53 protein-coding genes (2 of these 53 running past the window's edge) are annotated in these 56,692 nt (G+C 62.8%); 30 read left to right on the top strand and 23 right to left on the bottom strand.

Annotation, left to right across the window (positions count from 1 at the left end):
* Positions 1–331 carry the final stretch of a glutathione-disulfide reductase gene (gene gorA / locus B5T_RS11590; protein ID WP_148279394.1) on the top strand. The gene continues 1,079 nt to the left of window position 1, outside the view, so only the last 331 of its 1,410 coding nucleotides appear in the window; its start codon lies beyond the left edge, outside the window; the stop codon is at positions 329–331.
* Between the two features lie 8 nt (positions 332–339).
* On the opposite strand, the gene B5T_RS11585 is transcribed toward gorA, so the two are convergent.
* A complete protein-coding gene (locus B5T_RS11585) occupies positions 340–1,686 on the bottom strand; it encodes a cytochrome P450 (protein ID WP_014994694.1) in 1,347 nt (448 codons plus the stop codon).
* Positions 1,687–2,022: 336 nt separating this feature from the next.
* On the opposite strand from B5T_RS11585, the gene B5T_RS11580 reads away from it, so the two are divergent.
* Positions 2,023–2,802, top strand: coding sequence for a ParA family protein (locus tag B5T_RS11580; RefSeq protein ID WP_014994693.1), 780 nt, complete (start codon positions 2,023–2,025; stop codon positions 2,800–2,802).
* Entirely contained in the window at positions 2,795–3,190 is a 396-nt protein-coding gene (locus B5T_RS23615) for a YkvA family protein (protein ID WP_014994692.1), read from the top strand. Before B5T_RS11580 ends, B5T_RS23615 begins: the two co-directional genes overlap by 8 nt.
* Before the next feature lie 33 nt (positions 3,191–3,223).
* Here the strand turns inward: B5T_RS23615 and B5T_RS11570 are convergent, their stop codons facing one another.
* Complete coding sequence (locus tag B5T_RS11570) at positions 3,224–4,345, bottom strand: alpha/beta fold hydrolase (RefSeq protein WP_041717530.1); 1,122 nt, start codon at positions 4,343–4,345, stop codon at positions 3,224–3,226.
* Between the two features lie 123 nt (positions 4,346–4,468).
* Between B5T_RS11570 and B5T_RS11565 the strand changes: the two genes are divergently transcribed.
* The 4 genes from B5T_RS11565 to B5T_RS11550 all read left to right on the top strand — a co-directional run bounded on the left by B5T_RS11565 (position 4,469) and on the right by B5T_RS11550 (position 8,116).
* The gene (locus tag B5T_RS11565; RefSeq protein ID WP_035451564.1) at positions 4,469–4,939 is read left to right on the top strand and encodes a PaaI family thioesterase; all 471 of its coding nucleotides are present in this window, start codon (positions 4,469–4,471) and stop codon (positions 4,937–4,939) included.
* Complete coding sequence (locus B5T_RS11560; RefSeq protein ID WP_014994689.1) at positions 4,939–5,391, top strand: PaaI family thioesterase; 453 nt, start codon at positions 4,939–4,941, stop codon at positions 5,389–5,391. Before B5T_RS11565 ends, B5T_RS11560 begins: the two co-directional genes overlap by 1 nt.
* A 180-nt stretch (positions 5,392–5,571) precedes the next feature.
* The gene (locus B5T_RS11555) at positions 5,572–6,684 is read left to right on the top strand and encodes a ferritin-like domain-containing protein (RefSeq protein ID WP_014994688.1); all 1,113 of its coding nucleotides are present in this window, start codon (positions 5,572–5,574) and stop codon (positions 6,682–6,684) included.
* Positions 6,685–6,853: 169 nt separating this feature from the next.
* A complete protein-coding gene (locus tag B5T_RS11550; protein ID WP_014994687.1) occupies positions 6,854–8,116 on the top strand; it encodes an MFS transporter in 1,263 nt (420 codons plus the stop codon).
* A gap of 68 nt (positions 8,117–8,184) precedes the next feature.
* Here the strand turns inward: B5T_RS11550 and B5T_RS11545 are convergent, their stop codons facing one another.
* On the bottom strand, positions 8,185–8,850 hold the full coding sequence (locus B5T_RS11545) for an OmpA family protein (protein ID WP_014994686.1): 666 nt from the start codon (positions 8,848–8,850) through the stop codon (positions 8,185–8,187).
* Positions 8,851–9,063: 213 nt separating this feature from the next.
* On the opposite strand from B5T_RS11545, the gene B5T_RS11540 reads away from it, so the two are divergent.
* The 4 genes from B5T_RS11540 to B5T_RS11525 are packed head-to-tail and all read left to right on the top strand — an operon-like array spanning position 9,064 to position 14,238.
* On the top strand, positions 9,064–10,668 hold the full coding sequence (locus B5T_RS11540) for an FAD-binding oxidoreductase (protein ID WP_014994685.1): 1,605 nt from the start codon (positions 9,064–9,066) through the stop codon (positions 10,666–10,668).
* Positions 10,665–12,176, top strand: coding sequence for a glycerol-3-phosphate dehydrogenase/oxidase (locus B5T_RS11535; RefSeq protein ID WP_014994684.1), 1,512 nt, complete (start codon positions 10,665–10,667; stop codon positions 12,174–12,176). Before B5T_RS11540 ends, B5T_RS11535 begins: the two co-directional genes overlap by 4 nt.
* Positions 12,173–13,735, top strand: coding sequence for an FGGY-family carbohydrate kinase (locus tag B5T_RS11530; RefSeq protein ID WP_014994683.1), 1,563 nt, complete (start codon positions 12,173–12,175; stop codon positions 13,733–13,735). The genes B5T_RS11535 and B5T_RS11530 overlap by 4 nt, the downstream gene beginning before the upstream one ends.
* A 44-nt stretch (positions 13,736–13,779) precedes the next feature.
* Entirely contained in the window at positions 13,780–14,238 is a 459-nt protein-coding gene (locus B5T_RS11525) for a MerR family DNA-binding protein (protein WP_014994682.1), read from the top strand.
* A gap of 127 nt (positions 14,239–14,365) precedes the next feature.
* Here B5T_RS11525 and B5T_RS11520 read toward each other — a convergent pair whose 3' ends face one another.
* Positions 14,366–16,216, bottom strand: a complete 1,851-nt coding sequence (locus tag B5T_RS11520) for a cation:proton antiporter (protein WP_014994681.1) — start codon at positions 16,214–16,216, stop codon at positions 14,366–14,368.
* Between the two features lie 320 nt (positions 16,217–16,536).
* Between B5T_RS11520 and B5T_RS11515 the strand changes: the two genes are divergently transcribed.
* Complete coding sequence (locus B5T_RS11515) at positions 16,537–17,715, top strand: multidrug effflux MFS transporter (protein ID WP_014994680.1); 1,179 nt, start codon at positions 16,537–16,539, stop codon at positions 17,713–17,715.
* A 113-nt stretch (positions 17,716–17,828) separates the two neighbouring features.
* On the opposite strand, the gene B5T_RS11510 is transcribed toward B5T_RS11515, so the two are convergent.
* Together B5T_RS11510 and B5T_RS11505 are read right to left on the bottom strand one after the other, a co-directional pair.
* On the bottom strand, positions 17,829–20,276 hold the full coding sequence (locus tag B5T_RS11510; RefSeq protein ID WP_014994679.1) for an ABC transporter permease: 2,448 nt from the start codon (positions 20,274–20,276) through the stop codon (positions 17,829–17,831).
* Entirely contained in the window at positions 20,269–20,943 is a 675-nt protein-coding gene (locus tag B5T_RS11505) for an ABC transporter ATP-binding protein (RefSeq protein WP_041717527.1), read from the bottom strand. The genes B5T_RS11510 and B5T_RS11505 overlap by 8 nt, the downstream gene beginning before the upstream one ends.
* Between B5T_RS11505 and B5T_RS11500 the strand changes: the two genes are divergently transcribed.
* Positions 20,942–21,556, top strand: a complete 615-nt coding sequence (locus B5T_RS11500) for an arylesterase (RefSeq protein WP_041716994.1) — start codon at positions 20,942–20,944, stop codon at positions 21,554–21,556. The two genes, B5T_RS11505 and B5T_RS11500, sit on opposite strands and share 2 nt — an antisense overlap.
* Positions 21,553–22,167 (top strand): DUF924 family protein, encoded by a 615-nt coding sequence (locus B5T_RS11495; protein WP_014994676.1) that lies wholly within the window; start codon positions 21,553–21,555, stop codon positions 22,165–22,167. Before B5T_RS11500 ends, B5T_RS11495 begins: the two co-directional genes overlap by 4 nt.
* Before the next feature lie 225 nt (positions 22,168–22,392).
* Here the strand turns inward: B5T_RS11495 and B5T_RS11490 are convergent, their stop codons facing one another.
* Both B5T_RS11490 and B5T_RS11485 read right to left on the bottom strand, forming a co-directional pair.
* Positions 22,393–24,954 carry a DUF349 domain-containing protein gene (locus B5T_RS11490; protein WP_014994675.1) on the bottom strand — a complete coding sequence of 854 codons (2,562 nt, stop codon included), beginning with the start codon at positions 24,952–24,954 and terminating at the stop codon, positions 22,393–22,395.
* A 127-nt stretch (positions 24,955–25,081) separates the two neighbouring features.
* Positions 25,082–25,972 (bottom strand): acyltransferase, encoded by an 891-nt coding sequence (locus tag B5T_RS11485; RefSeq protein ID WP_014994674.1) that lies wholly within the window; start codon positions 25,970–25,972, stop codon positions 25,082–25,084.
* Between the two features lie 148 nt (positions 25,973–26,120).
* Here B5T_RS11485 and B5T_RS11480 point away from each other — a divergent pair, with 148 nt between their 5' ends.
* Positions 26,121–27,302 (top strand): CaiB/BaiF CoA transferase family protein, encoded by a 1,182-nt coding sequence (locus tag B5T_RS11480; RefSeq protein ID WP_014994673.1) that lies wholly within the window; start codon positions 26,121–26,123, stop codon positions 27,300–27,302.
* Positions 27,303–27,338: 36 nt separating this feature from the next.
* Positions 27,339–28,289 carry a hypothetical protein gene (locus tag B5T_RS11475; RefSeq protein WP_148279255.1) on the top strand — a complete coding sequence of 317 codons (951 nt, stop codon included), beginning with the start codon at positions 27,339–27,341 and terminating at the stop codon, positions 28,287–28,289.
* 160 nt (positions 28,290–28,449) lie between these two features.
* On the opposite strand, the gene B5T_RS11470 is transcribed toward B5T_RS11475, so the two are convergent.
* From B5T_RS11470 to B5T_RS11460, 3 genes are all read right to left on the bottom strand, one after another.
* Complete coding sequence (locus tag B5T_RS11470) at positions 28,450–29,115, bottom strand: TIGR04211 family SH3 domain-containing protein (RefSeq protein ID WP_014994671.1); 666 nt, start codon at positions 29,113–29,115, stop codon at positions 28,450–28,452.
* A 121-nt stretch (positions 29,116–29,236) separates the two neighbouring features.
* Positions 29,237–29,536, bottom strand: coding sequence for a YciI family protein (locus B5T_RS11465; RefSeq protein WP_014994670.1), 300 nt, complete (start codon positions 29,534–29,536; stop codon positions 29,237–29,239).
* Positions 29,514–30,155: an inner membrane-spanning protein YciB gene (locus tag B5T_RS11460; RefSeq protein WP_014994669.1), complete on the bottom strand. Its 642-nt coding sequence runs from the start codon at positions 30,153–30,155 to the stop codon at positions 29,514–29,516. The genes B5T_RS11465 and B5T_RS11460 overlap by 23 nt, the downstream gene beginning before the upstream one ends.
* Positions 30,156–30,303: 148 nt before the next feature.
* On the opposite strand from B5T_RS11460, the gene B5T_RS11455 reads away from it, so the two are divergent.
* From B5T_RS11455 to rluB, 6 genes are all read left to right on the top strand, one after another.
* On the top strand, positions 30,304–31,179 hold the full coding sequence (locus B5T_RS11455; RefSeq protein ID WP_014994668.1) for a PHP domain-containing protein: 876 nt from the start codon (positions 30,304–30,306) through the stop codon (positions 31,177–31,179).
* Positions 31,176–31,799 carry an L-threonylcarbamoyladenylate synthase gene (locus B5T_RS11450; RefSeq protein ID WP_014994667.1) on the top strand — a complete coding sequence of 208 codons (624 nt, stop codon included), beginning with the start codon at positions 31,176–31,178 and terminating at the stop codon, positions 31,797–31,799. The genes B5T_RS11455 and B5T_RS11450 overlap by 4 nt, the downstream gene beginning before the upstream one ends.
* Positions 31,800–31,893: 94 nt before the next feature.
* A complete protein-coding gene (locus tag B5T_RS11445; RefSeq protein WP_014994666.1) occupies positions 31,894–33,108 on the top strand; it encodes a tryptophan--tRNA ligase in 1,215 nt (404 codons plus the stop codon).
* 39 nt (positions 33,109–33,147) lie between these two features.
* Positions 33,148–34,062, top strand: a complete 915-nt coding sequence (locus tag B5T_RS11440; protein ID WP_014994665.1) for a segregation and condensation protein A — start codon at positions 33,148–33,150, stop codon at positions 34,060–34,062.
* The gene (gene scpB, locus B5T_RS11435; RefSeq protein WP_014994664.1) at positions 34,059–34,922 is read left to right on the top strand and encodes an SMC-Scp complex subunit ScpB; all 864 of its coding nucleotides are present in this window, start codon (positions 34,059–34,061) and stop codon (positions 34,920–34,922) included. Before B5T_RS11440 ends, scpB begins: the two co-directional genes overlap by 4 nt.
* Positions 34,915–35,757, top strand: coding sequence for a 23S rRNA pseudouridine(2605) synthase RluB (gene rluB / locus B5T_RS11430; protein ID WP_014994663.1), 843 nt, complete (start codon positions 34,915–34,917; stop codon positions 35,755–35,757). Before scpB ends, rluB begins: the two co-directional genes overlap by 8 nt.
* A 64-nt stretch (positions 35,758–35,821) precedes the next feature.
* Here the strand turns inward: rluB and B5T_RS11425 are convergent, their stop codons facing one another.
* Positions 35,822–36,538 (bottom strand): 16S rRNA (uracil(1498)-N(3))-methyltransferase, encoded by a 717-nt coding sequence (locus tag B5T_RS11425; protein WP_014994662.1) that lies wholly within the window; start codon positions 36,536–36,538, stop codon positions 35,822–35,824.
* 115 nt (positions 36,539–36,653) lie between these two features.
* Between B5T_RS11425 and B5T_RS11420 the strand changes: the two genes are divergently transcribed.
* Both B5T_RS11420 and B5T_RS11415 read left to right on the top strand, forming a co-directional pair.
* Positions 36,654–37,496: an AAA family ATPase gene (locus B5T_RS11420; RefSeq protein ID WP_014994661.1), complete on the top strand. Its 843-nt coding sequence runs from the start codon at positions 36,654–36,656 to the stop codon at positions 37,494–37,496.
* A 45-nt stretch (positions 37,497–37,541) separates the two neighbouring features.
* The gene (locus B5T_RS11415; RefSeq protein WP_014994660.1) at positions 37,542–38,720 is read left to right on the top strand and encodes a vWA domain-containing protein; all 1,179 of its coding nucleotides are present in this window, start codon (positions 37,542–37,544) and stop codon (positions 38,718–38,720) included.
* 304 nt (positions 38,721–39,024) lie between these two features.
* Here the strand turns inward: B5T_RS11415 and B5T_RS11410 are convergent, their stop codons facing one another.
* The 5 genes from B5T_RS11410 to B5T_RS11390 form a co-directional block, all read right to left on the bottom strand.
* Positions 39,025–39,933: a DMT family transporter gene (locus B5T_RS11410; protein ID WP_014994659.1), complete on the bottom strand. Its 909-nt coding sequence runs from the start codon at positions 39,931–39,933 to the stop codon at positions 39,025–39,027.
* Between the two features lie 131 nt (positions 39,934–40,064).
* On the bottom strand, positions 40,065–40,826 hold the full coding sequence (locus B5T_RS11405; RefSeq protein ID WP_014994658.1) for a slipin family protein: 762 nt from the start codon (positions 40,824–40,826) through the stop codon (positions 40,065–40,067).
* Entirely contained in the window at positions 40,823–42,208 is a 1,386-nt protein-coding gene (locus B5T_RS11400) for an NfeD family protein (protein WP_014994657.1), read from the bottom strand. Before B5T_RS11400 ends, B5T_RS11405 begins: the two co-directional genes overlap by 4 nt.
* A 168-nt stretch (positions 42,209–42,376) precedes the next feature.
* The gene (locus B5T_RS11395) at positions 42,377–43,150 is read right to left on the bottom strand and encodes a metallophosphoesterase (RefSeq protein ID WP_014994656.1); all 774 of its coding nucleotides are present in this window, start codon (positions 43,148–43,150) and stop codon (positions 42,377–42,379) included.
* A 267-nt stretch (positions 43,151–43,417) separates the two neighbouring features.
* The gene (locus B5T_RS11390) at positions 43,418–44,605 is read right to left on the bottom strand and encodes a Bcr/CflA family efflux MFS transporter (RefSeq protein WP_014994655.1); all 1,188 of its coding nucleotides are present in this window, start codon (positions 44,603–44,605) and stop codon (positions 43,418–43,420) included.
* Positions 44,606–44,703: 98 nt separating this feature from the next.
* Between B5T_RS11390 and B5T_RS11385 the strand changes: the two genes are divergently transcribed.
* The 5 genes from B5T_RS11385 to B5T_RS11365 all read left to right on the top strand — a co-directional run bounded on the left by B5T_RS11385 (position 44,704) and on the right by B5T_RS11365 (position 48,976).
* The gene (locus B5T_RS11385) at positions 44,704–45,600 is read left to right on the top strand and encodes a LysR family transcriptional regulator (protein WP_014994654.1); all 897 of its coding nucleotides are present in this window, start codon (positions 44,704–44,706) and stop codon (positions 45,598–45,600) included.
* Positions 45,601–45,675: 75 nt separating this feature from the next.
* A complete protein-coding gene (locus B5T_RS11380; protein WP_014994653.1) occupies positions 45,676–46,599 on the top strand; it encodes a LysR substrate-binding domain-containing protein in 924 nt (307 codons plus the stop codon).
* 87 nt (positions 46,600–46,686) lie between these two features.
* Entirely contained in the window at positions 46,687–47,553 is an 867-nt protein-coding gene (locus B5T_RS11375) for a CmcJ/NvfI family oxidoreductase (RefSeq protein WP_148279254.1), read from the top strand.
* 23 nt (positions 47,554–47,576) lie between these two features.
* Entirely contained in the window at positions 47,577–48,218 is a 642-nt protein-coding gene (locus tag B5T_RS11370) for a 2-hydroxychromene-2-carboxylate isomerase (protein ID WP_014994651.1), read from the top strand.
* Positions 48,219–48,292: 74 nt separating this feature from the next.
* Entirely contained in the window at positions 48,293–48,976 is a 684-nt protein-coding gene (locus B5T_RS11365) for a type 1 glutamine amidotransferase domain-containing protein (RefSeq protein ID WP_014994650.1), read from the top strand.
* A gap of 186 nt (positions 48,977–49,162) precedes the next feature.
* On the opposite strand, the gene B5T_RS22295 is transcribed toward B5T_RS11365, so the two are convergent.
* From B5T_RS22295 to B5T_RS11340, 6 genes are all read right to left on the bottom strand, one after another.
* On the bottom strand, positions 49,163–49,492 hold the full coding sequence (locus B5T_RS22295) for a tannase/feruloyl esterase family alpha/beta hydrolase (RefSeq protein WP_014994649.1): 330 nt from the start codon (positions 49,490–49,492) through the stop codon (positions 49,163–49,165).
* Positions 49,449–50,681, bottom strand: coding sequence for a tannase/feruloyl esterase family alpha/beta hydrolase (locus B5T_RS11360; protein ID WP_051015475.1), 1,233 nt, complete (start codon positions 50,679–50,681; stop codon positions 49,449–49,451). Before B5T_RS11360 ends, B5T_RS22295 begins: the two co-directional genes overlap by 44 nt.
* Positions 50,682–50,953: 272 nt before the next feature.
* The gene (locus B5T_RS11355; protein WP_014994647.1) at positions 50,954–52,408 is read right to left on the bottom strand and encodes a sodium:solute symporter family protein; all 1,455 of its coding nucleotides are present in this window, start codon (positions 52,406–52,408) and stop codon (positions 50,954–50,956) included.
* 2 nt (positions 52,409–52,410) lie between these two features.
* A complete protein-coding gene (locus tag B5T_RS11350) occupies positions 52,411–52,590 on the bottom strand; it encodes a hypothetical protein (RefSeq protein WP_014994646.1) in 180 nt (59 codons plus the stop codon).
* A gap of 40 nt (positions 52,591–52,630) precedes the next feature.
* On the bottom strand, positions 52,631–55,372 hold the full coding sequence (locus B5T_RS11345; RefSeq protein WP_014994645.1) for a c-type cytochrome: 2,742 nt from the start codon (positions 55,370–55,372) through the stop codon (positions 52,631–52,633).
* Positions 55,369–55,872 carry a (2Fe-2S)-binding protein gene (locus tag B5T_RS11340; RefSeq protein ID WP_014994644.1) on the bottom strand — a complete coding sequence of 168 codons (504 nt, stop codon included), beginning with the start codon at positions 55,870–55,872 and terminating at the stop codon, positions 55,369–55,371. Before B5T_RS11340 ends, B5T_RS11345 begins: the two co-directional genes overlap by 4 nt.
* 377 nt (positions 55,873–56,249) lie before the next feature.
* Here B5T_RS11340 and B5T_RS11335 point away from each other — a divergent pair, with 377 nt between their 5' ends.
* Positions 56,250–56,692: the 5' portion of a xanthine dehydrogenase family protein molybdopterin-binding subunit gene (locus tag B5T_RS11335; protein WP_014994643.1), read on the top strand. 1,816 nt of this gene lie beyond the right edge of the window; the window shows 443 of its 2,259 coding nt (coding positions 1–443); the start codon lies at positions 56,250–56,252; its stop codon lies off the right edge, out of view.

Below are 56,692 nucleotides of genomic sequence, written 5' to 3'. Positions count from 1 at the left end.
CACGGTGGGGCTGACCGAGGAACAGGCTCTGGCGCGTTATGGCACCGTGCGGGTGTACCGCAGCCAGTTCCGGCCGCTGCGCTACACCCTCAGCGATATCCAGGAACGCACGCTGATGAAACTGATCGTTGATGACAGCAGCGACAAGGTGGTGGGTCTGCACATGGCCGGCGAGGAAGCGGCGGAAATTACCCAGGGCTTCGCCGTCGCCATTCGCATGGGCGCCACCAAGGCGGACTTCGATGCCACTGTTGGCATCCACCCCAGCTCCGCCGAGGAGTTCGTCACGTTACGCCAGGGCGAGACGGTGACCGCCGCGACACCAAGCTGACCGATCTCTCAGAGCCGCTCCAATGTCACCGGCAAGCCGTCGGCGGGCACCGGCAGGCTGCGGGTGTCGAGTGGCATTTCGTAGCCGTCCGGCACCGCCCAGCGGAACCGCAGCAACATCTGATGCAGTACGGATTTGACCTGCATCTCGGCGAAATGCAGGCCAATGCATTTGTGCGCGCCGCCACCGAAAGGCACCCAGGCATAGGGGTGTACCCGGTCTTCGCGGCGGGCGTCGCTGAAGCGTTCGGGATCGAACCGTTCCGGATCCGGCCAGTATTCTTCCATGGAGTGGGTGAAAAACGGCGCGATATTGATGAAGGTGCCGGCGGGTATATAAAAGCCGTCGTACTCCACGTCCTTGACCGTGCGCCGGGGCATGCTGGGCACCGGCGCGCATAGCCGCAGCGCCTCCTTCATGGCCATGCCGATACCGGAGAGTTTGTCCAGGTCCTCATGTTCCACCCAGGGCTTGCCCAGAGCCAGGGACTCCTCCCGCAACCGTTGCTGCCATTGCGGCTCCCGGGCCAGATGATAGAGCAGGGTGCACAGCGTGATGGTGGTGGTGTCGTGGGCCGCCATCATCAGGAAGATCATATGGCTGACCACGTCCTCGTCGCTGAACTCATGACCGTCCTCGGTGCGGGCCTGGCACAGCATACTGAACAGGTCACTATCCGGAGCGGCGCGCTTGGCGGCGATATCATCCATGAACAGCCGCTCCAGAACCCGTCTTCCCCGCAACCCTTTTGACCAGCCAAGCCCCGGGACCGGAAAGCGAATCAGGGAGGTCCCGGCGCGCACGGTGTCGATAAAGGCGCGGTTGATCCGGTCCGTCTGATCGCCCAGTTCCCGGCCCATGAACACGTCGGTGGCCAGGTCCAGGGTCAGTTGCTTGAGGGCCGGCAGCAGCTTGATCGGGCCCTCGGACCAATGCGACAGACCTTCCTCGGTGCGCGGTGCCATCCGCTGCAGGTAACCACGCAGGGCCTCGCGCTGAAATGCCTGTTGCATGATGCGGCGATGCCAGCGGTGCTCCTCGAAATCCAGCAGCATGATGCCGCGATGGAAGAACGGACCGATGAAGTAAGACCAGCCCTGATGGTTGGAAAACAGGTCGCCGCGATTCATCAACACGAACTGATTGGCATCGGGGCCGAGCATCTGCACCATCTTCAGACCAAACAGATGAGTCCAGGAGACCGGCCCGAAACGGTCATAACGCTGTCGTAGCGTGGTGACCGGGTCGCGCATCATCGGCAGGGTGTTGCCGATCAGCGGCAGTCCGGTATCGCCGGGGACCGGTTTCAGCGCGCTACCGGCGGGAACCGGCGCCAGCGGGGTCATGGTGGCCATGGAGCTCTCCGTTGTACTTAAGCTGTTGCAGTTAAGCCGTTGTCGTTGTGATGCCTGCGTATATATGATGTTTACCTGTATGCTGAGCAGGCTTCGGGTGGAAGGCAATAGCAGGTATATGTCTTTCTGCCGGATATTTACCCGGCGGTGGGTAAAGAACGATCATGTGGCGGGCAGGTCCCGTATTCTCCCGGCCCCGGCACGCCATCAACGGCTTATACACGCGGTTATCCACAGAAACTGTGGACATCCCACGCGCCGGGGCTGGTCTCCACGGCCGCTGATCCACAGTGGCCGGCTGTGTAACATGAGGGCTTGGGTTATGGAGGTATTTTGATGCGAACAGTGGTGTTCAACCGCAAAGGCGGTGTCGGCAAATCCAGTATCACCGTCAACCTGGCCGCCATTGCCGCCAGTGAAGGCCGCAAGACTTTGGTGGTGGATCTCGACCCGCAATGTAACGCCAGTCAGTATCTACTTGGCATGGAGGCCTATCGGGGTGAAGACGGGCCGGCCCCCAACATCGGCTCGTTCTTTGCTCAGACACTGTCGTTCAAGCTCAAGGAAAAAGCGCCGCGGGAATATCTGCACACCACCCGTTTCGAGAACCTGTATGTACTGCCCGCCAACGGCGAGCTGGGCGAAGTGGAGCACCTGCTGGAATCCAAGCATAAAATCTACAAACTGCGCGGTTTGTTGAAGACCCTGGCACGCGAGTTCGATGCCATCTATGTGGACACCCCGCCAGCGTTCAATTTTTATACGCTCTCGGCGCTGATCGCCTGTGACCGGGTATTGATTCCATTCGATTGTGATGCCTTCTCGCGCAAGGCGCTGTACTCGCTGCTGGAAAATATCCAGGAAGCCCGGGAGGACCATAACGAGGACCTTTCCGTGGACGGTATCGTGGTTAATCAGTATCAGCCCCGTGCCCGCCTGCCACAGGAACTGGTGGCGCAGCTGCAGGAGGAAGGGCTGCCGATTCTCAACAGCCGACTGTCCGCCAGTGTCGCCATGCGGGAATCTCACGACAAGGCATTGCCGCTGGTGCACTGGAATCCGCGTCATAAACTCACCGATGAATACCGGGCGCTGTACCGGGAGCTCTATGGCTGAATCCACCTGGCGCCGCGCCCGGCAACGGGCCGGCCGTGTACTCAAGTCCCCGCTGGCCAGCCAGCGCCTGGCCGCCGCCAGTGCCGCCAAGGCCTGGGCCAACCGTGACCGTCTGGGCGAGGCCTGGGAAAAACTGCAACTGGCTGGGGGCATGCTGCGGGACTGGTCCCTGCGACGTTATCCCGAGGCACCCTGGGCCACGCTGGTCACGGTGGCGGCGGTATTGATCTACTTCCTGATGCCGCTGGACGCGGTGCCGGACATGATTCTCGGTGTCGGGTTGCTGGATGATCTGGTGGTACTCAACCGCGCCTGGCGTTGGATCGGTTCGGACCTGGAGACGTACCGGCTGTGGCGGGACCAGCTCAGCGTCCCCGCTGGAGAGTAATGTCGTTTCTCTCTAAACGGCGAGGAACCTTTTTCACCCCCGCGCCGCCAGCCAGTCGGCGATGATGCGCCAGGTGTGGGCCGGAGCCTTGCTGCCGGCGAAGACGCCGGCGTGTCCGCCCGGTGCCTCCTCGAAGCGCTTTTCGCTACTACCTACTACCTTGAGGATGTCCCGTGCCGCGCGCAGGGTGACGATGCGATCACTGGTGCCGCCGATGGCCAGCAGATCCTGGGTGACATTGGCGAAGTCCACCTCATGGTCGGCCAGTTTGATACGGCCGTCGGCCAGGCTGTTGGCCAGAATCAGTTTCTCGATCACCTCTCTGACCACCGCGCCGGGATAGTCCACCATGTCGTTGAACCACTGCCCCATGGTCATGTATTCGGTGAGATAGTCGCGGTCGGCGGAGTTGCGCCACAAATCCACGTAGGACTGCACCAGCCCCGGCGGGTTGGTGAGCTTGAAACCCCAGGACAACAGGTTGGCGGGAATGTGGAACAGCTTGCTGTCCAGCGGCTCCAGACGCACCTGGAACCAGTCATGCACCTGCATGGCGGGGATCGCCGCGAGGCTGAAGACGATGCCGAACGGACCGCTTTTGTGGAAGTTCACCGGGCTGGCGATGGTGGCCAGGCTGTGTACCGGCGCCCCCGGATGGCCGCCCAAATACATCAGATTGAGCAGGCCGCCCATGCAGTAGCCGAGCAGATTGATATCCTCGGCGCCGGTATGGTCGCGCACCGCTTCCACCGCCGCCGGCAGCCAGTGATTGACGTAGGTGTTCAGGTCCAACTCGCGGTCCGCCTTGGAGGGCTGGCCCCAGTCGATCAGGTAGACGTCATGGCCGCGCGCCATCAGATAACGCACCATGGAGCGGTTCGGCATCAGATCGAAGGTCCAGCAATGGATCCCCAGTGCCGGCACCAGCAGCAGCGGCCGGCGGTGCTGGTGACGCTCCACCGGAATCATCTCGTCGCCGACCGGAATGCGCGCCATCGGCGGCAGGCTGTAGTGACGAACCGACATGATGCCGTCCTGATAAATGCGATCCCAGGGCGTTTTGTCGGTTTGGATGAAGCGGCGCGGGTGGCGGCGGCGCTCCATCGCCAGACCCAGCGCGCGGGCGCCGTTTTTCAGGGAGAAACGAGGTGACATGCGGGGCTCCAGACTGCCGGATCCGGTGGCGACGGTCTCCACCGGCATTTGCCATTGGCGCTTTTCAGCGCTAAAACAAGGCGTTAAGCTTGCCGCGCCTTGACCATGGGAGCATTGGCCGCCGTGACAGATTCAGCCGTACCTTACACCCGAATGGACGTTTGCAAACGTTCCCTGGAAACCGTGCGCCACTCGCGCATGCTGGGCCTGGAAGTGCTCAGCGCGGAAGAGGAGGGCGTGCGACTGCGCCTGCCCTGGCGCGAGGATCTGGTGGGCAATCCGGACACCGGCGTGCTGCACGGCGGCGCTGTCTTCGCGCTGATGGACCATGCCGGCGGCATGGCCAACAGCTGCCGTCTGTACCCGGCGGTGGAAATCACCCCGACCATCGATTTGCGTATTGATCATCTGCACGCGCCAACGCCGGGTAAGGCGGTGATCTGCGACGCCACCTGCTATCGCCTCAGTGCCCATGTCACTTTCGTGCGCATGACCGCCTGGGAGGAGGGCGACGAGCAGGGCGAGCCGGTGGCCACCGGTCAGGCCACCTACACACGTATGAAACTGGACAGAAGCGGGCGGGTGGCATCCTGATGAGCGACACATTGAAAGCATTGGTTCAGGCCTGCCGGGCCGGTGAAGCGGATTACCAGGATCTGATCGATCGGGTGCCTTACGCCCGTTTCCTCGGCATCCAGGTCCTGGCCCAGGGCGAGGAACTGACGTTCATTCTGCCCCGTAACGAAAACAACCTGGGCAACCCGACCCTGCCGGCATTGCACGGCGGTGCCGTGGCCGGGTTCATGGAGCAGGCGGCGATCATCTTCATCTTGCTGCAGATGGGCGAGCCGCGGGTACCGAAGACCATCGACTTCACCATCGACTATCTGCGGGCGGGGCTTTATCAGGACACCTTCGCCGAATGCCGGGTCACCCGTCTCGGCCGGCGCATCGCCAATGTGCACATCAGTGCCTGGCAAAAGAACCGGGAAGAGCCGATTACCATTGCCCGGGCCCACTTTCTTCTTTCCGATGAAAATGCTTGAAAATTTTCCCCTATCTCTTTGATAAGAAAGGGTAAAAGGCAATAAGTTAAAGTCATTTCTAGTTGTGATTTGGCGACATTTCCGGCGACAGATTGTCATTGCCTGACATTGCCGCCGGTGTCCGGCCCGACTAGCTTGGTGAGAGCGCCCCAGCTGAGCAAAGCCACAAGGAGCCTCATCATGCGCATCAAGGAAATGGCATCCCCGCCGTCGGACATCACTTACTACGAAAGCTGGGATGGTCCCGGCAGTGACGATCTGGAGGAGCGGCTCACGCCCGCCCATGTCCAGGACGTGGTGGAAATCTTCCAGACTCCACTCACCGGTCACTACAACTGGGACTACAGCAGTGCCGACGGCCGTATCCGCAAGCTCTACCGGCTCGGCAAGGAGCTGAACTGGAACGCGGATATGGACGTGGACTGGTCGCGGAACTTCCCGAAATCGGAAGTGCCGCTGGATCAGAAGCTGAACCCGTTTTACGACTGGGAACCGTTCGCCACGCTGCCGGACGAGGAGAAGCTGCGCTTTGGCTGGCACAACCTGGCCTGGATGCTGGCTCAGTTCGTGCACGGCGAGCAGGGCGCCTTGCTGGTGGCCTCGCAACTGGCCAGTTGCGCGCCGACCTACGACGCCAAGCTCTATGCCGCCAGCCAGACCTTCGATGAAGCCCGGCATGTGGAGGTGTTCACCCGCTACCTGCAGGAAAAGATCGGCATTTTCTACCCGGTCAACAAGCACCTGAAATCCCTGCTCGACAAGATTTTGTCCGACCCGCGCTGGGATCTGAAATTCATCGGCATGCAGATCATCATCGAGGGGCTCGCCCTGGCCGCCTTCAACACCCTCAAACTTACCGCCCAGGACCCGCTGCTGCGGCAGATCATTCAACTGGTGGTGCGCGACGAGGCCCGCCACGTCACCTTCGGTGTCAACTACCTGGAAGACTTCGTGCAGACCCTCACCGAGCAGGAGAAGGAAGAACGGGCCCAGTTCGCCTACGAAGCCTGCGTGGTGATGCGCGAGCGGCTGATCGCGGTGGAGGTGTTCGAGGAGTTCGGTTGGGATGTGGAGCAGGCGCGGGAGAAGGCGCTGGCATCGGCGCTGATGGCACAGTTCCGCAATCTGCTGTTTACCCGCATCATCCCCAACCTCAAGCGTATTGGTCTGCTGACCGAGTCGGTAAGGCCCAAATTCGAGGCTCTGGGTATTCTGCAGTTCGAGAATCTGGTGGACGACGGTGAAGTGGACTGGGCGGAGCTGTCCCGGCCGCTTTACGACGAAGTTTCCTGAAATCGGCTCCGATTCGCTGGCAGCTCGGCTTCCCCCAGAAGGGGCTACGGAGCCGCTGTGGGAAGCTGGCTTGCCAGAGAATCGCCGCCTGATTCGTCACCCCCGGTTACCAAAGGAGCAATTCGGCTGACGCAAAGGGTGCTAACATAGCCGTTTTTCGGAGGACCCCATGCCCGCCGCGTCGCCTGCCGCCCGTTCCCCGGCATTCGTGCAAACCCTGCTGCTCGCCGCCGTCGGTGTCACCGCGCTAGGCCAGACCCTGGTGTTTACCTTGCTGCCGTCATTGGGCCGTTCCACCGGGCTGGCGGAGATCCAGGTGGGGCTGATCATCAGTTGTTCCTCCCTGGCTTTTGCTCTGGCCAGTCCGATCTGGGGGTACCTGAGCGAGCTGTACGGGCGTCGGCCGGTATTGATCATAGGTCTGACCGGCTATGCGGTTGGCACCGTGTTTTTCGCCGTGGTGTTCCATCTCGGGCTGAATGGCTGGCTCACCGGCGGCGCCCTGGTTGCTTGTCTGGTGGTGGCGCGGATGAGTCAGGCGGTGATCATGGCCGCCACACCGCCCGCGGCGGCGGCTTACACTGCGGATATCACCGCCCCGGAAGCGCGTACCCGCGGCATGGGTCGAATCGGCGCGGCCAACAATCTGGGCACGGTGCTGGGGCCGGGTATTGGCGGCCTGCTGGCCGCGCTGACGCTGATTCTGCCTCTCTACCTGGTCGCCGGCGTGGTGGCCTGCATGGCTCTGCTGATTTTTCTGTTGCTGCCGCCTTCCCCTTATCGCACCCAGGCGCCGGACACCCGCGTGCGCAGCGTCATGGCCACCGGGCTGCGGGCTTACACTGACACCCGTTTTCGTGATCTGTTGATTACCGGCGTGGTGCTGTTCATGAGCTTCGCGCTGGTGCAGCAGACCCTGGGTTTTCTGTTTCAGGACGCGTTGCATATGTCTCCCTCCGCCGCCGCTGGTGCCTTGGGCACGGCGATGATGGCGGCGGCCGTGACCTCGCTCACCGGGCAAATTCTGGTGGTGCAGTGGTTGCGCGCCCCGGCGCTGGTGTTGCTGGCCATGGCGGTACCGTTGATCGGTGCCGGCGCTCTGCTGTTGTGGCTGTTCGACCAGCGGCTGGCGCTGACTGGCGCGGTGATGCTGGTGGGGCTGGGGATCGGTTTCGGTATGCCGGCGATCATGGCGCTGGCCAGCCTGCGCGTGGACAGTTCGGAGCAGGGCCGGGTAGCGGGGCTTGCCAGCGCCTGTCCTTCGCTCGGGTTCATCATCGGTCCCTTGACCGGTACCGCGCTGTACAGCGTTGATCACCGTTTTCCGTACATCATGGTGGCGGTGTTGATGGTGCCGCTGGCGGTATTGGTGTGGCGATTGCGGCGGCGGACGGAGACCGCGCCGAAGACGGACCTGTCAGGGGAAGACTGAAGCGTATCGACAAGGTGAGGTGGGCGCTCCGGCCGCGCGAACGCGCGACCGGAGGACTGGCTTGCTGCTTACTTGGTGTACGGCAGCAGAGTCAGTTCAACCCGACGGTTCTGTTCGCGGCCCTGGGCGGTGCCGTTATTGGCGATCGGCTGGGTCTCGCCGAAGCCCACCACGTCCAGGCGCACGGTTTCAACGCCATAGCTGCTCAGCACATTGGCCACGGATTGGGCACGTTGCTGTGACAGCAGCAGATTGTAGCGCTCGCCGCCAGTGCTGTCGGTGTGACCGGCCACCTGAATCATGGTGGACTTGTACTCTTTGAGCACTTCAGTGACGGATTCCAGCACCGGACGGAAGTTACTCTTCACGTCGGACTGGTCGGTGTCGAAGGTAACGTTGCCCGGCATGTTCAGAATGATGTTGTCACCGCTACGGGTCACCGACACGCCGGTGGCCTGCAGCTTGTCCCGCAGTTTCTTCTCCTGAACGTCCATGTAGTAGCCCACGCCGCCACCGGCCACGGCGCCGATGCCCGCGCCTGCCAGAGCCCGTTCTTTGCGCTCCTTGGCATTGTCCGAAGTGGCGATACCGATCAGAGCCCCGGCTACCGCGCCGATGGCACCGCCGGTGGCCGCCTTGCTGGTTTGTTTTTCGCCGGTGTAGGGGTTCACGGTGCTACACCCGGCCAGAGTGACCGCGGCGGCAAGCAGGGAACAACCGAGGATGTGTTTCATTGTGTCTCCTTATTATCTCGAAATCTGGATCAGCCTGATCCAAGGTACCGTAATCGAAGGACAGTACCATAGTGTTCCGGTAAAAAGCGGTAAAGCGTAGCGGTTTCGAAATGAGGAACGGAGCCGGCGCAAGCCGCTTTTGGCATGGCCGGCCGATGCAACGGTGACGGGGACCGATTACCATCGGGAGCAGACCTGAACAGGGAATCCACTATGCGTCGTTGGAATGGGTGGGGGGACGAAGCCACGGAATTTCCGTTGCGTGCCTCCGCCGTGCGTTTTTTGCGTCACCGGATCGGCAAAGGGCGGCCGCTGGCCGATGCCGATCTGAACCAGGTAATCGAGTCGGTACCACGGAGCCGACTGCCGGAGCACCCGCTGGTGGACCGCTCTCCGGAAGCCCGTGTCCGCCACGCCCGCGGGCAAAGCCTGGGGGACTGGCTGGCGATGCGTTCGGGACAGTTCGGGGTGTTTCCGGATGGCGTCGCCCGGCCTGGCGACAGCGACCAGGTCCGGCAACTGCTGGACTGGGCCCTGGCACAGGGCGCGGTGGTGATTCCCTATGGCGGTGGCACCTCGGTGGCCGGTCACATCAACCCGCCGGTGGACGACCGTCCGGTGTTGACCCTGAGCCTGGGTGGCATGGACCGGTTGTTGCGGCTGGAGCCGGAGAATCGGCTGGCGCGTTTCGGTGCCGGCACACCGGGACCAGCGCTGGAAGCGCAATTGCGCGAGCACGGGTTTCGCCTCGGCCACTATCCTCAGTCCTGGGAATTGTCCACGGTGGGCGGCTGGGTAGCGAGCCGTTCCAGTGGCCAGCAGTCCTTGTTGTATGGCCGCATCGAGCAGTTGTTCGCCGGCGCCCGTATCGAAACGCCTTCCGGCAGCTGGCGTTTGCCGACTATCCCGGCGTCTTCCGCCGGCCCGGATGCCCGCGAATGGGTGCTGGGCAGCGAAGGGCGACTGGGTGTCATCACCGAGGTGGATGTGCGTATCAGCCCACTGCCGGAATTCGAACAGTTTTACGTGGGCTTCGTGCCGGATTGGGATCAGGCCAGGGAACTGGCGCGTCGCCTTGCCCAGGACCGGCCATCGCTGTCCATGGCGCGTTTCTCCAACGCGGAGGAGACCCGCACCCAACTGCGCCTGGCGGCGTCGCCGCTGGCGCTCTCCGCGCTCAACCGTTATCTGTCCTTGCGCGGCTGCGGCAACGGACGCTGCATGGTGACCTTCGGCGCCAGCGGTGATACCGCGTTTTGTCGCGCCGCGGTGAAACGCGCTTCGGCTCTGGTGCGGGCCCACGGCGGGGTAATGGTTGGCAAGAGTCTGGGTAAAAAATGGGAACACGCCCGCTTCCGTTCCCCTTATCTGCGTCATGGTCTGTGGGAGCATGGTTACGCGGTGGACACGCTGGAAACCTGCGTGGAATGGTCCCGGGTCGACGACACCGTGAGCGCCATGGAAAACGCCATTCAGGCCCACGCCGGAGAAGGCGAGAAGGCTCTGGTATTCACCCATCTGTCCCATCTCTATCCGCAGGGCTCCAGTATCTACACTACCTATGTGTTCCGCTGCTCGCCGGACTATGAGCAAACACGGCGGCGCTGGTGGGCGATGAAGGAGGCGGCCAGCGACGCGCTGGTGGCGTGCGGTGGCACCATCAGCCATCAACACGGAGTGGGGCGCGATCACCGTGGCTGGTTGAGCGAGGAAAAAGGCACTCAGGGGCTGGCGGCATTGCGCGCGCTGACCGCTCATTTCGATCCCACCGGACAGCTCAACCCCGGCTGTCTGGTGGCGGAGGAGGACCGGCCATGACACTGGGACCACGACCGACGCTGGCGTCCCTGCGCGAGCAGAACTGGGATCTGATTGTTATCGGCGGCGGTATCACCGGCGCCGGCGTACTGCTGGAAGCCGCCCGCCTGGGCTACCGGACCCTGCTGCTGGAGCAGGCCGACTTCGCCTGGGGCACCTCGAGCCGATCCTCGAAAATGGTCCATGGTGGATTGCGTTACATTGCCCAGGGGCAGGTGCGGTTGACCCGGGATGCGTTGCGGGAGCGGGAGCGTTTGCTGCGTGAACTGCCGGGGCTGGTGGAAAGGGCCACCTACCTGTTCCCGCTGCGCAAGGGGCGTTTCCCCGGGCGCTGGCCGATGACCGCGTTGCTTGGCGTCTACGACTTCCTGGCCGGCATCCGTGACCGCGCCTTTCTGAGCAACGAGGAACTGTTGAAGCGAGTGCCGGGGCTGGATGACCAGGGACTCGGTGGCGCGCTCAGCTACACCGACGCGCTCACCGACGATTGCCGTCTGGTGTTGCGGACCTTGCTGGAAGCCGCCCGCTATCAGGGGCGGGCGATGAATTACGCGCGCGTCACCGGCGTCTCCCGTGGCGACGGTGACGCTGCCACGGCACCGCTGCGGGTGGCGGTGCGGGATCTGAGCGATGACGCCACGGCGACCCTCACCGCCCATGCCGTGATCAACGCCACCGGTGCCTGGGCCGGGCAACTCGGTGGCGACGCGGAGCGGATCCGGCCGCTGCGGGGCAGCCATTTGTTCTTTCCCGCTGAACGGCTGCCGGTGCGGGACTGCCTCACCGTGCTGCATCCGCGCGATCAACGCCCGGTGTTCATCTTTCCCTGGGAAGGCGTGGTGTGTGTTGGCACCACCGATCTGGATCACCCGGAGGATCTGAACCGGGAGCCGCGAGCCTCGGAACAGGAAATGGACTATCTGCTGGAGTTGCTCAACCAGCAGTTTCCGCGCGCCGGACTCGGCGCCGGGGACGTGCTGTCGTCCATGGCCGGAGTGCGCCCGGTGATTCGTTCCAGCCGCGCCGGCAAGCCTTCCAGCGAAAAACGGGACCACGCGGTCTGGGAGCACGATGGCGTGATCTCGGTGAGCGGCGGCAAGCTCACCACGTTCCGGCTGAGTGCCCTGGATGCGCTGCTGGCGGCCGGTTTGCTGGACCGCACCGGTTGGCGCCGCGCCCGGCGCAGTAATGTGCCTTTGTATGCGCCGATCCCGGCGGCTCCGGCCCAGGTGGATGAGTTCCTGCACGGCAATCAGGACGACGACGCCTTGCTGTCCTGGTGCCTGGAGCACGAAGCCGTGGTGCATCTGGATGATCTGCTGTTACGCCGTACCCGCCTGGGGCTGCTGCGGCGCGACGGCGGTTTGTCGCTGCATGACCGCCTGCAAAGTCTGACCGCCGACAAGCTGGGCTGGGACGCGGCTCGCTGGCAACAGGAATGGCAACGCTACCGGCGCCTGCGTGATGAATACTACGGCGTCCCGGGCAGGTTGGCGGAGGCGTCGTGAGCGCGCCGCTGCTGCTGGCTCTCGACCAGGGCACGCAGAGCGCCCGGGCGCTGCTGTTCGATGCCCGTGGCGAGCTGGTGGCGAGGGCGCGGCAGCCGGTGGAGCCGTATTGGTCCGGGCCGCCAGGTGAGGCGGAACAGGACGCGGAGCATTTCTGGTGGGGCCTCGGCGAGGCCTGCCAGGCGCTGTGGCGCACCCACCCGCAACTGAAAGAGCGGGTCCAGGCGGTGGCGCTGACCACGCAACGGGCCTCGGTGGTATGTCTGGACCGGGATTATCAGCCGCTACGGCCGGCGGTGATCTGGCTGGACCGGCGCCGCGCCGCCGACTATCCGGAACTGCCCTGGTACTGGCGCTGGGGCGTCCAGCTGTTGGGGCAGGGCGGCACCTTGCGCCAGTTTCGTGGCAAGGCCGAGTGCAACTGGCTGGCTGAGCGCGAGCCGCAACTGTGGCGGCGCACCGAGCATTTCGTGCTGCTGTCGGGTTTTTTGACCTGGAAGCTGTGCGGCGTATTGAAGGACTGCGCCGCCAGCCAGGTCGGCTACCTGCCGTTCGATTACCGCCGCCGGCAATGGGCCCGCCCCGGCGACCTCAAATGGCAAGCTCTGCGGGTGCGCCGTGAGCAGTTACCGGAGCTGGTGCCGCCGGGGCAACCGCTGGGCCGGATCAGCATCGAGGCCGAAGTCCACACCGGTATTCCCGCCGGTCTGCCGCTGATTGCCTGTGGCGCCGACAAAGCCTGCGAGGTGCTCGGCTGCGGAGCGCTCAGCCCGGACATCGGCCATGTCAGTTACGGCACCACCGCGACGTTCAATACCAGCAACCGCCGTTACGTGGAACCGTACCCGTTCGTTCCCGCCTACGGCGCCGCGGCACCGGATTACTACACGTCGGAAATCATCGTGCAGCGCGGATACTGGCTGGTGGAATGGTTCAAGCGTGAGTTCGCGGCGGAAGAAGTGCAGCGTGCCGAGCGCCAGGGGGTGGCGGCGGAAGCGCTGTTCGACGAATTGCTGGACCGGTCACCGCCGGGGGCGCTTGGGCTGATGCTGCAACCGTTCTGGAATCCCGGCGTGCGTTTCCCCGGGCCGGAAGCCAAGGGCGCCATCCTCGGGTTCGGTGACGCTCATGACCGCGCCCACCTGTACCGGGCCATCATCGAAGGGATCGCCTACGCGCTCAAGGACGGCCAGGAGCGCCTGCAAAAACGCAATGGGACACCGGTACGTGAGTTGCGTGTTTCCGGCGGCGGCTCGCAAAGCGACCGCATTTTGCAGATCACCGCCGACATCTTTGATTTACCGGTGGTGCGCCCCCATACCTTTGAGACTTCCGGGCTCGGCGCGGCCATCAATGCCGCCGTGGGGACCGGGCTGTATCCGGATCACGAACGGGCGGTGGCGGCGATGACCCATCCGGGGCCGCGCTTCGAGCCCCGCGCTGGCTATCGTGATACCTATCAGCAATTGTATCGGCGGGTCTACCGGCGCATTTATCCCCGTCTATCGGGGTTGTACCGGGAGATCCGGGCCATCACCGGCTATCCGGCGGACCTGTGAGCGGTCCGTGGCCGTTAACCGTTGATCCATGAAGGGAGAGCACTATGCGCGTGACGGATCTGGCACGCCGTGCGGACACCACCACGGAAACCGTGCGTCACTACACCGATCTGGGATTGCTGGCGCCGCGCCGTAATCCGCACAATGGCTACCGGGAGTACGGCGCCGAGGATTTGCGCCGGCTGCGCTTCGCCCTCAAGGCCCGCAGTCTCGGCTTCACGCTCAGTGATGTGTCGGAGTTGATGTCCGCCAGTGGCGCCGGGCAGACGCCTTGTCCGCGGGTCCGTGATTTGATCGAAACCCGGCTCGGTGAGGTGGAAGAGCGCATCCAGGAATTGCAGGCGCTGAGTCAGCGTATGCGCCAGGCGATGGCGGTCTGGGAAGACACGCCGGATCGCCATCTGTCCGATGGCCGGGTGTGCGGGTTGATCGACTCTTTTGAGCGGATCGGCGAGGAGACCGCGCCTGTCGCCTGTGACCATCGCGAGAATATGGCGTCCTGATGCCCGGCGACGCCATCGCGGTGTTTTGAGCTGTAGGAGCCTGCCCTGCAGGCGAATCTGTTACCCGAGAGTTCAATTCGCCTGCAGGGCAGGCTCCTACAGTGGCTTCGTAGTGGTAGCCGCTTTATTACCCAGGCAGGGCGGAGCTACCGCCGTTGTCACCGTTGCTTTTTTCCTTCGCCGCTTCCTTGGCGTCGTCCTCGCGGATCAGACCGAACAGTGACCAGCCGGACTTCGGTTCAGGGCGGCTGTTGGCGCTGAAAACATGGATGCGATCACGGGTATCCACCGCGAACAGCGGCCACACCTGGCGATCTTCCACCTGCAGGTAGGCGGCGTAATCGAATTCGTCGGTGAGCCGCGTTTTGCGCACTTCGGCACCCTGGCTGATCAGGCTGGCGAGCCGGGCGTAGGTGAGATCCTCGTCGAATAAAGTGTCGCCACGATGCTGGGAGGCGATCTCGTGTTTTTCTTCCTTATCGCCGGACCAGGGCAGGCTGTAGACGTTGCGCTCGCCGAATTCCAATCGGTAGCGCATGGTCGCCACCGCGTTCATTTCCCGCCGCGGGCTCATCGCCAGCAGCTTGCCGTAGCCCACCAGATCCAGGTACTGGTCGGCGTGGCTGGAAACCGCGTTGCCGTAGTAAGTGGCCAGGCCGGCCATCCGCGCCGCACGGATATTCTCCCAGCTGGAATCGGTGACCATGGCCGGGAAGCCGTTCTGATTGAGCGCCTTGCCGATGGCTCGCGCCACCGGATTGGCGCCGATGATGAGGAAGCCGCGCGGTGCCGGTTCCGCCACTTTCAGCAGGCGTGCCAGCGGCCGCGCGGTCAGGCTCTGCAGCGCCACCGTGCCAATGATCACCGAGAAGGTCAGCGGCACCAGCAGCTCGGCGCCTTCCACGCCATTGCTTTCCAGACGCTCCGCGAACAGCGCCGAAACCGCCGCGGCGACAATGCCGCGCGGCGCGATCCAGGCGAGCAGCGCTTTCTCCCGCCAGTTGAGCTTGCTGCCGAGAGTGGACACCCAGACCGACAACGGCCGGGCCACCAGTTGCACCACCAGCAATACCACCAGGGTGGCGCTGCCCAGTTGCGCCAGCTGTGCCATGTCCAGGCGGGCGGCGAGGACGATGAACAGCACCGAAATCAGCATCACCGACAGGTTCTCCTTGAAGTGGAGAATATCGTCGGTGCGCACGCCCTTGAGATTGGCCAGCACGATACCGGTGGCGGTGACCGCCACCAGCCCGGATTCCTCGCCAAGCCAGTTGGCCAGCACGAATTCGCCCACCACCACGGACAGCACCAGGAAGCTGCGCAGGTATTCCGGCACCAGATGACGCTTGAGCAGGAAAGCCAGCATGAACGCCACCACGGAACCGATCACCACGCCCAGCACCATGGACTGGGTGAACAACCACAGACCGTGCAGCAGGGCCCCCTGGCCGGTGGCCGCCACCAGCTCATAGGCCAATACCACCAGAACGGCGCCAAGCGGATCGATGACGATGCCTTCCCAGCGCAGCAACCGCGACACACTGCTGACCGGCCGCACGCTGCGCAGCAGCGGGACGATGACGGTGGGGCCGGTGACCACCACCAAGGCGCCGAACAGCAACGCCATATCCAGCGGCAGCTTGAGAAAGTACCAGGTGGCGGCGGTGACCACCGCCCAGGTGATCAGAGCGCCCCAGGTCACCAGCCGGCGCACGGTGCGCTCCAGGCCGCGTATTTCATCGAATTTGAGGGTGAGCGCGCCTTCAAACAGGATGATCGACACCGCCAGGGATACGCCGGGCAGCAACAGGTCGCCGAACATAGCCTGGGGATCGATCAGGCCAAGGCCGCCGCCCAGTGCCAGACCGGACAACAGCAGCGGCAGAATCGCCGGCAGCTTGAGGCGCCAGGCGCCCCATTGGCATAGAAAGGCCACCACCACGATCAGGGCAAGCTGGATCGGAAGAGTCAGTTCCATGGACATCCTTTTACTGGCTTGGGGGTGGCGTCTTGCCGCCACGAGGGTGCCCGGTGGCCCGGGGCGTTTGCGCAAGTGTAGGGCCTGACCGGTCGTATCGGAACCGTCCGGCAGCACTGATTTTTCAATGGTTGGTGATGCCGCCATGGTGGATCCGGTGGATTCCGCCGCGAAGCTGGGGAAATGCTGCCACCGGTGTTAATCTTGTGACCGCCCGGCCACGCTGGCCGGCATCGCGCACCCCGCTTTTCTTATGCCCTTGGCGAACCCCGTGGAACCCGGCGGGTGAGGGAAGCCGTTCGCCAAAAAACGGAGCCTGTATGTCTGCGATTTCCCCCACGCGCCTGGCGATCATGCTGGGCTCTCTGGTGGCCCTCGGGCCGCTGGCCATCGACACCTATTTGCCGGCGTTGCCGACCATGGCCGATGACTTCGGCGTGGCGGTGCACGCGGTGGAGTTGTCGGTGAGCTTCTATGTGATCGGGGTGGCGCTGGGGCAATGGCTGGGTGGTCCGTTGTCCGATCACTTCGGGCGCAAGCCGGTGGCCTACGTGGGATTGCTGGTGTTCTTCCTCGCCAGTCTTGCCATCGCCGTCACCGAGAGTGTGCGGATGCTCTATCTGCTACGGATAGTACAGGCCGTCGGTGGGGGCGCCACGGTGGTGATCTGTGCCGCTTCGGTGCGGGACCATTTTACCGGCCCGGACGCCGGCAGGGTGCTGACCACCATTGGCTTGGTGATGCTGATGGCGCCGTTGCTGGCGCCGGCCATCGGTGCCGTTTTATTGAAGCTGTTGGGCTGGCAGAGCATCTTCGTGTTCCTGGCGGCTTATGCGGTGGTGGCGGTGCTGGTATTGCGGTTCGCGCTGCCCACGGTGGTGCCGAAAGTGGATCCGGAGCCGTTGCGCCATCGCATGTTCGCCGCCTACGGCCGGGTGTTGCGGCAACGGGCGGCGATGGGGTTCATCCTTGCCAACAGTCTGGGCTTCTCCGCCATGTTCATCTTCATCACCGACGCGGCGTTCCTCTACATCGATTATTTCGGTATCGACGAAACCCGTTTCCCGATCTATTTCGGCTGCAATATCCTCACCATGCTCGGCCTCAACCGGCTCAACGTGTTGCTGCTGCGCCGCTATCGCGGTGCCGACATTCTCGGCGTGGCGCTGGTGATCCAGACGTTGTCGGCCCTGGCCCTGCTGGTGCTGACGCTGGCCGGAACCCTGGCGCTGTGGAACACGGTGCCGCTGATCATGATGGTGGCGGGAATGGGCGCGCTGATCATCCCCAATGCCATTGCTTGCTTCCTTGGCTATTTCGACAGCGACTCCGGCGCCGCCACCGGTCTCAACGGCTGCCTGCAGTTTTTGCTGGCGGGGCTGATCGGCATTGGACTGGGCATGATCCATAACGGCACCCCGTTGCCGATGACCGGACTGATGGCGGCGACGGCGCTGGCGGCATTGGGATGCTATTGGGGGCTGGCGCGGCGCGGCTGAGGTGTCGCCCGCCAAGCGTTTGACAAGGCCGCTGTAGGAGCTTGCCTGCAAGCGAATCTTTTGGCCGAGAGCCCGTTCGCTTGCAGGGCAAGCTCCTACAGTGATTTCGTAGCCTAACCGCTCAACCGCGCCAGCGGCGGGCCGGTGCGGTGGGGCAGAATCCGCTGTACCGCCAGCCACGGCAGCACCACCGCCCAGGGCAGCAGCATCCACGGAGACAGCGGCAGGTCGCCGTCGAACATACGCTGCCCCAGCGGCCACAACGCCAGAAAATGCAGTACCAGTGCGAACACGGCGGCACCGCCCATCAGCCACAGCTGTTCAATCATCGCCACCCGTCGCAACAGCGCGCGGCTGCCACTGAGCACCCGCAACAGAGCGTCATCCTTCCGCCGTTGACCGCTACCGGCGAGCCAGGCCGCGGCCATCACCAGGACGCTGCTGGCCAGCAGCAACGCGGCCAGGGCCAAGGCAGCGCGGCTGGCCTGGGCAATCAGAGCCTGCGCTTGCCCCAACAGCGCGTTCACGTCCAGTAAAGTGATTTGTGGAAACGCGCGGATCAGATCGGGCAAGGCGCCGCTGTTGGCCTCGTCCAGATAGAAACTGGTCAGCCAGTAGCGATCCTCGCCGTCCAGGGTCCCGGGGCTGAACATGAAGTAAAAATTGGGTTGGAAACTCTCCCAATCCACCTCCCGCAGGCCAACGATGGTGGCGCTCAGCTCGCCGGAGACACCGGTGAAGCGCAGTTGGTCACCCACCTGCAGCCCCAGGGAGGCGGCCAGTTCCGACTCCACCGAGACTTCGCCGGGCTGTTCCGGATCGAGCCAGCGCCCGGAGGCGATCTGGTTGCTGGCGGGCAGGGTGTCGCCTTCGGTCAGCGACAGGTCCCGGTTCAGGGCCCGCTCCCCCTGTTCCCGCTCATCGCTTTCCTTGGTCACCGCCTCGCGCACCGGCTGCCCGTTGACCTCCACCAGCCGGCCGCGCACCACTGGATACAACTGCGGTGTTTCCGCGTCATGGCGATCCAGCCATTGCCGGAACGCCGGCAGATCCGGCTCGAACAAATTCAGCACGAAATAGTTGGGGGCCTTTTCCGGCAACGTGGCGCGCCATTGACTCAGTAATTGCTGCCCCACGTGACTGGACATGGACATGATCGCCAGCGCCAGCACCAGTGCCGACAGCATCGGCAGGGTGGTCAGCGGACGCCGGGACAATCGCCGCAACGCCAGCCTGGGCGCCAGTGGCCAGCGGTCGCCGAGGCGATCGGCAAGGCGCAGCGGCCCCCACAGCAACAGCGGCAGGCCCACCGCGACCGCCACCATCAGCCCCAGCAACTGGAGCAACTCCATCAGCGACCCGGACAGCACCATGGCCACCAATACCGGTGCCGCCAACGCGCCAACCAGGTTGAGGCCGGTGCGGGCCACCGGCGCGGACGGTTCCGGCTGCAGGATCTGACGGGGCGGCAGATCCGCCAGCCGCCATAGACGGGGCAGGGCGAACCCGGCCCAGATCACCAGCGGCGCCAGCGCCAGCAGCAACCAACTGCCCGGACCCGGTTTCCAGGCCAGGGCCGCGCCGAGCCACTGTTGCAGGGCGAGGAATGCCGCTGCCGCCAGTGCCAGCCCGGCCAGCATGGCCGGCAACAGCGCGGTCAGCTCGCGCGACAGGATCCAGCGCAGCACCGTGGCCCGGGAGGCGCCGAAGGTCTTCATCACCGCGCTGCGCCGGGCCTGCTCAAGGCTGCGCACGCCGGCGGCCAGATAGACCGCGCCGCCGCACAACAGCACCACCATCATCACCGCCAGCTGTCCCCACAGGGTCAATTGGCGCAGGGGCCCCATGGAGCGCAATCCGGCGTTGTCGCGGGTTTCCAGTTCCTGGTTGGCGGCCAGTGTCGGGGTCAGCTGTTCGATCAGAGGCGCCATCATCTCGCCCGGCGCGCGCAGGTGCAGTTTATAGCGGGCGCGGGTGCCGGGGCCGATGATACCGGTACCCGGTACGTCGGCCAGGTTCATCAGCACGCGCGGATTCATACTGTAGAAACCGGCGCCCTGATCCGGCTCCTGTTCCAGCACGGCGGTGATCCGCAATGGCAGGTCACCGATGGTGACGGTATCGCCGACCTGTTGCTCCAGGCGATCGAGGGCGGTACCGGCCAGCCAGACCTCACCGGGGGCGGGACCGTGATCCACCCGTCGCGGGTCGGCGAAACGTTGCCCGGCCACCGCCACCGAACCGTACAGAGGGTAACCCTGGTCCACCGCCTTGACGCTGGCCAGCACGAAGGTTTCGTCACGTACCAACACGCTGCTGAAGGTCAGAGTGTTGGCGCTGGCCAGATCGCTGACCATGGCCTTTTGCTGATCGCTGGGTGGCGCGCTGCCCTCGAGCACCAGATCGCCGCCAATGGCCTCGGCGGTGCGGGTGGCGAAGCGGTGCTCCAACTCGCCGCGCAGCAGCACCACGGTGGCGATGGCGAGCGTGGCCACCATCAGCGCCAGCGCCTGGATCCGGAACGCCGGGGAGCGCCAGGGGCGCAGTAGCCGCTCAGTCACCGAGACGCCCCTCCACCAGTTGCCGGTGGCGCGCGCAATGGGCGGCCAGCTCCGGATCATGGGTGACCAGCACCAGGGCGGTGCCGTGATCGCGATTCAGACTGAACAATAACTCGGCGATCTGTTCCCCGTTGGCGCGATCCAGGCTGCCGGTGGGCTCATCGGCGAACAGCACCCGCGGCGCCATGGCGAAGGCCCGGGCCAGAGCCACCCGCTGTTGCTCACCGCCGGACAACTGCGCGGGAAAATGATGCTGCCGCGGCTCCAGGCCGACCCGTTGCAACCAGAGGCGCGCTTTATCGCGGGCCTCGCGGTCGCCGGCGATTTCCAGCGGCAGCATGACGTTTTCCACCGCACTGAGGTCGGCGACCAGATGAAAGGACTGAAACACGAAGCTGCAATACTGACCGCGCAGGGCGGCCCGGGTATCCTCGTCCTGGTCGCTGAAAGGCTGCCCGGCCAGCGTCACGGTTCCGCCGGAAGGCACATCCAGGCCGGCCAGCAGAGAGAGCAGGGTGGATTTACCGGAACCGGAAGGGCCGGTGATGGCCAAACTGTCACCGGGAGCGATTTCCAGATCGATACCGTGCAGCAAGGTGAGGTCGCCTTCCGGGGCGATGACCGTTTTCGTTAACCGTTGAGCCACGAGTACAGGGGATGAAGCCATGTCGAGGTGCCTGTTGGTCATACTGTTGTTCCTCGCGCCTTTACTGGGCCGCACGCAGGGCATTGTGGTGCTGGGTGACAGCATCAGCGCCGGCTACGGTCTGGAAGAAACGGAGGGTTGGGTGCACCTTCTCGGACAACGGCTGGCAAGTCAATGTTCCGCGATGCCGGTGATCAATGCGTCGGTGAGCGGTGAAACCAGTGATGGTGGTGTCAGCCGCCTGCCGGCCTTGTTGGAACGACACCAGCCGGACGTTCTGGTGCTGGAACTGGGCGGTAACGATGGCCTTCGTGGCCTGCCGCCGAGTCGTCTGGCCGGCAATCTGGAAAAAATGGTGTCCTTCGGCCAGCAGGCCGGCGCCCGGGTGGTGTTGCTCGGAATGCGCATTCCGCCCAATTATGGTCGTGTCTACACCGAACGTTTCGAGGCGGTGTTCAAGCAGGTGGCGGAGAACAACGCGTTGCCCTGGGTGCCGTTTTTCCTCGACGGCGTGGTGGAAGCCGGCCAGATTCAAAGCGACGGCATTCACCCCACCGCCGAGGCCCAGCCCACCCTGCTGGATAACGCCTGGCCGATTTTGCAGGACGTGTTGCCGAAGGACTGCCAGCAATGATGAATTTCGATGTGCCTTACCACGACATCCTGGACTTTTGGTTCGATGGACTGGATCAGGGAGACTGGCCGCCAGGGGAGTGTGAGCGGCGATGGTTCTCCGGCGCCGCTGCTCTGGATGCGCGTATCCGCGAGCAATTCGGTACGCGTTTGCAGGCGGCGCTGGACCGGGAGCTGGTGGCCTGGGAGCGTCATCCTCGCTCCCGGCTGGCCCTGATTCTGTTACTGGACCAGTTCAGTCGCAACGTCCATCGCGGTGAGGCGGCGGCTTTCGCCGGCGATCATCAGGCGATCACGCTGACGTTGGAAGGTATCTCCACCGGTATGGAAACCGGTCTGCCCTGGGCCGGGCAGGTGTTCTTCTACATGCCGCTGATGCACGCCGAGGACCTGACACTGCAAAACCGGGGCATCGCCTGCTTCCGCGCCTTGCTGGAGCGGGTGCCGGAACACTTGAAAAGCAAAATTGAAAACAACCTCAAGTTCGCCGAGGAACACCGCGACATCATCGCCCGCTTCGGCCGCTTCCCCCACCGCAACGAAGCGCTGGGCAGGGAGAACACGGAAGAGGAGACGGTGTTTTTGGAGAATGCGAAACGATATGGACAGTGAAAAGGCAGTTGACAGTTGATAGTGGACAGTTGACAGCGAAATGCAAAAAAAAATTGCGCTTCCGCAAAGGGTGTTTGCATATACGCAGCTGGCCCTCATGGGTTGTCATCTTTAGAGCATAAGAAAGCCGCCACCCAGGCTATGGGCGCGGCTTCCTTGTTTTCAGATTGCTTTATCGCGTCTCGCGAGCTGTCAACTGTCCACTATCAACTGTCAACTATCTTTTTATGGCTGCATCGCCTGCAAGGCGGCCTGCAGGCGGCGGGCCAGGCTGGTGTCGAGGGGGCCGTCGGGGCGGGCTTCCAGTAGCGTCAGGGCTTCGTCCAGAGGTGACGTATTGGCGCCTTTCATGGCGCGTGGCAGCTGCTCCAGCTGCCAGGTCAGCCGCCGCTCGCGGGCGTGCTCGGGGCTGTCGATGCCGGCCAGGGCTTCCAGCGCCACCGTCAGGGTCTGGTCGTCCTCGCTGGCTTCGCCATCGGGGCTGGCCTCGATGCCCAGCACTGCCCGTTGCCAGCGGCGCCAGCGCGGCAGGGCCGCCAGGCGTTCCTGTATCTGCTCCCGCAGGCGCCGAAACTGGCGCTGGCCGGCGCGGCCCAGGGCCGCTTCGTCCAGCTCATTCAGTGCCGCCGCATGGTCGCGCAGGGCGCTCTCGTCCTGGCTGGCGAGCGGTTCCTCAAGGGCCGCCGCCACGTGTTCCAGCACCGCGATGCCCTCGTTCTGCTTTTCTTCAAGCTCAGTGCGTCGCTGTTCCATGCGGGCCTGCCGGGCGCCGAACAGGTCGTCCATGATGCGGCGGAAACGCTTCTGGTGCGGACGGTGCCGGCCCGGTGGCAGCCAGCCGGCCTGGCGCCAGCGTTTTTGCAGCTGTTGCGCTTCACGGGTGGCGCTGTCCAGGTCTTCCTGGGCGAGCAGGGCTTCGGCTTCCGCGATCATGGCCTGACGCTGCTGCTCGGCCTCCCGCCAGGCGCCTTCCAAGTGCTGATCGATGTCGGAAAGCAGGGCGGAGAACCGTTTCTGTATATCCCGGGCATCGGTGAAACGGACCGGTTGTAATGATTTCCACTCCTGCGGCGCCTGCCGGCGAATCTCCCAGACCGCTTGCCAGTTGGCCCGCTGCCAGTCCTGGGCGGCGACGAAGTCCGCCAGCTGGCGACACAGCTGTTCCCGGCGGCGCAGATTGACCGCCCGTTGTTCGTCAAGTTCGCGGAAATGGGCCCGGCAGGGTTCATAGGCCTGATCGGAGGCGGCCTTGAAACGGTCCCACTGGGCTTGATCCTGGTCCTGGTCGGAGCTCATCAGCTCACGCCATTCATCGTGTAATGCCTGGATCGCGCTGGCCTGTTCCTCGGCGTCGAGGTTGCCGCCGATCAAAGCTTCCATCTGCTCGCACAAGTGGTCCTTCTTTGGCTGAGCGGCGAAGGCATGCCAATCGCGCAGTTCATTGCGGCGCTCTTCCAGGCGCTGCAGCTGTTTACTCAGCCAGACGTCATCTTCTTCTTCAAGTACTGCTTCAGCTTTCAGCCATAACCTGTTGGCATGCTTCAAATTGCCTTTTTGCAGCTCTCGCCGGAGAGCCACCACCAGACCCTGGTGAGTGCTGCTGACGGCTTTGGCTGGAGAGGGCGCCCGTGCCGGAGGCGCGGTGACATCCGGTGCCGGCGCGGGGCGCTGTTGCAGTGCCCTGGGGGCAGGAATCTTGCGCGGCCACCGTTGGGACAGGGTTTCCAGCAGTTCGCGGTCTTCGCTCTGGCTCTGTTCGGCCAGTGCGATCAAGGTGTGCCACTGTTCCAGCAATTGCTGGAAATGCTGGCGTTCGCCTTCCTCCACCGGCAGTTCCTCGGCGGCAGCCTGCCAGCGGCGTTCCTGGGTGCCGATGGCGGAGCGCAGGGCGCCAAGCTGTGTATCCCAGGTGTCCTCGGTAACGTCATCCAGTAATTGCCGGAGCATGGCCAAAGCGGCACGGCGCTCGCCGAGAGCGGCGTCACGGGCCTGCTGCTGCTGTGCCTCGGCGGCTTGTTGCGCCAGGCGCTGATGGGCTTGTTCCAGCGCTTGCGTGGCGATGTGGGTCTGTTCTTCGTTGGCGTGCTCCGCCAATTCCGTCCAACGCTGTTCCAGTTGCTGCAGGCGCGCCAGGTAAAGGCCGTCGGCGGCCCGCTGCGCGTGTTGCCGCAGGGCTTCCGCCACCGCTGTGCAGTCCTGTTCGCGTTTGCGGCGATCCTGTTCCGCTTGCTGTCTGTCACGCAGCCACTCACGGGCATGCCGCACCACGCGCTTGTCGCGCCCTTCCTTGGTCAGACGCTTCAGATGTTCCGCGCTGTCCAGTCGCTGGGCGGCGGCCAGGCGCAAGGCCTCATCGTGACCGTGCAGGGCCACCTCGCAGAGGGTGTCGGCGTCGCTCAATGAGGTCAGCGCGGTCTGCCGGCTCTCGCCGTCCACCCCGTTCTGGGCCACATGATAGAGAACCCTGGCGTTGCCGGTATGGCGCAACAGGTGCAAGCGGGTGTCGCGATCCGGACCGTCCGCCACCGCGCCGGCGAGCAAGGCCATCATCCGTTCGGATGCCGCCTCGCGCACCGGAGCGCTGTGGCTGTCGCGGGTGAGGGTATCGAGCACGGTCAGGTCCAGCAGCTTTTGCGTGGCGCTGGCCCGCACCTCTTCGCTGGCATCCTCGCGCGCCAGACTGGCGAGCAGGTCGGCCTGTTGCCGAGGGTCGAGCGTGTCTACGGCCGCCTTGCGAACAGCGGCGTCACGGTGTTGCCACCGGGGTTTGAATAGTTTGCCGAACATGGGCATCCCGTGGGAAAGAAGTCACCAGCATCAACGGCGCCCGCTCAACGGGCACCGTTCGTAATTATCGCGACCAAGGGGAATCCTGTGGCCGCCTTTTGACGCCATACTATAGGCAAAGACCGGGTCAGGCGGAAAGGTGGGATTGTATCAGCGCGTCTTTTTCCGCCCAAATGTCGCTGATCCAACTCTGGAAGCGCTGGCGGTACTCTTCATCGTTCTCATAATCGCCCTGGTTGGCCCAGTCCGGAATGGGGCGCTTACGGACGAGGACCTGGACCTTGTCCATGGCGCCGCCGAGAAACGCCAGCAGAGAGCGGTCGGTCCCGGGCGGATAGACGATGGTGATATCGAGCAGAGTGTGCAACTGGCCGCCCATGGCGCTGAGGGTGAAGGCCGCGCCGCCGGCTTTGGGTTTGAGCAGATGGCGATAGGGGGATTGTTGCTGGTCGTGTTTGTCCTGGGTGAAGCGGGTGCCTTCAAAGAAGTTCATCACCGACACCGGGTAATGAGCGTATTTTTCGCAGGCACGACGGGTGGTTTCCATGTCCTTGCCGCGCAGCTCCGGATGGCGGGCGAGCTGTTCCTTGCTGTAGCGCTTCATGAACGGAAAATCGAGTCCCCACCAGGCCAGCCCCAGCAGCGGTACCCAGATCAGTTCCTGCTTGAGAAAGAACTTCAGCGACGGCACGCGCCGGTTGGTGACTTTCTGCAGCACCAGAATGTCGGCCCAGGACTGGTGATTGGCGGTAACCAGATACCAATCGTCGCGGCGCAAGCCTTCAAGGCCCTCCACCTCCCAGCGCAAGCCGCTGCTGATGCCGATGATGACGTTGTTGATCGACATCCAGGTTTCCGCCACCACCACCAGGGCCTGGGAAAGCCGGACCCGGGCACCGTGCCAGGGGAGGATCAGCTTGATCAATGTCAGCACATAAAACGGACCGATGATCACCGTGGTGCTCAGAAGGATGCCTGTCAGCGCCAGAATGCCGCGAATTTTGTTGTATACGGTCATGGATACGTTTGGATGGGAAAACCGCGATGCTAACGGACTTGCCGGTCAAAGTCCCATGTCCATTTCGGTCACTTTGACGATCGACTTGGCCATTGGCGCAGTGCCATCAAGGCCTTACGCTCATGCCCGCATAACAAGGAGTAAACGTATGACCGGCCCCCTCAATTCACTGAAAGTTCTGGATTTCTCCACGCTGTTGCCGGGCCCGTTCGGCACCCTGATGCTGGCGGACATGGGCGCCGATGTGTTGCGCATCGAGTCCCCCACGCGTCCGGATTTCGTGCGGCTGCTGCCGCCGTCGGTGAACGGCGTGTCCGCCGCTCATGCCTATCTCAATCGTTCCAAGCGTGCCATGGCGCTGGACCTGAAACAGCCCGAAGGCATCGAGATCGTGCACCGGCTGGTGGGTGACTATGACATCGTGGTGGAGCAGTTTCGTCCCGGCGTGATGGACAAGCTGGGGTTGGGTTACGAGGCGCTCAAGGCGATCAATCCGGGGCTGATTTATTGCTCGATCACCGGCTACGGTCAGACCGGGCCGTATCGGGATCGCGCCGGCCACGATCTCAACTATCTGTCCATCGCCGGCATGACCGGTTACAACGGCCGGCGTGACAGCGGGCCGGCGCCAATGGCGTGCCAGGTGGCGGATGTGGCGGGGGGTTCCTGTCATGCGGTGATGGCGATACTCGCGGCGGTGATTCACCGTCAGCAAACCGGCGAGGGGCAGTACCTGGACATCTCCATGACCGATGCCGCCTTCAGCCTGCATGCGCTGACCGCGCCAGGGGCCCTGGTCGCCGGCGAGGATCCCGAACTGGAGGGCACCAAGCTCAACGGCGGCAGCTTCTATGATTGCTATCGCACCAGTGATGGACGCTATCTGTCCGTGGCCGGCCTGGAGCCGCAATTCTTCAGCCGGTTCTGCGAGGCGATTCAGCGGCCGGACCTCACCGCCAAGGGGCTGAGCTTTTCACCGGAAGTGGTGGATGAGGTAAAAGGCGCCATCGCCGAGGCGATCGGCGCGCATCCTCTGGAACACTGGCTGCGGGTGTTCGCCGACGTGGATTGTTGCGTGGAGCCGGTGCTGAGCTTTTCCGAGGCCCGTGAGCATCCTCAACTGAAGGCCCGGAACATGGTGGTGTCGGTGCCCGACGGGCGCGGCGGGGAACAGCCTCAGGTGGCCTCGCCATTTCGTTTCTCCGCCACCCCAGTGGGGTATCGTTTCGCCGGCGTTGGTCTGGGGCAGCACAACGAGGAAGTGTTGCGCGAGCAAGGCTTCACCGATGAGGAGATCGCCCGCTTGCGTGGCGCCGGCGCACTGGGCTGATTCCCGCCGCCGCCAAGCGGCGCTATGCTGAGCCCCATGAGGCGTGTTTTATGGCTGGGCGTGCTGGTGCTGAGTGGAGCGGTTCGCGCGGAGTCGCCGGATAGCTGTTACTCAGGGGCCAACGATACTCTGGTGGACCGTACCCACGGCTGGCTGTCACGCACGCTGTGCTGGCCAAGCCGCTGGGTGGACGGCTTTTTCGAGGACCCGGTGCGCGGCAGCAACGAACCGGCCTCCAGCCGGGTGCGGGTTACCGCGGAGCAGGTGTGGCGCGACGATAACGATGATGCCGGCGATGTGGACGTGGACGCACGAGTCTGGCTGCCCAGCGCCGAACGCCGTTTATCGCTATTGTTTCGCAACCGGGACGAGGAGCAGGACAGGGATGCCCCGCTGGCCCGACGCCCCACGGGCGAACGCGACGATGGCTTTCGTGGCGCACTGCGCTGGGTTATCGACCGCTCCGACGCCATGGATCTGGATCTGGACGCGGGCGTGCGTTCCGACCTGACCACCTACACCCGTCTGCGTTACCGGCGTCTGTACCCGTTGTTCAATGAGAGCGCCTGGCTGCGCTACACCCAGCGCCTCTATTGGCGCGATCCGAAAGGCTGGGGCAGCCGTTCCTTGTTTGAAGTGGATCGTCCGCTGACGCCGACCACCAGCCTGCGTTTCTCCAGTGAAGTGAGTTACACCGAGGAGCTCAATGAGGAAGGGCTGGGGATGGGGTTGTTTCAGGGCGTCAATCTGTTCAAACGCCTTGATCATCGCTCGGCTCTGGACCTGGGGCTGGCCGTGGGCGGGTACAGCAAACCGGGAGTGGTGGATAATTACCGGGTCTACGCGCGCTACCGGCGCAATGTGTGGCGGCCCTGGTTGTTCATCGAGGTGGAGCCTTTCGTGCTGTGGCCGCGGGAGCAGGATTATCACGGCGTCAATGGCGTGGTGCTGCGCCTGGAGACCCTGTTTGGCAGGCTGGAGGGCTGACGCCATGGGCTTGGCAAACTGAATTCAGAGGTCGTTACGAAGCAGCTGTAGGAGCCAGCCCTGCTGGCGAATGGGCTCCGGCCCAAAAGATTCGCTTGCAAGGCAAGCTCCTGCAGCCGCTTCGTAGTCGGCGCGCGTGCGCCTGGTGTGCCGGAAAGGGTCAGTTGGCCCAATTGTTCCGGCGGCGGCCGGATTTGGATTTCAGCAGCAAGCCACCGATGGCGCCAAGCAACAAGATGCCCACGCCAGTGATCCATTTGCGGGACGTGTTGTCATTGCGCAGCAGGGCATTCTCCGCTTTCACCTGATCCAGCTCCGAACGCAGCATGCTCAACTCCTCGTTGAGGCGGCGATTGGCCTGATCCAGACGGATCGGGTCGGCGGCCACGTTGCGTAACTGATCCAGCTCATTGCCGCGGGCGGTCAGGGAGGAGCGCAGTTCTTCCACTTCACCGCGCAGGGCATCGCGTTGACCTTCCACTTCCGCCATTCTCTGACGCAGATCACTGGCGGTACTGGTGGCTTTCTCGGTGTCCTGAGTCAGCTTTTGCAGGCGCAGCGCCGCGGTGGGCGTGCGGCTGATGTATTGCTTTTCCACATAGCCTTCCCGGTCGCCGTAGCGGATGTGGAGCCAGTCTCCTTCTTCGCCGAGCAATTCCACCCGGGTGCCACTTTTGATCCCTCTGTGCACAATGCGATAGCCGGTGCCGGCGCCGGCTCGCATGGGGACATAGATTTCATCGTTGATCCAGGCCGCGGCGGCATATACGGGGGCTGGCAGACACAGCGCCAGCAGCAGCAAGCCGCTTAACCATCGATTTTGCATTCACGGGGCTCCTTCTTGTAGTACGGCGTGACGTGTGGAAAGCGCGGCGGCTATTCTTGCCGAAACAAGCGCGCTTTGCCGTAGTGCCGCGTACAGTATTTGTAAAAACGATCAGTCGTTCTCAGGGCAGAACCTTCTTGAAAGGTTTCACCTGAACCTGGCGGTAGACGCCGGCATCCACGTAAGGGTCGGCATCGGCCCAGGCCTGGGCTTCCGCCAGAGAGGGGAATTCCGCCACTACCAGGGAACCGGTGAAACCGGCTTCGCCGGGGTTGTCGCTGTCCACCGCCGGCAACGGCCCGGCCAGCACCAGCCGGCCTTGGTCTCTGAGCGTTTCCAGACGCGCCAGGTGCGCGGGTCGTGCGGGTGTTCGCAGGGGCAGGGAGTCGGGCACGTCCTCACTGATGATCACGTAAAGCATCGTTGTCCTTGTCGTCGGGCTTTTTGTCATTGGCGTCGCCGTGAAACAGACTCTTGCGGTCCGCCTCCGGCATGCGCTTGTAGAAATAGGCGAACGCGGCCAGATAGAACACCATCTGGATGGCGGTGAAACCGAACAGTTTGAAATTCACCCAGAAGTCAGTGCTGAAATTGAAGGCAATGTACAGATTCAGCAGGCCGATGAAGATGAAATAAAGCACGAACGCCAGGTTCAGCCGCCGCCAGTCCTTCGCTTGCAGGGTGACTACCTTGCCAAAGGCGCCGCGCATCAGGCTTTCGCAGAGACGTTGCAGCAGATTGCGGTGTTTCAGGAAATGGCCCACGGCGAGAATCGCCGCCAGCACGAAACTGATGATGGAGGGACGCCATTTAATGAAGACGTCGTTGTTCAAGGCCAGGGTCAGGCCGCCGAACACCAGGGTGATGGCCAGCACCACCAGATGCAGACGGTGCCAGCGCTTCCAGATCAGGCGCCCGGCGATGACCTGGAAACTGGTGGCGCCGAGCAGCCCCCAGGTGGCCAGCATGATATCCCGACCGCTAACGAAGTAGAGGCCGAAGAACACCACCACGGGCAAGTAATCAAATAGGGTTTTCATGGCGACATTACTTTCATAGCGACGTTGTCCTCCCGGAGGACGCATGTTATCGGGAAGCGCGGCACAAATCACCCGCTCCGCCCATGATGGGGATTGCGTCACGGTTATGATAGTGTGCCACCACCAAGATCGCCCGTCTGGAGGGCTAATGTACCAGTGTCCGGATTTTCACTCCCACAGCCGTGCTTCCGACGGCCAGCTCACCCCGGCGGAGCTGGTGTCGCGGGCGGCGGACTATGGCGTGGATGCCCTGGCGCTGACCGATCACGATACTTTGGCCGGTCTTCCGGAGGCGCGTGCCCGGGCGCGGGACCTGGGGTTGGAACTGGTGCCGGGCATCGAGCTGTCGGTGCAATGGGACAACCGCGAAATCCATGTGCTCGGATTGTGGCTCGATGAGGACAATCCGGTGCTCCGAGCCCGGGTGGCCAGCCAGATGGATGCACGCCGGGAGCGCGCCCGGCGCATCGGCGACCGCCTCGATCGTGCCGCCGGACTGACCGGCAGCTACCACAAGGCCTGCGCCTTGGCGGACAGCGACGCGCCCGGCCGGCCCTGGTTCGCGCGCATGCTGATCAGCGAAGGCAAGGCCCGGGACAACCAGCACGCCTTCAACCGCTTTCTCAAGAAAGGCCAGTCCGCTTACGTTTCCACGCCCTGGTGCACGCTGGAGCAGGGCGTGGCGGATTTGCTGGCCGCCGGCGCGGTGCCCGTGCTGGCCCATCCCCTGGCTTATAATATGACCCGCAAACGCTTGCGGCAGCTGGTCGGCGCTTTCCGTGATGCCGGGGGGCTGGCATTGGAGGCGTTGATGCCGGGGCTGACGCCGGCGCAGGGCGCGTTGCTTGAAGAATGTTGGCGTCATTTCGGGCTGGCGGTGTCCGGTGGCAGTGATTTTCATTCCCCGGAACAGAAATGGCTGCGGCTGGGCGGGTTGCCGCCGTACCCGAAGGATGCGGTCCCGGTATGGGCGGCCCGAGACCTTGCGTCAGCGCGCCAAGCGGCGGACAATCCGCGCCCATGACCACCGTACTCCACATTCATCCGGAAGATCCGCAGCCGCGTCTGATCAGCGAAGCCGCCAAGGTGCTGCGCCAGGGCGGGCTGATTGCCTATCCCACCGACACCACCTACGCACTGGGTTGTGGCATCGGAGAGAAGGCGGCGCTGGACCGGCTGATTCGCCTTCGCCGACTGGACAATAAACACCAGTTCACTCTGTTGTGCCCGGACCTGTCGGTGCTGGCGCTGTACGCCAAGGTGGACAATCCGGACTACCGTTTGCTCAAGGCGCACACGCCGGGCGCGTATACATTTATTCTTCAGGGCACCAGTGAGGTGCCACGGCGGCTGATGCATCCCAAAAAGCGCACCATTGGCATCCGGGTACCGGACCACCCGATCTGCCAGGCACTACTGGCGGAATACGGTGAACCGATCATGACCAGTACCGCCCATTTGCCGGACGATGAGTTTCCGCTCACCGACCCGCAGGACGTGCGCGACTTTCTCAATAACCAGGTGGATCTGGTGATCGATGGCGGCTTCTGCGGCGTCACCGAAACCACGGTGATCTCCCTGGTCGATGGCAACGGACCGGAGGTGATCCGCGAAGGGGCCGGGCCGTTGGACGCCATTTTCTGAACCCGGTGGGGTACACAATCCGTGCACCCTGTCCCTGGGCACCTTCTTCGCCTTATAATCGCTGGCTTTCACGCCTTCACGACAGGAGTCGGTTTTGAGTTCCGTGGTTCCCGCCCAACGAGTGGTTTCCGGCATGCGTGCCACCGGCCGTCTGCACCTGGGACACTATCATGGGGTACTGAAGAACTGGGCACGTCTGCAGCATGAGTACGAGTGTTTCTTTTTCGTCGCGGACTGGCATGGTCTGACTACCGAATATGAAAATCCGGGTAGCATCGAGCAGCACACCTGGGATCTGGTGGTGGATTGGCTGGCCGCCGGTGTCAACCCGGGTTCCGCCACGCTGTTCGTACAGAGCCAGGTGCCGGAGCACGCGGAGCTGCATCTGCTGCTGTCGATGATCACGCCGTTGTCCTGGCTGGAACGGGTGCCGACCTACAAGGACCAGCAGGAAAAGCTCAAGGAAAAGGACCTGGGCACCTATGGTTTTCTCGGCTACCCCCTGCTGCAGGCCGCGGACATATTGATTTACCGGGCCGGACAGGTGCCGGTGGGGGCCGACCAGGTGGCCCACGTGGAACTGACCCGGGAAGTGGCGCGCCGCTTCAACCACCTCTATGGCCGTGAGCCGGGGTTTGAGGAGGCGGTGGCCGCGGCGATCAAGAAGATGGGCAAGAAACAGTCCCGTATCTACTTGAATCATCGCCGCCAGTATCAGGAACAGGGCGATGAATCGGCCCTGGAAACCGCCCGGGCCTTGGTCCAGGACCAGCAGAACATTACTCTGGGTGACAAGGAGCGGCTCTACGGCGACCTGGAAGGCGGCGGCAAGGTGATCCTGCCCGAACCCCAGGCGCTGTTGACTCCGGCTTCGCGCATGCCGGGGCTGGACGGTCAGAAAATGTCCAAGTCCTACGGCAATTTCATCAGTCTGCGCGAGGAGCCGGGGGAAGTGGAAAGCAAGATTCGGCGCATGCCCACGGACCCGGCCCGAGTGCGTCGCAGTGACCCCGGTGATCCGGAGAATTGCCCGGTGTGGGAATTCCACAAGGTCTACAGCGACGATGCCACCCGTATCTGGGTGCGCGAGGGCTGCACCAGCGCGGGGATCGGCTGTCTGGACTGCAAAAAGCCGGTGATCGAGGCGGTGCAGGAGGAAGTGGAGCCGATCCGCAAGCGGGCGGAAGAACATTTGCGTAATCCGGACCTGGTGCGGTCGGTTCTGTCCGACGGCTGCGAAGAGGCCAGGGAACAGGCTCGCGCCACTTTGGAAGAGGTGCGGGCGGTCATGGGACTGCACTATCGATGAATAAGCCGTCGATAAGCAGGTACCGATGAGCAAGGTGCGATGAACGATCCGAACCCGGTGGACAATCCGCTGATGCCACCGCCTGCTCCGCAGCAGGCGGAGATGCCCTTCGGGCTGATCTACGGCAAGGCGATCACCAAGTTGCCGGATGATCTGTACATTCCGCCCGACGCACTGGAAGTGTTCCTGGAAGCCTTCGAGGGGCCGCTGGATTTGCTGCTGTATCTGATTAAACGGCAGAACCTGGACATCCTTGACATTCCGGTAGCGCAAATCACCAGCCAGTACATGGAGTACGTCGAGCTGATGAAGGCGCTCAACCTGGAGCTGGCCGCCGAGTATCTGGTCATGGCGGCCATGCTGGGCGAGATCAAATCCCGCTCGTTGCTGCCGCGCCCGGCCAACGAGGGAGAGGACGAAGGCGAGGATCCCCGCGCCGAGTTGATCCGCCGGTTGCAGGAATACGAGCGGTTCAAGAAGGCGGCGGAAGATATCGAGGCGCTGCCCCGGCTGGAGCGCGATATCCATCTGGCCGCCGCCCGCCGTCCGGAATATGTGCGTGAGAAGTCGCAGCCGGACGTGGATATGCGCGAGCTGCTGCTGGCGCTCAAGGAAGTGCTGCACCGTGCCGACATGTTTGAGAGCCATCAGGTGTCGCGGGAAAAGCTCTCCACCCGCGAACGCATGGCGAATGTGCTGGACCGCTTGAAGGGACGGGAATTCGTGCCCTTCGTGGAATTGTTCGACGCCGAGGAGAGCAAGCTGGGCGTGGTGGTGACCTTCCTGGCGGTGCTGGAGCTGGTCAAGGTGTCATTGGTGGAACTGGTCCAGAACTCGCCGTTCTCACCGATTCACATCAAGGCGAAAACGGTGACGGTGGAAGAGTCTGATGTAATCGCGCAGCTGGAACTGGAAGATGACATCCCGGACGCCGAACAAGGGAGCGAGGCATGAGCGAACTGTCGCCGGAGCGGATCAAAAGCATTCTGGAAGCGGCGATTCTGGCCGCCGACGGCCCGCTGGACCGGGATACCATGCTGACGCTGTTCGATGAACAGGATTGCCCCAGCAAGGCGGATCTGAGCCGGTTGCTGGAATCGCTGAGCGAGGATTATGCCGAGCGCGGCATTGAGCTGAAGGAGGTCGCATCCGGCTTTCGTTTCCAGGTGCGCACTGAACTGGGGCCCTGGGTCAGTCGCCTGTGGCAGGAAAGGCCGCCCCGTTACAGCCGGGCGGTGTTGGAAACGCTGGCGTTGATGGCTTACCGCCAGCCGATCACCCGTGGCGAGATCGAGGAGATCCGCGGCGTTTCGGTGAGTTCCCATATTATTAAGAGCCTGATGGAACGAGGTTGGGTGCGCGTGGTCGGACACCGGGATGTGCCGGGCCGGCCGGCGATGTTCGCCACCACCCGCCAGTTCCTCGATTACTTCGATTTGAAGAGTCTGGACGAGCTGCCGCCTTTGGCGGAGATCCGTGACCTCGACAAGCTCAACGAGGAACTGGCGCTCAGTGATGCGCCGTCCGAGAACGAGCCTGTGGCGGAGGGAGAAGACGGAGACGAGGCCGAACCGGACAACGCCAACGTGCTGGCATTGAATATGCACGATGAGCCGGAGATCGACGAATCCACCTTGATGAGCATGGAAAAGGTGGACTCGGTGATCGCCAATTTTGAAGCGGAATTCCGCCGCCGGCCGGATTCGGGTGCATTGGAAGAGGAGGGCGCTTCTCCCGATGAGCAGGACCCGGAGTCGCCGGTGCAGGAGGCGGCCGACATGACGGCCGATGAAGAGCGTTCGCCCAATGAGTGAGAAGTTACAGAAGGTACTGGCCCGTGCCGGGCTGGGTTCGCGCCGGGAACTGGAGGTCTGGATCGCCGACGGGCGAGTCTCCGTGAACGGCAAGGTGGCGACCCTGGGAGACCGGGTGGAGCCAGAAGATGCATTAAGAGTGGATGGCAGGATCATTCGAGTGAAGCCGGAAGAAGACATAGTTCGACGCGTGATCATTTATCACAAACCCGCTGGGGAGGTGTGCTCGCGAAATGATCCCGAAGGCCGGCCCACGGTGTTTGATAACCTGCCGCGTCTGCAGGGTATGCGCTGGGTGCAGGTGGGACGGCTGGATATCAATACCACCGGCCTGATGCTGTTCACCACGGACGGAGAGCTGGCACACCGCCTGATGCACCCGTCCAACGGCTTTGTCCGCGAGTACGCGGTGCGTATCCGTGGCGAACTCGCTGACCAGCAGCGCAGTGCCCTGTTGGAGGGCGTGATGCTGGAGGACGGGGTTTCCAAGTTCGACAGCATCGAGGAAGCCGGCCACAACGAGGACGCCGCCAACCGTTGGTACAAGGTCTCGCTTACCGGCGGGAAATACCGCGAAGTGCGCCGCCTGTTCCAGTCCCAGGGGCTGGATGTCTCCCGGTTGATGCGGATTCGCTTCGGCGACCTGACGCTGCCCTCCAGCTTGCGCATGGGACGCTGGCAGGAACTTACCGAGGAAGAGATTCGCCCGCTATTGGACAGGGTGGATCTGAAAGGCAAGAAGTACACCGGTCTGTATGGTCGGGCCCGGTTGCGTCATCAGCGTGGCGGCAACAAGCCACCGCGTAAGCCGCGGCGCAATCCTTACCGCCGCTGACGGCTGCCCTGAAAAACACGACCCCGCTTCGGCGGGGTCGTTTCGTTTCTGAACCTGACAACTATCAGGGCAGGCGCATCAAGCTGCCCACCAGGGCGGGCAGGGCGGTCTCCACGCGCAGAATACGGCTGCCGAAACGGTGGCAGCGGAACCCGTGTGTTTCCAGCAGCTCCACCTCGAACGGGGTCCAGCCTCCCTCGGGGCCGATGGCCAGGGTCAGCGGTCCGTCCTGTTGATGGGGCAGGTCCGCATGGTCGCCGGGGTGGGCCAGCAGCCGCTCTCCGGGGCCGGCCCAGGCATCCAGTTCATCTTCCACGAAAGGACGGAAGCGCGGCGCCAGGCGTAACTCCGGCAATCGGGTGTCCATCGCCTGCTCCAGGCCCAGCAGTAGCTTTTCCCGCAACAGACCGGCCTTCAGATTGGGGGTACGCCAGTAGCTCTTGTCCACCTTCCAGCTGTTGATCAATACGATGCGTTTGATGCCCAGGCTGGCGGCGTCCACCAGCAGCCGCTTGAGCATCTTGGGGCGGGGCAGAGCCAGCAGCAGATTCAGATCAAGGGGGGGAGGCGGGGAAGAAATAGCTTTAAAAAAAACCGTTATCTCATTGTTTTTTATGGATTCAAGGCGAGCAAAGCCTATGCCGCCATCGAGCACACCCGCACGGCACTGATCCCCTTCGGCCAACTGCAGCACCTGGCGCACGTGTTCGCCCTGGCGGGCGTCGAGCCGCCACAACGGGCCTTGCAGATGTTGTTCCGGGTGCAGGAGGAGCAGATTCATGGTCGCGGATTATGACACAATCCTCCCGCTTCATGGCGGTTCTGGCCCTATGCGCTCTGTCCGCGGATTGCTAGAGTGTCCGGCCATGTTTCCGAAACGATGTGGAGATTCCTGCATGCAGTTCCAGGGTACCGACCAGTACGTCGCCACCGACGACCTGAAAATGGCGGTGAACGCCGCGATCGCGCTGCAGCGCCCCCTGTTGATCAAAGGGGAGCCCGGCACCGGCAAGACCTTGCTGGCCGAACAGGTGGCCGAGGCTCTGGGCAAGCCGCTGCTGGCCTGGCACATCAAGTCCACCACCAAGGCCCAGCAAGGCCTGTACGAGTACGACGCGGTATCCCGGCTGCGGGATTCCCAGCTTGGCGCCGACGGTGTGGAAGATGTGTCCAACTACATCAAGAAGGGCAAGTTGTGGGAGGCCTTCGCCGCCGATGAGCAGGTGGTGTTGCTGATCGACGAGATCGACAAGGCCGACATTGAGTTCCCCAACGATCTGTTGCAGGAACTGGATCGCATGGAGTTTTTCGTCTACGAGACCGGCGAAACCGTGCGCGCCGCCAAACGGCCGATCGTGATCATCACTTCCAACAACGAGAAGGAACTGCCGGACGCCTTCCTGCGCCGCTGTTTTTTCCACTACATCAATTTCCCCGATGCCCAGACCATGATGAAAATCGTGGACGTGCATTTTCCGGACATCAAACAGGAGCTGGTCTCCGAGGCGCTGGAAATCTTCTTCGACCTGCGCAAGGTGCCGGGCCTGAAGAAAAAGCCCTCCACCAGCGAGCTGATCGACTGGCTGAAGCTGCTGTTGGCCGACGATATCCCCGACGACGTGCTGCGCAATCGCGACACCAAGAAGGCGATTCCGCCGCTGTACGGCGCCCTGGTGAAAAACGAAGCGGACGTTCAACTGCTGGAGCGCCTGGCGTTCATGAACCGGCGCGAGCGCTGATCGGCGGCCCGTGCCGAGACGCTCATTCCGTTCACAGAGGTTGCTATGCTGATTGGCTTCTTTGAAAACCTGCGCACTCACCGGGTGCCGGTGAGCCTGCGGGAGCTGCTGGATCTGTGCGATGCACTCAAGCACCACGTGGCCTTTGGCTCCGTGGAGGACTTCTACATGCTCTCGCGGGCGGTGATGGTCAAGGACGAGAAGTACTACGATCGTTTTGACCGCGCCTTCGCCAGCTATTTCGAAGGGATCGAGAATATCGAGCCGGAATGGCTCAATCGGGTGATCCCGGACGAATGGCTGCGCAAACAACTGGAAAAGACCCTGTCTCCGGAAGAGCGCGAAAAGCTCAAGGGGCTGGGCAGTCTGGAAAAGATTCTCGACGAACTGCGCAAGCGTCTGGAAGAGCAGGAGAAGCGACACCAGGGCGGCAACAAGTGGGTTGGCACCGGCGGCACCAGCCCGTTCGGTGGTTACGGCGAGAACCCGGAAGGGATCCGCATGACCGGCCCATCCCGCAACAAGCGCGCGGTGAAAGTCTGGGAAAAGCGCGAGTACCGCAACCTGGACGACTCGGTGGAGCTGGGTATCCGCAACATCAAGCTGGCGCTGCGCCGGCTGCGCAAGTTCGCCCGCACTGGTCGGGAAGAAGAACTGGACCTGGACGACACCATTTCCTCCACCGCCCGCAACGCCGGCTTGCTCGACATCAAGATGCGCCCGGAACGGGAAAACCGCGCCAAGGTGCTGTTGTTTTTCGACGTGGGCGGTTCCATGGACCCCTACATCAAGCTCTGCGAGGAGCTGTTCTCCGCCGCCCGGCTGGAGTTCAAGCACATGGAATATTTCTATTTCCATAACTTCGTGTATGAGTACGTCTGGAAGGACAACCGCCGCCGCTGGGACGAGAAGACCGCCACTTGGGATGTCCTGCACAAGTACGGCAATGATTACAAAGTGATCTTTATCGGTGACGCCGCCATGAGCCCGTACGAAATCAACTCCGCCGGCGGTTCCGTGGAGCACTGGAACGAAGAGCCCGGATCGGTCTGGTTCCAGCGCATCAAGGACACCTATGAGAAGGTGGTGTGGCTGAATCCCGAGCCGCAACGGGCCTGGGAGATGACCACGTCCACCCAGTGGATCAAGCAACTCGCCGAGGACCACATGTACCCGCTGACCCTGGAAGGGCTGGAGCGGGCCATGAGGCATCTCAGCAAGTAGACCTCATCGCGGCTCGTGAGCCAGTGGTGTCCCGCAGCAATTCGCAGGCACGCTTACATGCAACACGCTGGCACGCTAAACCCGAAGTCAGGGGGCTCCACAAGGCAGTTGTAGGAGCTTGCCTGCAAGCGAATCTCCACCGATCAGAAAAAACATTCGCCTGCAGGCAGGCTCCTACAGTGGCTTCGTAGCCCGTTCTGTGAGGGCCTGTCTGGGCGGCGGGCTGTTGGCAGCGAATGGCGTGTTAGCGTGCTGGCGTGTTGCGTGTAAGCGGGCTGTTCCACAACTATGGGACCGCAGAGGCTCACGAGCCGCGATTACCTCCTGTTTTCAGCATGGCGATACTGGCCAGAACCAGTGCCATGCCCAGCCACTGCACCGGCCCCAGGTGCTCATCCGGAAACACTGTCATTGCCGCCAGTACCGTCACCACCGGCCCGAACATGGACACCACGCCGGCCCGGCCGGTATCGGTGCGGCGAATGCCCTCGAACATGAGAAAGAACGGGATCACGGTGGAGAACACCACCATGACCATCATCCAGCCGAGCGCCGGCGCCGGCAACCACAAGCTCTCAAGCGGCACGCCCGGCAACAGGAACGCCAACATCGCCACCAGCGTGAAGCTGTTGGAAAGCTGGTTGAAACGCACCGACCCCAGCGGTTTCATCAGCGACTGACTGGCCCGCCAGAACAGGGCGTAGCACAGGGCCGCGCCGAAGCCGTAGGCGAGACCGGCCGGATCCACGGTGCCGCCGTGCCAGCCCGGCATCAGCACCAGCGCGATACCGAGCCAGGCGCCGGTGAAGATCAGCAGAGAACGGCCCTCGGGCCAGCGCCGACGCTCCACCGCCTGCAACATCATGACCATGGCCGGAAACAGATACAGCACCATGCGTGACAGGCTGGCGCCAAGGCTTTCGATGGCATGGAAGTCACACCAGGCGCTGACAAAGAACAGCAATCCGGTGCCAGCGCACAGAGCCCATTGTTTGTGTCCCAAACCGCCAGCCGGAGCGGGATTGCGACGCAGCAGCCACATCCCGCCAAGCCAGAACAGCGGTACGGCCAGGGCAAAGCGCCAGATCAGCAGCGCGTTCACGGAGACGCCGTACTGGTAGATCAGCCGGGCAAAAATGCCCTTGAAGGCCATGGCGAAAGTGGCGGCGGCCACCAGGGTCAGGCCGGCTTGCCAAAAACCGCGACGTATCATGGGAACCCCATCTTAAACAGGCTCTTAAAGACTGCATGTTCCCGTCACGCCGCTGGGATATCCAATGAAAAGCAGGATTGGCATCCATTCCCAAATAGAATGGATGCCTTTGGTACCGATAATAAAAAGTATTACCTGCCCGTTTCTCCAGGTTTCAAGAATCCTTTCAACAGATCCATGGGCAGCGGGAAGACAATGGTGCTGGAGCGATCGTTGGCCACTTCCGTCAGGGTTTGCAGATAGCGCAGCTGCAGCGCCTGGGGCTGCTCCGACAGCGTGCGCGCCGCCTCCAGCAACACCTGAGCCGCTTCTTTTTCACCGTTGGCGTGGATCACCTTGGCGCGGCGAATCCGTTCGGCTTCCGCCTGCCGTGCGATCACCCTAACCATGGTTTCATCCAGGTCCACATGTTTGATCTCCACATTGGAGACCTTAATGCCCCAGGAATCGGTCTGGTCATCCAGGATTTCCTGGATGTCGCGATTCAGCTCGTCCCGGGAGGCCAGCATTTCATCCAGTTCATGTTTGCCGAGTACCGAACGCAGAGTAGTTTGTGACAGCTGGCTGGTGGCGGCGAAGAAATCCTCCACGTTAACCACGGCCTTCTGTGCATCGATCACGCGGAAATACAACACGGCGTTGACCTTCACCGACACGTTGTCCCGGGAAATCACATCCTGGGTTGGAATGTCGAGCACGCGGATACGCAAGTCCACTTTCACCATTTGCTGCACGACCGGAATGATCACGATCAACCCGGGTCCCTTGACCCGGTAGAAGCGGCCGAGCATGAACACCACGCCGCGCTCGTACTCGCGCAGAATCCGAAAAGCGCTGAACAGAAAGGCGATCAAAAGGACCGCCAGTGAAATCCAGAAATAGTAGGTCGTCATGATGCGTCCTCCACATTCAGGGTCAGGCCATTCCGGCCGATGACCTGTAATCGTTGGCCTTTGTGCACCGGGGCGACGGTGCGGGCACGCCACAACTCCCCGTTGATGCGTACCATGCCGAGAAGTTCGAAATCCTGGATCGCCACCGCCGGTTGGCCGATCAGGGTATCGGCGCCGCTGACAAGAGCCTGCCGCCGGGAACGGGAGATCAAACGAATAATGACGCCGACCAGGAGCAGGGAGCCGGTGCCGACGGCGGCAATCACTGGTAGCGCGATCTGAAACGCGGGCAGTTCGGTATCCATCAGCATCACCGAGCCGATCACGAAAGCGGCTACGCCACCGATACCCAGTACCCCGAACGAGGGCGACAGGGCTTCCGCGGCGATCAGCCCTATACCCAGCACAATCAACGCCAGGCCGACGTAACTCACCGGCAACAGATGCAAGGCGTAGGCGGCCACCAGCAGACAGATGCCCCCGAGCACGCCGGCCACGCCGACGCCAGGGCTGGAGAACTCCAGGATTAGGCCGTAGATGCCCACCAGTAACAGCAGGTAGGCAACACTGGGGTTGGTGATGATCGCCAGAAAGCCGGTGCGCCAGTCCTGCTCGATGTTCCGTACCTGATGGCCGCTCAGTGTCAGCGTGTGTTGCTGCCCGCGAAGCTCGATTTCACGGCCTTCCAATTGCGATAACAAAGCGGGCAGGTCATCGGCGATCAGGTCGATGACGTTCTGTTCCAGCGCCTCCTCGGCGGGCAGGCTGGCGCCCTGGCGTACCGCCTGCTCGGCCCAGTCGGCGTTGCGCCCGCGCAGTTCCGCCAGTCCACGGATATAAGCCACGGCGTCGTTGACCTGTTTGTTGCGCAGGGCGGTGGCGCTGTCCGGCGCGGCGTTCTGATCTTCGTCACCGCTGCCGGCGGGATTGCGGGCCGGAGCACCGCCGCCCAACTCCACGGGGGTCGCCGCGCCAAGGTTGGTGGCTGGTGCCATGGCCGCGATATGGGCGGCGTAGAGCAGGTAGGTGCCAGCACTGGCGGCGCGGCTGCCGGAAGGGGCAACGTGGATGGCCACCGGCACTCGCGAGTCGAGAATGGCGCGAATCATGGCGCGCATGGAGTGGTCCAGCCCGCCAGGTGTGTTCAGCTGTAGCACGAACAACGCCGCTGCCTCGTCGTTGGCGTCCTCCAGCGCGCGCACGAACCAGTCGCTGACCGCCGGGCCGATAGCGTCATCCAGGACCATTACGCGGACTTCAGGTGGTGACGCGGAAAGGGCGGAGTGTTGCGCGGAGGGAGATTGAGCGGAAACGGGGAGGGCGATCAGCACGGCCGCGGCCAGCGCCAGAAGCAGGATCAGGAACAACGGCTTGTGTGCCATGGTTCACCTCCCATTGAGGTCGAGGCCCGCCGGACCGGCGCGGCCCTGTTCCCATGTAAACGCAAACCGTTGCCGAGTACCAGCGCTTTACACGTCGGGCGGTTTTGATCTTTTCTTTCTTTTTAAATCAATGAGTTGAAGGGGAAAATTAAAGTAAGTACTCCGCTTCTAGGCTGGCACACTGACCGTCTTGTTCCAGTCAAACCCGGAGGTTTCACCGCGATAGCCGGACTGATTGGAGATCAAACGCCCTTCGCCTACCGGCAGATCCAGGGACAGATGGGTATGGCCGTGAATCCACAGATCCACCAGACCGATACGGTCTTCCAGCCGGGAGAAGAACGCGCCATCCAGCGGTCCGGGGGAGAAGACCGGATGGCAGCAGGCGCCGGCGGGGCCGTGATGGCTGATCACCACGGTGGGGCCGTCAAAAGGTTCAGCGATGCGCCGGTCCAGCCATTCAATGGCGGCCTGGTGTAGAGCGAGCGCGTGTTCCGGAAGAAACGGCACGCCTTCAATGGTGATCAATTGGTGGTCCGGCATGCGTTCCGCGGCCATTGCCATCGGTTCGTCCCGGTTTTCGCCGTCGTAGGCCAGGTAATCGGTCCACAGGGTGCAGCCGAGGAAACGGATGCCGCCGATCACCGCCTGATCCCGGTCCAGCACGTGGACCCGGGTCCCTTCCGCGCGCTGGCGCATGGCGGCCAGATTATCCTGGATGTCGTGGCGGTAATATTCGTGGTTGCCCGGGACATACAGCACCGGCTTGTCATGCTTTTCGGATTGCTCCACGGCCCATTGCACGCCGCGGTCACCGGTATCGATGTCGCCAGCGAGAACAATCAGATCGGCGTCGGTCTCGGGAATGTCCGGAATTGCCACCGGTGGCTCGGCGCGACGGTACAGCTCGTTATGCAGATCGCTGAGAGGATGGATGATCACGATACTTCCTTGCTCCGGCAGGATGGTATTGGGGGTTCTTAAGCATAGCCGTTCCATACGGCGAGGTCAGCCGTCGACACCGATGCTTTATTACGGCGATACACACTGAGTGGCTGCCGAAGCGCGGCTTTGTCTGGCACCTGCGGGCGTGGTTGCGCAACAGCCTGCCTGCCATGCACCGCCTGCTGCGGGAGCGGGAAGTGGTGCCGCCGCCGGGGTGCTGGCGGGTGCTGGACATTGTTTCGTCGGCACCGACGTGAGCGCCACTCAGGAGCCCTTCAAGCCCGGACGCAACAGCGCCACGTATGCCAGCAAGGCCAACAACACCAGTGCCATGCTGTACAACGGAAAGGTGATGCTCTGGCCATCGTGCAAAGCCGCCATGCCTTGAGTAACGGCGGCTACCACGGCGTAATAGGCGAGCCCCATTACGGCTCCGGCGGTTCCGAGCGCATCATGGTACCGCTCCAGTGCCCGGTGCAGACAGACGGTGGTGGTCAGGGTGAAACCGGTGAACAGCAGGGCGGCGAAGGCGATGAACGGGACCAGGGCAAAGTCCCGCGTTGACAGACCGGCGACACCGGCCAGGCCGCCGGCAGCGAGCAACATCGCGATCAGCCCCAGCCGGATGAGCGCGTCGCTTCCCCAGCCTTTCCGACCCAAATATCGTAGGACCATGGCGCCGACCACGCTGCCATTCACTACCCAGAGTCCGGTCAGACCGTACTCCGCGGGCGTCAGCCCCCCGCTTTGAATCAACAAAAACGGGGCTTCCCCGTGGTAACTGAACAGCACGCCGTTGGCGATTCCGATAACCGCCACCATGCCGGCAATAAAGCGATCACCCAGCATGCGCCGGACAACAGGCAGCAGCGCCGGCGTCGGTCCGCCGCCGGTCTCCGGCAAGGCACGCCAGACCGCCAGCCACAGGACCAACCCCATCAGTAGCAGCAGTGTCAGTGTGGCCCGCCAGCCCCACAAAGTGGTCACCATGCCGCCCAGCAAAGGGCCTATTGCGGTGGACAGCGGAATCAGCATGCCGATCGTGGCGAATACCCGCACCCGCTTATCGCCCTCGAACGCCTCTCTGCATACCGCCTGGACCACCACCGAACAGGCGGCTGCCCCGAACGCTTGCACTGCTCGTCCCATGCGCAGCACAGTCAGTCCGTCGGCACTAACACACAGCAGGCTGCCCGCCGCGTAGACCGCAAGAGCAGCAAGCAGGGCGGGGCGGCGTCCCCAGCGGTCACTGAACCGACCCCACACCAGAACACCAAGTGCGAAACCGAGAAAGAAGACGCTTAGGGAGGTCTGCGCCTGACTTTCGCTGATGGCAAGTCCAGCAGCCAGATCCGCCAGCGCGGGGGTGTAGATGGTTTCGCCGATCTGCGGCAGTGTCACAAGAGCGGCGAGCAGAATCACCGAGGGTGGGGGAAATCGGGCAGGGGACATGGGGCCTCCGTTCAGCTTGGCGGGCAAGATTAGGAGGCACGCGGTGTTGATGGAATGTGCTTTAATGGAATTCTTTCTTAATCAGAAGTTACGAATTAATGAAGGCCAGACTGGACCACATGAGCACCTTCCTGAGCGTGTGCGACAACGGCAGTATTGCCGCGGCCGCCCGTGCGCTCGGATTGTCCGCGCCGGCGGTCAGCAAACAGTTGTCCGCTTTGGAGCAGTCCCTTGAGGTCGTCCTGCTTGAGAGAACCACCCGCCGCATGGTCCTGACTCCGGCCGGCAGAATCTTTCAGGAGCACGCCGTGGCCACGTTACGGCTGCTCGACGATGGGGAAAGAAATTGCCTCTCGCAAATCAAAGGCGAACCGTCCGGAACCTTGAGAGTGGTGGCCGCCCGTTGGCTGACGAAGACGTTTTTGGTACCACACCTGGACGAATTCGTGCGCCGCTACCCGGCAATTGATCTGGAATTGGAGCTGGCCGAGCGCTTCCCGGATCTGGAGCAGGAAAACGTCGATCTGATCTTCGCCATGTCGATGGCGGGCAGCAACGGCATGGTACGGCGAAGTCTTGGCAAGACCGCCTATTGGCTTTGCGCCTCGCCGGACTACATAGAGCGTCACGGCATGCCTGAAACACCGGAGCAATTGGCGGAACACCGGCTCATTACCCATGCCATGCGGCATCCGCCGGATCGTGTCTGGCTGTGGGGTAGTCGCCAAGTGGTTATGCGGCCGGCGCTGCGGCTCAACGACACCGAGGCAATGATCGAAGCCGTGAAACAGGGGCTTGGCCTGGCCTGGTTGCATCACTATATGGTGCTGGAAGCAATCGAGGCCGGACACTTGTGCCGGCTGCGGTCCGAGTGGGAACAACCACCGATTGATGTGGCCTTGTTCTATCGGGCCAGCGGCCGGGCCCTGCCGGCGCTGCGTCATTTCATCGATTTCGCGGTGAGCCACTGTCGCCTGCCGCCACTCCCGACTTAGCATTCCTGACATAGACTCGACAAAAGCGGAACAACAGGCGCAGTCTTGGCGGATGTTTTTCCATGAGAGCCAGGAATGACTGCCCCCCTTTATCGCCTGCCGCCGATGGATGCGCTGCGCGGCTTCGTCGCCGTGGCCCGTAGGATGAGTATCACCGTGGCCGCGGAGGATCTGCACCTTACCCAATCCGCGGTCAGTCGCCAGATCCAGACGCTGGAAGCCCGCCTGGGTTGCAAATTGCTGGTCCGGGAATACCGTGGCGTCAGACTGACCGAGGAAGGCCGGCGGCTGTTCCAATCGGTGGACCCGATGATGCGGGAACTGCAGGAACTGGTGGAAACGCTTGGTGGTGGCGAACAACGCAAGCCGGTCACTATTACCGCCAGCATGGGGGTGGTGGGACTGTGGTTGCTGCCGCGGCTCGGCGATTTCATCACGCGCCATCCGGAGGTGGATGTGCGTGTGGCCGCCAACAACAGAGTCGTGGATCTGGACACCGAGGGCGTTGATCTGGCGATTCGTTACTGTGCACGCTCCGCGGCTCCGGAGGGCGCGATCAAGCTGTTCGGCGATGAAATCATCGTGGTCGGGCATCCGGACTGGCGGGATGTCGCGCTGAATCGGCCGGAAGTGTTCGCTCGTCAGGTGCTATTGGAATTCGACGATCCTGACCACCCCTGGTTGCAATGGTCATCCCATCTCGGCAGCGCCGGACTGAACCATTTGCGCCCGGCGCGGTTGGTACGTTTCAACCAGTACGACCAATTGATTCAGGCGACGGTGAACGGTCAGGGGCTGGCGCTGGGGCGACGGGCGCTGGTGGCGGATTTGATCAGGGAAGGGCGCTTGCAGGTCTTTGATCTGGGGGAGGGAGCGCGGCCCGCCCCTTCATCCAAAAAGTACGCCCACTGGCTGATCCTGGCGTCGCCGTCGCCATCCGCCTCGGTGCGGACGCTGGCGGAATGGCTGGTGTCCCAGGCGGCATCCAGCCATGAGTAAAAAGCATATCATTGCTGCAAAATGATCGTTTGAGCGGCGCTTCTCCGAAGCCTTCAATGGATTCTCACCCAGATGGAGGCGCAGCGTATGAATCATCTCTCATCGTCTTTTGCTCGTCATGAGGCGGCCATGCGGGCCCATCTCAGTTTTCATGTGCCCGGCGCCGAACGCCCCCGCCACTACATGTATCAGCCCGAGGACGGCTCCCCCCAGGATTCAGGCCAATATGAAATCCGGGCCATGACCATTCTGGATGCGCGTCGCGCGGACTTCGAACCGGAGCTGGACAGACAGGGATTCCGGTTATTGCGAACGGACACAGCGGTGCCGAACCAGGTGGACGACGGCGACTGGATTGCCGCAACCTACTATCCGCCGATGGCGGAGATGGCCCGGCGCGCCACCGGCGCCGACCGCGCGCTGGTGTTCGATCATCAGGCCCGCCGCCGTGAGCCCGGCCAGATCACCGCCGGGTTTGGGCGGCAGGGTGATGGCCGTCGCCCGGGGGCGGTGGGGCGGCTGCACAACGATTACAGCGAGGCCTCCGGACGGGCCAGGGTGGCCGCGGTGCTGGCTCGCCAGGGGGAGCGTATGTCACCGCACAGCCGTTATGCCATTGTCAATCTGTGGCGGCCGTTACGCGGCCCGGTGCTGGATGCGCCGCTGGCACTGTGCGATGCCTCGACCCTTTCGGTATTGGATCTGAACCCGGCGGAGGTGCGCTACCGAGAGCGCACTGGCGAGATCTATCTGGCTCGCTACACCGCCCGCCAGCGCTGGTATTACTACCCGGCGATGACGCCGGACGAGGTGCTGATTTTCAAGCAGTACGACACCCAATTGAGCGGTACCGCGCGGTTTACGCCGCATGGCGCCTTTGATCCGCTGGCGCTGCCCGCCGATGTGGCTCCACGTCATAGTATCGAACTTCGCGTACTGCTGATTCATCACTGACGGCTCCCGAAGGAGGAAATCCCATGGTCTCGAAACATGCCGCTCCAGCCATGGAGTTCTGGTACGACTTTGGCAGCAACTACAGCTACCTGAGCGTCATGCGGGTGGAAGAGGAGGCGGATCGCCACGGCGTCGCCATTGTCTGGAAGCCGTTCCTGCTCGGCCCCGTTTTCAAGGCACTGGGCTGGCAGGGATCGCCGTTCCTGGCGCAACAGGAAAAGCTGCGTTACGTGTGGCAGGACATGATTCGCCAATGTGAAAAATACCGGCTGCCGTGGACCCGGCCGTCGACATTTCCCCGTAACGGCTTGCTGTCGTCCCGGGTGGCGCTGCTGGGGGCGGATATGCCATGGATCGCGGAGTTCAACCGCCAGGTGATGCGGCATAACTTTCAGCGCGACCGGGACATCAACAGCGAGGAGGAGGTGGGGGGCATCCTCGCGGACATGGGCTTGCCGGCGGAGTCGCTGTTAACGGCCGCCCAGTCCGACCACAACAAACAGCGCCTGAAAGAGCAGACCCGGGAAGCCCTGGATCGGGGTCTGTTTGGCGCCCCGACTTTCCTGATTGGTGACGCCATGTTCTGGGGTAATGATCGTTTGGAGGACGCGCTGTCGTACGCTGCTACCGATGAATGCCAGAGCGAAAATCGCCGCGGTGATTGATGCGCTTGCTCCTTCGCTCGCTGCGGTGTATGCCTTGCAAAGAGCAGAGTCCCTTTCCATGAGGAGGCTTCATCATGAGCAAGCGGATACTGCATGTCGTCAGCAACGTTGCCCATTATGCCGATCCGGCGGATCCGACCGGGCTGTGGCTTTCGGAACTGACTCATGCTTACCTCGAGTTCGAGAAGGCCGGTCACCAGCAGCGCATCGTCAGCCCGGAAGGCGGTCAGTCGCCCCTGGAGCCCCGTTCCCTGAAATGGCCCAACATCGATGCCACGGCGAAAGCCTGGCTGGCGGATGAGAGCCGAATGGCGTTATTGGCGAACACCGCCAGTCCGGACCAGATCGATTCCGCGGACTATGACGCTATCTACTTCACTGGCGGCCATGCCGTAATGTGGGATTATCCTGGCGCATCCGGCTTGCAGCGGATCACCCGGGAGATTTTCGAGCGGGGAGGGGTTGTGGGGGCAGTGTGTCACGGCTACTGCGGCCTGTTGAATACCCGGCTTTCGGACGGCTCCTTGCTGGTTGCCGGCCGTAAGATCACCGGCTTCTCCTGGACAGAAGAAGTCCTGGCGGGGGTAGCCAAGAAGATGCCCTACAACGCCGAGCAGGAGATGAAGGACAGGGGAGCCTTGTATGAAAAGGCGCTGCTGCCATTCACCTCGAATGTGGTGACCGATGGCCACCTGGTTAGCGGTCAGAACCCTCAGTCCGTCAAGGCAACGGCCAAGCGGGTGGCGTCCCTGTTGTGATTGGGGCCTGTTAAGGCAGGAGGATTGTTTCCTCAGTAAATACTCTATTTAACATAATATACATTACACCTAATTCAGTATCCCAAGAGCCGGGCTCGGTAACACCGGCTCTTCTGGTGATCGATGGAAATTACATCAGTCTGCCCACCGGTGGCGGCCAAACCTCCCGGATGGGCCGCCAGCGTTCTATTGGCAAGTGAAACTACTTGCCACCTCCGGATCACCGACGCCGTCGTAGACGGCTTCAGTGGGATAAGGACAAAGCGGTCGGGTCCGTCCAGGCCAAGGGGTGTCGTCGCCGGCGGTACCGACGATTTCGTCGGCCTGAATCCCCTGCTCCGTCCACCGTTGAAGTTCGCCGAACGAATCAAACCGATCGGTGGCCAGGCCTCCGGCGCAATGCGCCATACCCGGCACCACGTAGGCGCGGACGAAGTCTTCGGTGGCGGCGCCGTAACGCTGCTCCACGTCCTCATAGTAGGCGGCCATGTCCAGCGGCCAGGTCAGCGCTGCCATTGAGCATAATCAGTTTGCCGCCGTTGGCACGGAAAGCGTCCAGGTTGGGGGATTCGCCATTGGTAAAATCCACGCCGGCACGCTGGAAGGTGGCGTTGGTGGCAAACAATTTCCGGTATTCCTCGTCGATGTCCGCGTTCAGTGCGTAACCGGTGAGGTCCTCGGTGATGGTCGGCGGCGTGGTGTAGATGTGCGACGCCTCGCCGGCGAAGATGCCGAGAAAGGGATTGGCGAACTGTGCCACCATGCCTGGATCGAAGGGCCAGGCTGAGTAGATAAGGTCTCCATCGGCGGTGTAAGCACCGGCGAACATGGCGTCCACATACCCGGCTTTTTCCGCGGACAGGCAGTTATCGCTTTCCCCCACCCCGCATACCCAGTCGGAGGGTTTCAGCTCACAGGCGGAAAGCCGATGGACGATACCATCCTCCAGGCCGTCGAGGCCGTCACAGCTGTCAAGGATACGGTCGCGCACCAGGGTGCGCTCCGCGGCGGTCAGGCCCTGGGAAAGATCCGGGTGCCCTTCCGGCCCCATTGGCGCCACTTCGGCGGTGAGCTGGGCTTGATAGAGCGCCTGGATCGAAGCCTGAGACAGGCGGAAGCCCGGCGCGGAGGCGATGATCCCGTCGAACAGGTCGGGATACCGCTGTGCGGCGATCATTGCCTGGCGCCCGCCGTTGGAGCAGCCCACGAAGTAGGAATACTGATCCGGGCTGCCGTACAGACTCATGATCACCGTGCGCGCGGCGGCAGTGACCTTGGGAATCTGCATGTCGCCGTATTCATCGCGTGCCTGGGGGTCGGCGCCGAACAGGAAGGAACCGTTCGGCGCGCCCGTTTCCGCCTGATGGCCAGAGTCCGTGGTTACCACGGAGAAACCATCGATCAGGGCGTTGCGGGTATTGCCGCCGCCGGCGTACCGCCCTACCGCGGTGAACAGGGTGCCGTCCACCCCGCTGCCGCCTTGATAATACAGGCGGTCATTCCACTCCTCCGGCAGGCGTACCTCGAACCGCAACGCGTAGGGTTTGCCGTCGATCCCGGTTCGTTCGTTCATGGCCCCGCGGACCAGGCAATGGTCCGGCCACAGGGAGCTGGACGGGTCACCATCGTTCGCGCGGGTGTAGGTGGCGCTGGTTACGCTGCCCCCCTCCACCGGGAGCCCCACCAGTGCCTCACACTGGTCCATAAAGGCAAAGTCCGAAGACGAGCTCCCACCGCACCCGCTCAGTAGCATGCCGGCAATGGCGAGAACAGATATCGCTCCGTTTTTGTTCATGCTGCGCACCTCTTGACATTTATTTTGTGTACACCCATTTGTGAAGCAAAAGGAGTGCCAGGAGACTTATTTTATAAGATGTCGAGAATGCCAATTTTGGTGTAGGCATTGTTAATGGGCAGAAATGGAATAAAAAAGGCGCGCCAGGTGGCGCGCCACAAGGGGTTGCTCGGTGTGGTGTGTCAGTATTTCTTGCTGGCGTCCACGAACTCGGCGGCGCGCTCCAGTGGGGCGCTGGAGGCCAGACTCACGCCCACGTACAGCACGGTGGCGACGACAATGCCCCAGATGCCCGCCGGCAGGCCCAGGAAGCTGTTACCGGAGGCATACATGATCAGCACGATCAGGGTGGTGCCGACCACACTCGCCAGGGCTCCGGCGGCGGTACCGCGCTTCCAGTAGAAGGCGCCGATGGTGGCCGGCACCACCGCCACCAGACCGGAGGACGCCGCTACCGACAGCACCGCGATCAGGTCGAGCTGCAATTCGGCGAAGCCGAACGCCAGAATGGCAATGATCGGGATCACGATTTTGCCCACCCAGAGCTGTTTGGTGTCGTCGCAGCCATCCTTCATGTTGGCGTAGACGTCCCGGGCAAACATGGAGGACAGCGTCAGCATGATGGAATCAATGGTGGAGATGGCCGCCGCCATGATGCCGACCAGCACGATGACGCCTAGTAGCGGGGGCACCAAATCGGAACCCAGCAAGGTGGCGGTGGCCAGGTCGGCTTTGGCGAGATCCGGGAAGGCGGCGAGCGCGGAAAACCCCCACAGCACGGAGACCAGGGTGTAAATCAGGCCGAATACCAGAAAACCCAGCAGCATGCGGCGCATGGCGTGCAGCGAGGATGGCATGAACAACCGCTGACTGACCTGGGGATTGGACAGGCTGAAGAAAAACCAGGGGATGGTCAGCCCCAGGAAGGTGATGAAGCTGAACAGACCCGGACCGGGAACCACCAGGGATTCCGGCTTCTTTTCGGCGAGGGTGTCGAACAGGCCGTGGAAGCCGCCCAGGCCCTGGATTACCAGCCAGGCCACCAGCGTGGAGGCGATGATCATCATGATTGCCTGCAGGGAGTCAGTCCACATCACCGAGCGGATGCCGGCCACATAGGAGAAGAAAATGGCTACGGCGGTGGCAAGGACCACGCCGGTGGTAAACGGGATGGCGCCGTCCGTGGCCCCTTGCAGCAAGTAGCCGACACCGGCCAGTTGCACCGCGGCATAGGGAATCAGAAAAACACAGCTGGAGATCGCCACGGCCATGGAGACTTTCTTGTCGGCGTAACGATGGCCAAGCATCTCACTGGGGGTTACGTAGCCGAACTTTTTACCGACCGCCCAGAACCTGGGGCCGAAGATCGCCACCAGGGAGACGCCGGCGAAATACACGATTTCAAACCCCAGGGCGCCGACGCCGCCCTTATAGGTCAAGCCCGCCAGTCCGACCATCATGAAGGCGCTGTAGGTGGTGGCGCTATAACTCATGGCGGATACGAAGCCGCCCATTTTCCGATCGCCCAGAAAATACCCGGACATGTCGGCCATTTTGCCTTGTCGGGCCAGTATCGCGATCCCTATGGCGACCACCAGGTAGATCGCCACCGACCACCAGATCATTGATTCGGTCATCTTCAGCGCCCCTCGAAATCTTTGGTGATGTAAAGGTTGATGGCGATCACCAGGACGCCGGCCAGACTCCAGAACAGAAAGCTTCCGTACCAGGCATGTACATCCCTGAGAATGGTGTAAGGAACCAGGTAGCAAAGCGCCACCACGACCCACACCAGCCAGATCCATTTACTTCGTTGCATATCCCACCTCGTTGGCTCGATTGATTAGCGAAGTACGCTTTTATGATTGTTGGTCGTGCTCCCTGCGTAACGTCTCGACGGTCTTTCCGATGTCTTTCCAGGGCGTTTCTCCCGGTGCGAAGCGCGCCCGCAAGTACGCCACCAGATCAGTGATCTGGCGGTCGCTTAAACTGTGTGAGAAAGCGGGCATCTCCCCTGCTCCCGTTCCACCCTGGACATGAACGCCGCCGAGGATGGATTGAATAACGTTGTCCGCCCGCTCGCTGTGCAGATTGGTATTGAGCGCAAGCGCTTGTCGTGCACTGGTGAAGGTGGCCGGTGCGTCGCTGGCGTGGCAGGAAGCGCAGGCACCGTCGAAGACGCGTTGGCCAGCGTCCAGACCCGCCGGTTCGATGGCGCTGGCGGCCAGTTTGTCCTGAGCTTGCTGGCGCTGTGCTTCGGTTAGGCGGGTTGGGGCTTGCATCTGGCTGGCCAGATAATGGGCAATGGCACGCACGTCGGCTTCTGGCAATCGTGCCAGGCCGGCGACTACCGGAGCCATGGGGCCGCCGGCCACGCCGTGGAATTCGGAGCGTCCGCTACGTAGATAATGAAACAGCTCGTCCTCGGTCCAGGGCACCGGCGCCCGATTGTCGGCGGTCAGCGGCGGCGCTTCCCAGCCATCCACCAGGGCGCCGGACAGATAGGCGTCACCACTTTTCTCGGCACCGAACAGGTTGCGGGGGCTATGGCAGGCGCTGCAATGCCCTGCCCCTTCGAAAAGATAGGCGCCCCGGTTCCATTGCGCCGAGCGTGCGGTGTCGGGCTGATAGCGTTGGTCGCGATGAAAGAAGACGTTCCAGCCGGCCATCAGTGAACGGACGTTGAAAGGAAAGCGCAGCCGGTTGTTGGGCGGCACGGCGCTCACCGCCGGTTGTGCCATCAGATAGGCATACAGCGCCTGCATGTCCGCGTCGCTCATCCTGGCAAAGGCGGTGTACGGGAACGCTGGATAGAGATGACGGCCGTCGCGGGCAATGCCTTCGCGCATGGCGCGCTCGAAGGCAGTGTAGGACCAGCGGCCGATGCCGGTGTCCGGATCCGGCGTCAGGTTGGTGCTATGGAGGACGCCGAATGGCGTCTCGAAGGGCCGCCCTCCGGTGTTGGTGGTCCCCTCTTCGGCGGTGTGGCAGACCGCGCAATCGCCAGCCTCGGCGACCAGGCGACCCCGTTCGATGGTTTCCTCGGAATAGAGATTGGCGGCGGGGCGGGCGACTGGCGCCAACGGCGCGGGCCAGGGCCACAGCGCCGCCAGCAGGCCGCTTGCCGCCAGGCCGCCAGCCCACCACCAGCGCCGCCGCCGGGGAGTGTTTCTTCCGTGTAGCGCGGCGCGCACCCGTGCCGGAGAAAACGGTGGCGAGCGAAAGCGCACGCCGGTGGCATCATAAAGGGCGTTGGCGACCACCGCCACGGCCGGTGTCAGGTCGATCTGTTCGGCGGTGGCGGGCGTGTTGGCCTGATGTCGCCGGGCCGGCGGTGTGATGGTTCGTGTGGCAAGAGGGGGGGTAAGAGGGGTGGTAAGAAGAGTGGCCGTGTCTTCCGCGGCCCAGTCGTCCACGGCCGGTGGCGCTTCAGGGAGGCCCAGCAGTTTCTGCTCCAGCGCCTGGCGCAACGGTGCCGGGTCCAACAAAGGGGCAATAGGGCCATCGTCACCGGCATCCTGGCCCGCGATCAGACGTGCCAGCTTTACCGTTCCGGTGACGGTGTTGACCTCCACATCGGCGATCCAGGCACTGCGGGGACCGGCGCCGCCGGATGTCGCCGGGTGATGGCTGTAGGCCACGCCGCGTCCGCGCAACCGGTCCTGGTGCAATTGCGCCCCGGCGCCGGTCTTCGACCATTGGGCCTGCTCGGCCACCGCCGTTAGCAATTGTCTGCCGCGTCGATCCTGGATATGGCGCAAGCGCAACGTTATCGGATCCTCGCCTTTGGCGGCGGCGATTTCATCGAGAAAGGATTCCTGGGCGAAATGGTATTGCAACGCCGCTGCATCCGGTTCCTGCGGCAGCTGCTCGTGCAAGCGGCCGGTCAGCCACAGGGCCAGCACGGGTACCGTTACCCTGCCCTGGTCGGCCTCAAGACGGAAACTGTCACCGCCAAGGTCGCCGCTGAAGCGGATTCGCCGGGCATGTCGCAATGCCTCCACATCGCCGCCGTAGGTTTGCGAATCCAGCCAGACCGCCACCGGCTGGCCGACGGCCCGGGAAAGCAGGGCCGCATCGGCGACGGCATCGTCTCCGCAGTGGCGCCCCAGGGGGCTCTCTCCATCGGTTGCCATGGCAATCCGCTGGGGCTCGCAGTCCATGAGCAGAGCGAGCTCCCGACGCAGTTGCTGGCTGTCGGTGGTGGCAACCCGCACGCGCGCGGTGTCGCCGCTGAAATCCGCCATCACCCAGCCGGCGCGTGGGCCCCAACTGAGCCGCCCGGGCCAGTGATAGGTGGCATGCAGCCGTGTATCCATCAACCGGGGGGCGATGCTGGTACGGTCGTCCTGCTCCGGCACGCCCCAGCGTAACGACAAGCGGGAGGCCGAGGCTCGGGCCAGTTCCAGGCTGTCCGCCACCACGCCGACGAAATTGCCTTGCACCACCACGGTGACGTCGTCGCCCTGCCCTGTGTCGGTGATGTCCGCCTCCAGCAAGGGGGAACACCGGAAAGCTCCCTCGCTGAGGCGGTATTCCGGTGGGCGCACTACCACGCCATAGCGCAGTCCGGGAGCGTAGGGCGCGGGCGTGTCGATCATGACGACTCCCCTTTTAGCCCCGCCGCCCGGCAAGCGGCAGCCAGGATTTCCACATGTGTGCCGCAGCGGCACAGGTTGTGATCCAGAGCGGCGACCAATTGTTCGTGCGTTGGCGTCGGGTTTTCGTTGAGCAGCGAGCGCACCGTCATGATCATGCCGTTCAGACAATAGCCACATTGGGCCGCCTGCTCGTCGATGAAGGCCTGTTGCACGGGGTCCAGATGATTGCCATCAGCCAGCCCCTCCAGCGTGGTCACGGTGAGCCCCGCCACGGCTTTGGTCGGGAGCACACAGGCGCGTGCCGCACGGCCATCCACCAGCACCATACAGGCGCCGCATTCGCCCAGGCCGCAACCGAACTTGGGGCCATTCAGCGACAGATCATTGCGCAACACATACAACAGCGGCGTGGATGGCGCCACGCTGAGGCGCCGTTCCTCGCCGTTGACGGTAAGGCGAACTGTATGATCATCGGAATGATCACTGTGCGTGGTGGGCATGCGTATGCTCTCTCCGTTGCCGCACCATTCGGGGGCGCGACGATGCCAGACGGCCAATTTGTAGTGCATACACTGTTTATGAGTTTCATTCTGGAGTGTATGCACTTTCTTTGTGCGATAATCGCAACGTTGTTTTGGAATAGGTTTTCTACTGATTTTCAGCTTTAAATAGCTATAAATAGAATGAAAGTTGATGTCAACAAGGCAGCATCGAATGCTGGAAAAAAACTTTGATCACACTTTCTTGACCCGACAATAAATGGTGTATACGTTTTTTATTGGATAAAACGGGCAGAACAGGCAAAACGGGTAAAATGAACCCCCGTCGGACAATCCTGCTTGCTCATGCACAGCGTCGACGTGATGATCTGAATACTATGCGAACCACTCCCCTGCCTCGCCGTGACACCCTGCTGCAGCAACCGGATGTGTTGGTGGTGTATCGCGATCCACAGCCAACACCCAAGCCCGCCCCGGGCCAGCCCGGCACGGATTCGGACTTCGTGCCTACCGAGCCGGAACTTTTCATTGCCGTGCTGGCGGATGGGCGGGTGCTGGGCTTCAACGGACATGTTGACCTGGGCACGGGAATTCGCACCGCGCTGGGCCAGATCGTCGCCGAGGAGGTGGACGTTCCGTTCGAGGCGGTAACCATGGTGCTTGGTCATTCTTCGGAGGTCCCCAATCAGGGACCCACCATTGCCAGCGCCAGCATTCAGGTCACTGCCGAGCCGTTGCGCCGGGCCGCGGCCCAGGCTCGAGAGCGGCTACGTGAGTTGGGCGCGGTCCATTTGCGAATACCCAGGGACTCTTTGCAGGT

Source organism: Alloalcanivorax dieselolei B5, from assembly GCF_000300005.1.
Taxonomy (GTDB): Bacteria; Pseudomonadota; Gammaproteobacteria; order Pseudomonadales; family Alcanivoracaceae; genus Alloalcanivorax; species Alloalcanivorax dieselolei.
Note: the sequence above shows the minus strand (reverse complement) of the source record. Positions and strands in the feature narration are given on the sequence as shown.

Excerpts from the sequence above, each read along its gene's own strand:
- B5T_RS11585 (WP_014994694.1), bottom strand. The coding sequence starts at position 1,686 with ATGGCCACCATGACCCCGCTGGCGCCGGTTCCCGCCGGTAGCGCGCTG.
- B5T_RS11580 (WP_014994693.1), top strand. The coding sequence starts at position 2,023 with ATGCGAACAGTGGTGTTCAACCGCAAAGGCGGTGTCGGCAAATCCAGT.
- B5T_RS23615 (WP_014994692.1), top strand. The coding sequence starts at position 2,795 with ATGGCTGAATCCACCTGGCGCCGCGCCCGGCAACGGGCCGGCCGTGTA.
- B5T_RS11570 (WP_041717530.1), bottom strand. The coding sequence starts at position 4,345 with ATGTCACCTCGTTTCTCCCTGAAAAACGGCGCCCGCGCGCTGGGTCTG.
- B5T_RS11560 (WP_014994689.1), top strand. The coding sequence starts at position 4,939 with ATGAGCGACACATTGAAAGCATTGGTTCAGGCCTGCCGGGCCGGTGAA.
- B5T_RS11555 (WP_014994688.1), top strand. The coding sequence starts at position 5,572 with ATGCGCATCAAGGAAATGGCATCCCCGCCGTCGGACATCACTTACTAC.
- B5T_RS11550 (WP_014994687.1), top strand. The coding sequence starts at position 6,854 with ATGCCCGCCGCGTCGCCTGCCGCCCGTTCCCCGGCATTCGTGCAAACC.
- B5T_RS11545 (WP_014994686.1), bottom strand. The coding sequence starts at position 8,850 with ATGAAACACATCCTCGGTTGTTCCCTGCTTGCCGCCGCGGTCACTCTG.
- B5T_RS11540 (WP_014994685.1), top strand. The coding sequence starts at position 9,064 with ATGCGTCGTTGGAATGGGTGGGGGGACGAAGCCACGGAATTTCCGTTG.
- B5T_RS11535 (WP_014994684.1), top strand. The coding sequence starts at position 10,665 with ATGACACTGGGACCACGACCGACGCTGGCGTCCCTGCGCGAGCAGAAC.
- B5T_RS11525 (WP_014994682.1), top strand. The coding sequence starts at position 13,780 with ATGCGCGTGACGGATCTGGCACGCCGTGCGGACACCACCACGGAAACC.
- B5T_RS11520 (WP_014994681.1), bottom strand. The coding sequence starts at position 16,216 with ATGGAACTGACTCTTCCGATCCAGCTTGCCCTGATCGTGGTGGTGGCC.
- B5T_RS11515 (WP_014994680.1), top strand. The coding sequence starts at position 16,537 with ATGTCTGCGATTTCCCCCACGCGCCTGGCGATCATGCTGGGCTCTCTG.
- B5T_RS11500 (WP_041716994.1), top strand. The coding sequence starts at position 20,942 with ATGTCGAGGTGCCTGTTGGTCATACTGTTGTTCCTCGCGCCTTTACTG.
- B5T_RS11505 (WP_041717527.1), bottom strand. The coding sequence starts at position 20,943 with ATGGCTTCATCCCCTGTACTCGTGGCTCAACGGTTAACGAAAACGGTC.
- B5T_RS11495 (WP_014994676.1), top strand. The coding sequence starts at position 21,553 with ATGATGAATTTCGATGTGCCTTACCACGACATCCTGGACTTTTGGTTC.
- B5T_RS11490 (WP_014994675.1), bottom strand. The coding sequence starts at position 24,954 with ATGTTCGGCAAACTATTCAAACCCCGGTGGCAACACCGTGACGCCGCT.
- B5T_RS11485 (WP_014994674.1), bottom strand. The coding sequence starts at position 25,972 with ATGACCGTATACAACAAAATTCGCGGCATTCTGGCGCTGACAGGCATC.
- B5T_RS11480 (WP_014994673.1), top strand. The coding sequence starts at position 26,121 with ATGACCGGCCCCCTCAATTCACTGAAAGTTCTGGATTTCTCCACGCTG.
- B5T_RS11475 (WP_148279255.1), top strand. The coding sequence starts at position 27,339 with ATGAGGCGTGTTTTATGGCTGGGCGTGCTGGTGCTGAGTGGAGCGGTT.
- B5T_RS11470 (WP_014994671.1), bottom strand. The coding sequence starts at position 29,115 with ATGCAAAATCGATGGTTAAGCGGCTTGCTGCTGCTGGCGCTGTGTCTG.
- B5T_RS11465 (WP_014994670.1), bottom strand. The coding sequence starts at position 29,536 with ATGCTTTACGTGATCATCAGTGAGGACGTGCCCGACTCCCTGCCCCTG.
- B5T_RS11460 (WP_014994669.1), bottom strand. The coding sequence starts at position 30,155 with ATGAAAACCCTATTTGATTACTTGCCCGTGGTGGTGTTCTTCGGCCTC.
- B5T_RS11455 (WP_014994668.1), top strand. The coding sequence starts at position 30,304 with ATGTACCAGTGTCCGGATTTTCACTCCCACAGCCGTGCTTCCGACGGC.
- B5T_RS11450 (WP_014994667.1), top strand. The coding sequence starts at position 31,176 with ATGACCACCGTACTCCACATTCATCCGGAAGATCCGCAGCCGCGTCTG.
- B5T_RS11440 (WP_014994665.1), top strand. The coding sequence starts at position 33,148 with ATGAACGATCCGAACCCGGTGGACAATCCGCTGATGCCACCGCCTGCT.
- scpB (WP_014994664.1), top strand. The coding sequence starts at position 34,059 with ATGAGCGAACTGTCGCCGGAGCGGATCAAAAGCATTCTGGAAGCGGCG.
- rluB (WP_014994663.1), top strand. The coding sequence starts at position 34,915 with ATGAGTGAGAAGTTACAGAAGGTACTGGCCCGTGCCGGGCTGGGTTCG.
- B5T_RS11425 (WP_014994662.1), bottom strand. The coding sequence starts at position 36,538 with ATGAATCTGCTCCTCCTGCACCCGGAACAACATCTGCAAGGCCCGTTG.
- B5T_RS11420 (WP_014994661.1), top strand. The coding sequence starts at position 36,654 with ATGCAGTTCCAGGGTACCGACCAGTACGTCGCCACCGACGACCTGAAA.
- B5T_RS11415 (WP_014994660.1), top strand. The coding sequence starts at position 37,542 with ATGCTGATTGGCTTCTTTGAAAACCTGCGCACTCACCGGGTGCCGGTG.
- B5T_RS11410 (WP_014994659.1), bottom strand. The coding sequence starts at position 39,933 with ATGATACGTCGCGGTTTTTGGCAAGCCGGCCTGACCCTGGTGGCCGCC.
- B5T_RS11405 (WP_014994658.1), bottom strand. The coding sequence starts at position 40,826 with ATGACGACCTACTATTTCTGGATTTCACTGGCGGTCCTTTTGATCGCC.
- B5T_RS11400 (WP_014994657.1), bottom strand. The coding sequence starts at position 42,208 with ATGGCACACAAGCCGTTGTTCCTGATCCTGCTTCTGGCGCTGGCCGCG.
- B5T_RS11390 (WP_014994655.1), bottom strand. The coding sequence starts at position 44,605 with ATGTCCCCTGCCCGATTTCCCCCACCCTCGGTGATTCTGCTCGCCGCT.
- B5T_RS11385 (WP_014994654.1), top strand. The coding sequence starts at position 44,704 with ATGAAGGCCAGACTGGACCACATGAGCACCTTCCTGAGCGTGTGCGAC.
- B5T_RS11380 (WP_014994653.1), top strand. The coding sequence starts at position 45,676 with ATGACTGCCCCCCTTTATCGCCTGCCGCCGATGGATGCGCTGCGCGGC.
- B5T_RS11375 (WP_148279254.1), top strand. The coding sequence starts at position 46,687 with ATGAATCATCTCTCATCGTCTTTTGCTCGTCATGAGGCGGCCATGCGG.
- B5T_RS11370 (WP_014994651.1), top strand. The coding sequence starts at position 47,577 with ATGGTCTCGAAACATGCCGCTCCAGCCATGGAGTTCTGGTACGACTTT.
- B5T_RS11365 (WP_014994650.1), top strand. The coding sequence starts at position 48,293 with ATGAGCAAGCGGATACTGCATGTCGTCAGCAACGTTGCCCATTATGCC.
- B5T_RS22295 (WP_014994649.1), bottom strand. The coding sequence starts at position 49,492 with ATGGCAGCGCTGACCTGGCCGCTGGACATGGCCGCCTACTATGAGGAC.
- B5T_RS11360 (WP_051015475.1), bottom strand. The coding sequence starts at position 50,681 with ATGGACCAGTGTGAGGCACTGGTGGGGCTCCCGGTGGAGGGGGGCAGC.
- B5T_RS11355 (WP_014994647.1), bottom strand. The coding sequence starts at position 52,408 with ATGACCGAATCAATGATCTGGTGGTCGGTGGCGATCTACCTGGTGGTC.
- B5T_RS11350 (WP_014994646.1), bottom strand. The coding sequence starts at position 52,590 with ATGCAACGAAGTAAATGGATCTGGCTGGTGTGGGTCGTGGTGGCGCTT.
- B5T_RS11345 (WP_014994645.1), bottom strand. The coding sequence starts at position 55,372 with ATGATCGACACGCCCGCGCCCTACGCTCCCGGACTGCGCTATGGCGTG.
- B5T_RS11340 (WP_014994644.1), bottom strand. The coding sequence starts at position 55,872 with ATGCCCACCACGCACAGTGATCATTCCGATGATCATACAGTTCGCCTT.